Genomic DNA, 56,878 nt, shown 5'->3' with positions numbered 1-56,878 from the left:
GTGGCGGGCGCCTTCCGGACCCTGCTCGGCCCCGGCGGCCGGTTCTCGCGGTCCTTCGAGCACGTGGTGTTCGGGGTGCTGGACCGCACGCCGGGAGCCGTGGTCCGGGAAGCCTTCGTACGGGCTTTTCCGGAGCGTCAGTTCCAGCCGTAGCGTTCCCGCAGGCGGTGCACGACCAGGTTGAACCGCATCCGGTCGAGCGCGCACGCCTCGCGGCGCATGCCCTCCTCGTGCAGCCGCATCACGCGGTCCACGGCCACCCAGGAGTCACGACCGGACCGGTCCCAGGGTCCGCTGCCGATCGCCACCCAGTCCCGGTCCCCGTTGTGCTCCTTGCTGGACAGCTGCACGGCGAGGAAGGTCCCCGCGACCTCCCGGGCCACGACCAGCACCGGCCGGTCCTTGCCCCGCCCGTCGTTCTCCTCGAACGGCACCCACGTCCACACGATCTCACCGGGGTCCGGGTCGCCGTCGTGCGCGGGCGAGTACTCGGTCTTCACCCGGCCGACCTCGCGGGGTTCGGCCTCGGTGGTCGCCGTGGGGCCGTGCCGGCCGGGGACGTCTTGATCAGTAAAGTCAGTCACGTGGGCACACCTTAGAGCCTGCCCCCGCAGCGGGACGCGCGGGGGCAGGCTCCAAAGGACAAACGAGGCAGGTCACTTGCCGTCGATCGGCACCTGCTCGGGCGTCTCGCGAGGAGTCACCACCCCGTGCGCGGGAGCGGAAGTACCGCTCGTGCTCTGCCCGTTGTGGTTCATGGACGCGAGCAGCTGACGCGCGAGCCCCAGCCCCGTACCGCCCATCGTGAGCGCCTTCGCGAACAACTCGGCCACGCCGTCTGCGCCGTTGAGCACCACCATGTTGTCCACGTTGCCGAACGCGGACGCACCGGCCTCGACGATCAGCGGCCAGTTCTCGGCGAGCTGCTGGGCGACGACGGCCTCCTGGTTCTCGGCGAGGGCGGCGGCGCGGGCCTTGATGGCCTCCGCCTCCGCGAGGCCCTTCGCCTTGGACGCCTCGGCCTGCGCCAGACCCTTCGCCTGGGTGGCCGCCGCCTCGGCCTCACCGGTGGCGCGGGTGGCCGAGGCGCTGGCGGCGCCGCGGGTCTTCGTCGCCTCGGCCTCGGCGCCCGCGGCCGTCTTCACCCGGGTCGCCTCGGCCGCCGCCGCGAGCTCCGTCTCCTTGGCCTTGGCCTGCGCCGCCGAGATCCGCGCGTCACGCTCGGCCTCGGCCAGCGTGCGCTTCTCGTAGGCCCTGGCGTCGGCGGGCTTGCGGACGTCCGCCTGGAGCTGCTGCTCCCTGCGTTGCGCCTCCAGCTCGGCGACCCGCGTCTCCTGGACGACGACCTCCTGCCGGGCGGCGGCGTCGGCGAGCGGTCCGGCCTGCCGGGCCTTCGCCCCCGCCTTGTCCCGCTCGGCCTGGTAGCCGGCCTGGAGGATCTCGCTGTCCCGGGTGGCCTCGGCCATCCGGGCGTACGACTGCTGCTCGGCCTCGGTGGCGAGGCGGTTCGCCTCCGCCTGCGCGATGCGCGCGTCCCGCTGCACGGCCGCCGCGTGCGGCATCGAAAGATTCTGGATGTACCCGGTCGGGTCCTCGATCTCGTGGATCTGCAGCGAGTCGACGATCAGGCCGAGCTTCTCCATCTCCGTGCCGCAGGCCGCCCGGGTCTGCCCCGTGAGCTTCTCCCGGTCACGGATCATGTCCTCGACCGTCAACCCGCCCACGATGGACCGCAGATGACCGGCGAAGACGTTGTGCACCCGCTCCGACATCATCCTCTGCTGGTCGAGGAACCGGCGGGCCGCGTTGGCGATCGACACGAAGTCGTCGCCCACCTTGAAGATGACCACGCCCCGCACCTTGAGCGGAATGCCCTGGTGCGTCACGCAGTCCACCGACAACTCGGTTTCGTTCAGGTCGAGGGAGAGCTTGCGCACCGCCTGGACACCGGGCAGCACCAGCGTGCCGCGCCCGGTGACGATGCGGAAGCCCATGCCCTCTTCGAGGCCCTCGGTCCGGTGCTTCGAACCGGAGATGATGAGCGCCTCGTTCGGCTCGGCGACGCGCCACATGAGCTTGAACAGACCGATCAGCACGAGAACGGCGGCAACCGCCGCCCCCGCAACGACGCCGACAACCATCGGCATTCGCCCCCTCTGCATGGTGCCCTGTCGGCACCGAACGAGGGGAGTGTGCTCCTGCGGGGACCCCGGGAGAAGACGCTGACGGAACCTTGTTGCAATCTTGACGCATGCGCCTTCCACCTGGGGCGGAGCAGGCTCAACTGCCGTACGCCGGGGTGACGTAGACCGTCCTCGGCGGCAGGTACTCCACGACCGTCACCACCGTGCCCGGCTCGATCCGGACCGCCCCGTCGGCGGCGTACGCGAGGAAGTGCTCCGCGCCCCCGCGCACCCGCACGATCACCTCGCCGACGAGTCCGGGCGCGACCGTGCCGGTGACCCGCCCCATGAGCCCGATCATCGACGCATCATCCATGGTCACAGCGTACGGCGGGATGCCGCCGGAACTCCCTCACGCGACAGGGGAATTGAGGTCCAGCTGCCCGGGCGGCCACAGCTCGTACCAGCGCAGCTCCGCCTCCAGCTGAGCGGCGAGGGAGACCAGCAGCGGCTCGCTGCCGGCCGGCCCGAGCAACTGGGCGCCGACCGGCAGCCCGCCGGTGACGAACCCGGCGGGCACGTTGACACCCGGCCAGCCCAGCACGTTCCACGGCCAGGCATAGGGGCACGCGGCGATCATGGCGCGGTCGGTGGCGAGCCCGCCGAGCGGGAGCATCGAGCCGATCCGCGGCGGGGGCGCCGCCGTGGTCGGGGCGAGGACGACGTCGTACGACGCGAAGAACGCGCCGATCCGCCGGTGCAGCCCGGCCTCCGCGCGCCGGGCGGCCCGTAGCGGGGCCCCGCCGAGCAACCGGCCCAGGCGAGCGGCGTCCCGGGTGCGCCGGTCGAGCAGGGCGGGCTCGGGAGTCATGCCGGCCCACTCGGCGAGACCGACTGTGGCCCGCGGCACGAAGGTCAGCCCGATCCGCCCGTACGGCGGGTCGGTCTCCTCCACGCTGTGCCCCAACGCGGCAAGTTTCTGGGCGAGTTCGAGTACCCGCGCCCGTACCTCCGGCCGGATCCGGGCGGGCAGCGCGGTGAACGGCGGCTTCAGCGACAGCGCGATCCGCAGCCGTCCCGGGTCCCGGCCGACCGCGTCCGCGACCTTGACGGCGGGCGGCTGGTACGGATCGCGTCCGTGGTTGCCGGAAGCCGCGTCGAGGAGCAGGGCCGCGTCCGCGACCGTCCGGGCCAGGGTGCCGTTGACCGAGATGCCCTGGAAGTCGTCGGGGCGCGGCCAGGTGGAGATGCGGCCGCGCTGCGGCTTGATGCCGATCAGATGGGTCCAGGAGGCCGGGATGCGCACCGATCCGGCGCCGTCCGAGCCGAGCGCGGCCGGAACCAGCCCCGCCGCGACGGCCGTCGCCGAACCGCCCGAGGAACCGCCCGGCGTGTGTTCGGTACTCCACGGGTTGCGGGTCGCACCGAACGCGGGCCCCTCGGTGAACGGCCACTGCCCGAGCTCGCAGGTGTTCGTCTTGCCGACGATCACGGCCCCGGCCGCACGCAACCGCCGTACCGCCTCGCTGTCCTCGGCCGCCGGCGGGAAGTCGCCGCGGCAGCCGAACGCGGTCGGCTCGCCCGCTACGTCCATGTCGTCCTTCACGGCCACCGGCACTCCGAGCAGCGGACGCCGCACCCCGTCCGCCAACTCGGCGTCGGCGGCGTCCGCTTCGGCCCGCGCGGACTCGGCCCGCACGATCCGGAAGGCGTTCAGGGACGCCTGTGTGGCCTCGATCCGTGCGAGGGCCTGCTCGACGAGCGCACGGGAGGTGACCTCCCCGTCGGCCAGCGCGCGAGCGGACTCGGCGAGGCCTGCGGCACGGTCGGGCATCATGGCGGGACCACCTCCGTCGTCCGCCGGGTGGCCGGCGAGCCGGGTCGTCTGCTGACCGGGTTGTCTACTGCACGGTAACGTGCGGTTGGCCGGTGCGGTACGGCTTTCGCTCGGCGCGCGCGTTCGGCGCGGAACTGGTCTGCTGGTTCCCGGGGGTCCACAGCCGTTGCCGTTCCTGCCTCCGGAGACACGCATGAGTACCTACCGAGTCGCGCAGGTGCCCGCCGCCGGCGCGCCCTTCGAGATCGTCGAGCGCGAGGTGTCCAGTCCGGGCCGCGGCCACGTACGGATCGCGGTGGAGGCCTGCGGGATCTGCCACAGCGACGCCGCCTTCGTGAACGCCGGGGTGCCGGGGGTCCGGTTTCCCGACGTGCCCGGGCACGAGGCCGCGGGGCGCATCGAGGAACTCGGCGCGGGCACGCAGGACAAGGGCTGGGAGGTGGGCGACCGGGTGGCCGTGGGCTGGTTCGGCGGCAACTGCGGCTACTGCAGGCAGTGCCGGGACGGCGACTTCATCGTGTGCGACCACCTCCAGGTGCCCGGCTGGACGTACGACGGCGGCTTCGCGGACAAGATGATCGTGCCGGAGACCGCCCTGGCCCGAATCCCCGACGGGCTGGCGGCGACCGACGCGGGCCCCATGGCGTGTGCGGGCGTGACCACGTTCAACGGACTGCGGCGCAGCTCCGCACGGTCGGGTGACCTGGTCGCCGTTCTCGGGCTGGGCGGCCTCGGTCATCTGGGGGTGAAGTACGCGGTCGCCATGGGCTTCGAGACGGTGGCGATCGCCCGGGGCGGCGACAAGGCCGACTTCGCCAAGCAGCTCGGTGCGCACCACTACATCGACAGCACGGGCGGGGTCCCCGTCGTGGACGCCCTTCAGGCGCTCGGCGGCGCCGACGTGGTGCTGGCCACCGCCGGCAACTCCGACGCCATCTCCGCGACCGTGGACGGCCTCGCGCCCCGCGGTGAGCTGGTGGTCATCGGTGCCACGCCCGAGCCCATGGCGATCAGCCCGCTCCAGCTGATCATGCAGGGCCGGGTCATCCGCGGCCATCCGTCGGGAACCGCGCAGGACGTGCAGGACACCATGGACTTCAGCGCCCTGCACGGCATCCGCCCGATGATCGAGACGGTGCCGCTGGACCGGGTCCAGGAGGCCTACGACAAGATGCTCGCCGGCCGGGCACGCTTCCGCATGGTGCTCACGACCGGCTGACGCACGACGAGGGGCCGGAGCTGCCCGCACGTGCGGCTCCGGCCCCTCAGGGTGTGGCGGCCCGGGTCAGGCGGCCGCGCCCACGGTGCCGTGCAGGCGCGCGACGACCTCGGCGAGCTCGGCGGCGACCTCGGTGTCGTCGGCCGGGTGGGTCTCGGCGAAGCGGGTCATCGAGCCGGGGACGGACATCTTGACGTCCTCCAGCACCTTGCCGCCGGCGATGCCCACGGCCTTGCGGGTGTCGTCCTGCGCCCACACGCCGCCGAACTGGCCGAAGGCGGTGCCGACCACGGCGACGGGCTTGCCGGTGAGGGCGCCGGCACCGTACGGGCGGGACAGCCAGTCGATGGCGTTCTTCAGTACGGCCGGGATGGTGCCGTTGTACTCGGGGACGAAGAGCAGGAACGCGTCGGAGGCCTGCGCGGCCTCGCGCAGCTTGGCCGCGGCGGCCGGGACGCTGCCCTCGACGTCGATGTCCTCGTTGTAGAAGGGGATGTCACCCAGGCCCTCGAACAGCTCGACCTCCGCGCCCGCGGGGGCGAGCTTGACGGCGGCCTCGGCGAGCTGACGGTTGTGCGAACCGGCGCGAAGGCTGCCGACGAGCGCAAGGATGCGTACAGACATGAGAACAACTCCAAGACGATGAAACAGTGCGTCACGGTCCGAGACGATCCGGACCGTGGTCCGTTTAATGTTGTACCAGTCTAACCGGACCGCGGTCCAGTTCTGTTCCCCATGCTTTACGCTGTCTTCATGTCCCGCGCTCTGCCGCCCTTTCCGACGCCCCAGGAGCCCGTAGACGCACCGCAGTTGCTCGAACTCGGCTCCGGTGAGGACGAGCCCTGTCTGCGCGCCGACGCCGCGCGCAACCGCGCCCGGCTGCTGGAGGCCGCGGCCCGGCTCGTGAAGGAGCACGGCGCCGCGCACCTCACCATGGAGGCGGTGGCCGCGGCGGCCTCGGTCGGCAAGGGCACCGTCTTCCGCCGGTTCGGCGACCGCACGGGCCTGCTGATGGCGCTGCTGGACCACTCGGAGCGGAAGTTCCAGGCGGCGTTCATGAGCGGCCCGCCGCCGCTGGGGCCCGGCGCGGATCCCGTGGAGCGGCTGGGCGCGTTCGGCCTCGCGCTGGTGCGCCGTACCGCGGACGAGCTGGAGCTGCAGCTGGCGGCCGAGCCGAGCCCGGAGCAGCGCTTCTCCGTGGCCCCGCGCTGCGTCCTGTACACCCATGTGTCGCTGCTGCTGCGGGAGGCGGTGCCGGACGCGGACTGCGAGCTCCTCGCCCAGACGCTGCTCGGCTACCTCAATCCCGTCCTGATCCACCACCTGACGCGGCAGTGCGGGATGCCGCTGGAACGGCTGGAGGCGGGCTGGCTCGACCTCGTGGCCCGCGTGACGAGGACCGCGCCCGCCGTGTGAGCCGCGTTCGTGGAAGTGTGAACCACGTTGCCCCCGCCGGTCGTTGCGTCTTCGGCCTCTGCCAAGATGCGGTACGTCATGGTGCAGATACCGAACACGCCCTCGGCCGCGCCGCCGACGCCGCGCTCCGTCCCGACGAGCGCCGATGTGGCCCGCGCGGCCGGCGTCTCGCGCGCGACCGTCTCCTACGTCCTCAACAACTCCAGCGCGGTGCGGATCAGCGAACCGACGCGCCGCCGCGTCCACGCCGCCGCGAAGGAACTCGGGTACGTGCCCCACGCGGCCGCCCGCAGCCTGCGCGCCGGACACAGCCGTATGGTCCTGATGCCCGCCCCGGCCATCCCGGTGGGCCCGCTCTTCGGCCGCTTCGTCACCGAACTCCAGTGGGCCCTCGGCAGCCTCGACTACACGGTCGTGCAGTACGGCACCCTCGGCCTGCACGGTGACGAAGCCGCCCGCGCCTGGGCCGAGTTACGGCCCGTCGCCGTCCTCGTGCCCGGCGCCGGGCTCGGCCCGCAGGGCGTCGCCGTCCTCAAGCGCGCCGGGGCCCGGGCCGTCGTGACCTTCGGCCCCGAGCGCGTCGACGGCGCCCATGCCCTGCTGACGGACCAGAGCGGCGTCGGCCACTGCGCCGCGGCCCACCTGTACGCACGTGGCCGGCGCCGTATCGGCGTCGTCATCCCGGAGGAACCCGGCCTGGAGGTCTTCTCGCGGCCGCGCCTCGACGGCGTACGCCGGAGGCTGCGCGACACGGACGCCGTGGTGACCGGGCTGCCCCTCGCCTACGCGGAGGCGTCCGCCGCGGAACTGGCCTCCCGCTGGCGTGAGTTGGACCTCGACGGGGTGTTCGCGTACAACGACGAGTACGCGATGCTGCTGATGCGCGCCCTGCAGGACGAGGGGGTGCGCATTCCCGAGGACACCGCCGTGGTCGGCGCCGACGACCTGATGCTCGGCCGGCTGCTGCGGCCCCGGCTCAGCAGCATCCACATCGAGCTGCCGTCCGGCCGCGCACTCGCCGAACTCGTCGACCGTGCGGTGTGCGCCCCCGGCGCGCAGCCCGAGACGCACACGGTGCTGGGGGCGTCGCTGGTGCAGCGCGACTCCAGCTGAGCGTCGATCGGGCTGAACGCCGTCCGGGATGGACTACTTGCCCTCCCCGTTGCCCTGGGCCTGCGCCTGCTGGGCGGCGACCGCCTTGCGGACCTCGTCCATGTCCAGGTCGCGGGCCTGTCCGATGACGTCCGCGAGCGCGGCCTCGGGCAGCGCGCCGGGCTGCGCGAACACCGCGACCCGGTCGCGGACGATCATCAGCGTCGGGATCGACTGGATGCCGAAGGTCGCGGCCAGCTCAGGCTGGGCCTCGGTGTCGATCTTCCCGAAGACCAGGTCGGGGTTCTCCTGCGCCGCTTTCTCGTACACCGGCGCGAACTGCTTGCACGGCCCGCACCAGTCCGCCCAGAAGTCGATCAGGACGAATTCGTTGTCCGTGACCGTCTGATCGAAGTTTTCCTTGGTGAGCTCAACGGTGCTGCTCATACGGGTTACCTCTTCCTGATGTGGGGGCGAAGTCCTCGGGACAACCACAGTCGCCCACGTGCGTATTCCGCCCGCGTACCCGTGTGGCCACGACGCACACCACCCACCAGACTGAGTCCATGACGGAAACCGATTCGATCGCGTACGACGTCGTGGTGCTCGGGGCCGGGCCCGTGGGGGAGATCGTCGCCGAGCGCACCCGGGCCGGTGGCCTGACCACCGCCGTCGTGGAGAGCGAGCTCGTCGGCGGCGAGTGCTCGTACTGGGCCTGCATGCCCAGCAAGGCCCTGCTGAGGCCGGTCATCGCCCGCGCCGACGCACGCCGTCTGCCCGGCCTGAGCGAGACCGTGCAGGGCCCGCTGGACGCGGCCGCGGTCCTCGCCCGGCGCAACGAGTTCACCGGGGACTGGAAGGACGACGGCCAGGTCCGGTGGCTCGACGGCATCGGCGCCGACCTCTACCGCGGCCACGCCCGCCTCGCCGGACCGCGCACGGTCACCGTGACCGCCCCCGACGGCGGGGTGAAGACCCTCACCGCCCGGCACGCCGTCGTCGTCGCCACCGGCACCCGCGCCCGGCTGCCCGACCTGCCAGGACTCGCCGACGTGAAGCCCTGGACCAGCCGCGAGGCCACCAGCGCCCAGGCCGTGCCCGAACGACTCATCGTGGTGGGCGGTGGCGTGGTCGCCACCGAGATGGCCACCGCCTGGCAGGCGCTGGGCTCCCAGGTCACCGTCCTGGTCCGCGGCAAGGGCCTGCTGCCCCGCATGGAGCCCTTCGCCGGGGAGCTCGTCGCCGAGGCCCTCACCGAGGCCGGCGCCGACGTCCGTACCGGTACGTCCGTCGAGTCCGTGAGCCGCGAGAACGGCACCGTCGTGGTGATCACCGACCGCGGCGACCGCATCGAGGCCGACGAGATCCTGTTCGCCACCGGCCGCGCCCCGCGCACCGAAGACATCGGCCTCGACACGGTCCGCCTGGAGCCGGGCGCGTGGCTGCCGGTCGACGACGGCCTGCGCGTCACCGGCAGCGACTGGCTGTACGCCGTCGGGGACGTCAACCACCGCGCCCTGCTCACCCACCAGGGCAAGTACCAGGCCCGCGTCGCGGGCGACGCCATCGCCGCCCGCGCCTCCGGCGAACCCCTCCGGGACGGCCCCTGGGGCGCGCATGTCGCCACCGCCGACCACCACGCCGTACCCCAGGTCGTCTTCACCGACCCCGAGGCCGCTGCCGTCGGACTCTCCCTGGCGGAGGCCGAGCAGGCCGGGTACCGGGTCCGGCCCGTCGACGTCGAGTTCTCGTCGGTCGCGGGCGCCGGCCTGTACGGGGACGGCTACAAGGGCCGTGCCCGCATGGTCGTCGACCTGGACGACGAGATCCTGCGCGGGGTCACCTTCGTGGGCCCCGGCGTGGGGGAGCTGCTCCACTCGGCGACCGTCGCGGTCGCCGGCCAGGTCCCCATCAGCCGCCTCTGGCACGCGGTGCCGTCCTTCCCCACGATCAGCGAGGTGTGGCTGCGGCTGCTGGAGGCGTACCGGGGCTGAACCGCGACGGCAACGGCCGAGCGTCGCTCAGACGTCTCGGCCGTGTCAGTCGTCCCGGACACGCAGACGTCTCGGACGTCTCAGATGTCTTCGAAGCTCCCCGCGAGCGCCGAGGCGATCCGCAGATGGGACTCCGCCTCCTCGTGCCGGGCCTGCCGTTCGAGCGTGCGGCCCAGCATCAGCCGGGCGTAGTGCTCCACCGGGTCGCGTTCGACGATGGTGCGCAACTCGGCCTCGGCGCGGCGCAGTTGGGCCGAGTGGTAGTAGGCACGGGCCAGCAGCAGCCGGGGCCCGGTCTGCTCCGGCACCTCCTCCACCAGCGCGGCCAGCACGCGTGCCGCGCCCGCGTAGTCCTTGGCGTCGAAGAACTGCTGCGCGCGCTCCCAGCGCTCCGTCGCCGTTCCGTGGTCGTAGTACGTCGTGTTCGCGGTGTCGGCCGCGTTCGCCATGTTGGTCGTGTCCGCCGTGTTCACTCGAGACTCCACTCGTGACCTCCTTCGAGGTGCACAACGGGGGCCGGTGGTTCAATATTCCACTACCTTCCCCTCTGCTTCGCTCCGGAGTGCGAAGAGATCCCCGCACCCCCCGCCAGGCGCGCCCCACGCACACCGCCGACGACGGTCCGCCGCTCCTCAGTCCTCGACCGCCCGCCGAACGCGCCGGGACGGAGTGAAGGTGTACAGGTCGAGGATGTCGGGCGGGTCGGTGAGGCCGGGGCCTCCGGAGCGCACCCAGCTCACGACGTCGGCGGTGGCGTCCGGGTCGTTGACCAGTCCGAGCCAGACCGGTCGGCCACCGGCCTCGCGTCCTGCGGGGGACGGCTGTACGACGATGACGTTGGCCTGCTCGCAGGCGTCGAGGCAGTTCACGACCCTGACCTGGGCTGTCGGCCCCAACTCGGCCTTGAGCGTGGCGAGTTGACTCCTGTGGTCGACCCCGGGGATCTTGTCCGTGCCGCAGCAGCAGCCCCTGCACACGGTGATCGTGCAGCGGGGTGCCGTTTGGGGCGCGGCTTTGCGGCGGCTCACTCGGCGGCCCTCCGCCAGGCCGCCTCACGCAGCAGCCGAAGGCCGTTGAGGCCGACGATCACCGTGGAGCCCTCGTGGCCGGCGACGCCGAGCGGCAGGGGCAGGCTGCCCGCCAGGTCCCAGACCACGAGGCCGGTGATGAACACCGCGGCGATGACCAGGTTCTGCACGACCAGTGCCCGGGCCCGCCGGGACAGGGAGATCGCGGCGGGGACGGTGGCCAGCTCGTCACGGACGATCACCGCGTCGGCGGTCTCCAGGGCGAGGTCGGAGCCCGCCCTGCCCATCGCGACTCCGGTGTGCGCGGCGGCGAGCGCGGGTGCGTCGTTGACGCCGTCGCCGACGACCATCACCCTGCGCCCGGCCTGCTCCAGCTCCCTGACGGCAGCCACCTTGTGCTGCGGCAGCAGTCCGGCGCGCACGTCATCGATGCCGACCTCGGCGGCGAGGCGGGCGGCGGCGCGCGGGTTGTCGCCGGTCAGCAGGACGGGAGCGGTTCCGGTGAGGGACGTCAGCGAGGCGACGGTGGCGGCGGCCTCGGGGCGGACGCGGTCGGCGATGCCGAGGGCGCCGACCGGCACACCGTCGACCGTCACCAGTACCGCCGTCCGTCCGCCGTCCTCCAGTTCAGCGGCGAGAAGCGAGGCCGCCGGTGCCGAACCGGCGTCCGGTGTCCCGCCTGCCATGCCTGTCCCGCCTGTCGTGTCCGCCACGGCGGCCCCGCCTGCCCCGTCGAGCAGCCGGGCCGGGGCGCCGACCGCGATCGCGCGCCCGTCGACGGTGGCGGTCACCCCGACACCGGGCGTCGAGGCGAAGTCCTCGGCCACCGGCAGGCCGAGCCCGCGTCCGCGTGCCGCCTCCACCACGGCCCGGGCCAGCGGGTGCTCGCTCGGGTGCTCCGCGGCGGCCGCGAGCATCAGCAACTCGTCCTCGCCCACGCCCGATCCGCTCAGCGGCCGGACGTCGGTGACCTGCGGGGTGCCCTCGGTGAGGGTGCCGGTCTTGTCGAGCGCCACCGCGTCGACCTGTCCCAGCCGCTCCATCACCACGGCCGACTTGACCAGTACGCCGTGCCGTCCGGCATTGGCGATGGCGGACAGCAGGGGCGGCATGGTGGCGAGCACGACAGCGCACGGCGAGGCCACGATCATGAAGGTCATGGCGCGCAGCAGTGAGCCGTTGAGGCTCGCGCCGACGGCGAGGGGGACGAGGAACACGGCGAGCGTCGCGGCCACCATACCCAGGGAGTAGCGCTGTTCGACCTTCTCGATGAACAGCTGGGTGGGCGCCTTGGTCCCGGACGCCTCCTCCACCATCCGCACGATCCGGGCGATCACCGTGTCGGAGGCGTCCCGCTCGACGCGGACGCGCAGTGCCCCGGTGCCGTTCAGGGTGCCGGCGAAGACCTCGTCGTCCTTTTCCTTGGCGACGGGCAGCGGCTCACCGGTGATGGTCGCCTGGTCGACGTCGCTCGTGCCGTCGAGGACGCGCCCGTCGGCGCCGACGCGCTCACCGGGCCGTACGAGGACGACGTCGCCCACGGACAGGCTCTCGACGGCCACGAGGGCCTCGTCGCCGTCGGCGCCGATGCGGGTGGCGGTGGCCGGCGCCAGGTCGAGCAGCCCGCGCACCGAGTCGGCCGTACGGGCGGTGGCCAGCGCCTCCAGCGCCCCGGACGTGGCGAAGATGACGATCAGCAGTGCTCCGTCCATCACCTGGCCGATCGCCGCCGCCCCGAGCGCGGCGACGACCATCAGCAGATCGACGTCGAGGGTCTTCTCCCGCAGCGCCTGCAGACCCGCCCAGCCCGGCTCCCAGCCGCCGGCCGCGTACGCGAGCGCGTACAGCGGCCCCCACGCCCAGGCCGGTGCGCCGGTCAGCTGCAGCGGGAGGGCGAGGAGGAACAGCACGGTGGCCGCTGCCGCCCAGCGCGCTTCGGGCAGCGCGAAGACGCGGGTGCGCCGCCTGGGCGCACCGTCACCGCGGGGATCGGCGGTGCGGCCGGCCGGCGCCGGAGCCAGGGTGGAGGTCATCGGAACGGAAATCCTTCAATGCGGGAGGACGAGCTGACGGGCAGCCCGGAGCGGGGTGCCACGCCCCTCACCGTACAGGACCACATGAAGACACATTCATACGTTCATGGGTTCTTCTCCGTAGGATGAAGACCATGGGCCACGGAGCTGACGCCAGAACCACAGCAACCGCACGCGAGCGCCTCGAAACCGTGGGCGCCGCCGATGTGGCCGCCACGCTCCAGGCGCTGGCCACGCCCTCCCGGCTGCGGATCCTCGCACGCCTCCAGGAGGGCCCGTGCGCGGCGACGGAACTCGCCGACGCCGTCGGCATGGAGCAGTCCGCGTGCTCCCACCAGCTCCGGCTGCTGCGCAACCTCGGCCTGGTCACCGGCGAGCGCCGGGGCCGGTCGGTCATCTACGCCCTCTACGACAACCACGTGGCCGAGCTCCTGGAGCAGGCCCTCTACCACGTGGAGCATCTGCGCCTCGGCCTGCGCGACGTCCCGGACGAGGTCGCGGGTGAGGCCCCGGCCACGGTGGCGGCCGGGGCGAACTGAGCCCGACGGGTCCAGCACCTCATCCACGCGCCGGGACGGCACTCGCCGCCAGGCGGCCGGTGCGGTGCAGGCGTGCGTGCCCGCCCGTGGGCCGCGCCGGAAACATCAGCGGCGGAACCCGCTGCAACCCGGACGCGGTGATCCGTGGGCTCCGCTTCCGGCTGCTGTGAACCAGGTCAGAGGCCTTCAGCGCGGCCTGCCCATCGGTACGGACCGGCGGCCGTAAGGGCCCCGTCAAAGCCGTGGCCGTCGCCGTAAGAGAGCCGTCAACGGGCGGCCCGATCCGGCCGGATGCGCGCTTTCCTCTAAGCGTCCGTATCCGACGCACCCCACTCCAGGAGTTCGCGATGGCCGATGTGGCCTTCGTCGTCACCGTGCTCGCGGCGTTCGCGCTGATGGCACTCGTCGCCAGGGGGGTGACGAAGCTGTGACCGCCGAGAACGTCGTCGGCCTGGTCGTGGCCGTCGCCCTGCTGGGTTATCTCGTCCTCGCCCTGATCTTCCCGGAGAGGTTCTGAGAGCAGACATGAGTCCCGTCCTCGCAGGCGTGCTCCAACTGCTCGCCCTCATCGGCGCGCTGGCGCTCGCCTACGTCCCCGTCGGCACCTATATGGCCCGGGTCTTCTCCTCCCGCACGCACCTGAGAGCGGAGAAGCGGATCTACCGGTGCATCGGCGCCGACCCCGACGCCGAGATGACCTGGCCCGCCTATCTGCGCGGCGTCCTCGCCTTCTCGGCCGTCAGCATGCTGTTCCTCTACCTGCTGCAGCGGCTCCAGGGCGTCCTGCCCGGCTCGCTGGGCTTCTCCGCGGTCGACCCCGCGCAGTCGTTCAACACGGCTGTGTCGTTCGTGACGAACACCAACTGGCAGTCGTACTACGGCGAGCAGACCATGGGACACGTCGTGCAGACCGCCGGTCTCGCGGTGCAGAACTTCGTCTCCGCGGCCGTCGGTATCGCCGTCGCCGTGGCGCTGGTGCGCGGCTTCGCCCTCCCCCGAGGTCTCGGCTCCGCTCGAGCAGGGGGGACCCCCATGCGCACCGGCGAACTGGGCAACTTCTGGGCCGACCTGGTGCGCTGCACGATCCGCATCCTGGTGCCGGGCGCGGCGATCGCCGCGGTCGTGCTGGTCGCCTGCGGTGCGATCCAGAACTTCTCCGGCATCCACGAGGTCGGCCAGTTCATGGGGGGATCGCAGCAGTGGAACGGCGGCGCGGTCGCCTCGCAGGAGGCCATCAAGGAGCTGGGTACCAACGGCGGCGGCTACTTCAACGCCAACTCCGCCCACCCCTTCGAGAACCCGACGCCCTTCACCAACCTGTTCGAGATCTTCCTGATCCTGGTGATCCCGTTCTCGCTGACCCGCACGTTCGGTGTGATGGTCGGCAGCGTGAAGCAGGGGTACGCGATCCTCGCCACGATGGGCTCCATCTGGCTCGGCTTCGTGGCGCTGATGATGTGGACCGAGTTCGCGCACCACGGCCCTGCGCTCCAGATCGCGGGCGGTGCGATGGAAGGGAAGGAGGTCCGCTTCGGCGTCGGTGCCTCGTCGATCTTCGCGGTGTCGACCACGCTCACGTCGACCGGTGCGGTGGACTCCTTCCACTCGTCGTTCACCGGTCTCGGCGGCGGCATCACGATGCTGGGCATGATGCTGGGCGAGATCGCGCCCGGCGGTACCGGTTCCGGTCTCTACGGCATGCTGATCATGGCGGTGATCGCGGTGTTCATCGCCGGTCTGATGGTCGGCCGTACGCCCGAGTACCTGGGCAAGAAGATCGGCTCCCGCGAGATCAAGCTCGCCGCCTGCTACATCCTGATCACCCCGGCGTTGGTGCTTGTCTTCACCGCCGCCTCCATGGCCCTGCCGACGCCGCCGCACTCGATGCTCAACTCCGGCGCGCACGGCTTCTCGGAGGTGCTGTACGCCTTCACGTCCGCCGCGAACAACAACGGCTCGGCGTTCGCGGGCCTGAACGCGAACACGGACTGGTTCAACACGATGACCGGGCTCGCGATGCTGTTCGGTCGCTTCCTGCCGATGGTGTTCGTGCTGGCGCTGGCCGGTTCGCTGGCCGAGCAGAAGCCGGTGCCGGTCACCGCGGGCACCCTGCGCACCGAGAAGCCGCTGTTCACCGGCCTGTTGGTGGGCGCGATCCTGATCATCACCGGTCTGACGTACTTCCCGGCGCTCGCGCTGGGTCCGCTTGCCGAGGGGCTGGCGTGATGACGACCCGCACGGAAAACCACGAGGACTCGATGTCCACAGTCACTCCGACCCGGGCGCCGCACAGCGACGTCCCCACCGGGCGCGCACCCGCCGAAGGCCGTGTCGGTGCGGGCCTGTTCGATCCCAAGCAGCTCGTCAAGTCCCTGCCCAACGCCTGCCGCAAGCTCGACCCCCGGGTCATGGTCAAGTCGCCCGTGATGTTCGTGGTGTGGATCGGCTCCGTGCTGACCACCGTGTTCTCCTGCACGGACCCGGGCGACTGGTTCGGCTGGGCGATCAGCGCCTGGCTCTGGCTGACCGTCGTCTTCGCCAACCTGGCGGAGGCGGTCGCCGAGGGCCGCGGCAAGGCCCAGGCCGACACCCTGCGCAGGGCCAAGACGGACACCGTGGCGCGCCGGCTTGTCGGGAGCTCGGAAGAGCGGGTCCCCGGCACCGAGTTGACGATCGGCGACCTGGTGGTCTGCGAGGCCGGCGACGTCATCCCCGGTGACGGTGATGTCGTCGAGGGCGTCGCGTCCGTCGACGAGTCGGCCATCACCGGTGAGTCCGCGCCGGTCATCCGCGAGTCCGGCGGCGACCGTTCGGCCGTGACCGGCGGGACGAAGGTCCTCTCCGACCGCATCGTCATCAGGATCACGACGAAGCCGGGCGAGACCTTCATCGACCGCATGATCAGCCTGGTCGAGGGCGCGGCACGGCAGAAGACGCCGAACGAGATCGCGCTGAACATCCTGCTCGCCTCGCTCACGATCGTCTTCCTGCTGGCATGCGCCACGCTGCCGCCGTTCGCCGACTACGCGGGCACGCACCTGACGATGATCGTCCTGGTCGCCCTGCTGGTCTGCCTCATCCCGACCACCATCGGCGCGCTGCTGTCGGCGATCGGCATCGCGGGCATGGACCGGCTGGTGCAGCGCAACGTACTGGCCATGTCCGGCCGGGCGGTCGAGGCCGCCGGCGATGTGTCGACCCTGCTGCTCGACAAGACCGGCACCATCACCCTCGGCAACCGCCGGGCCGCCGAGTTCGTGCCGGTGCGCGGCACCACCGAGGCCGAACTCGCCGACGCCGCCCAGCTGTCCTCCCTCGCCGACGAGACCCCCGAGGGCCGCTCCGTCGTCGTACTGGCGAAGGAGAAGTACGGGCTGCGCGAGCGCCACCAGGGCGAGTTGGCGCACGCCGAATGGATCGCGTTCACCGCCCGGACACGGATGTCGGGCGTGGACGTCGACGGGCGCAGGATCCGTAAGGGCGCGGCCGGTTCGGTCGTCGCGTGGGTCCAGGAGCAGGGCGGTACGGTCGCCGAGGACGCCGATGCCATCGCCGGTCTCATCGCGGAGTCGGGCGGCACGCCGCTCCTCGTCGCGATCGAAGACGCCGACGGTGCACGGGTGTTGGGTGTCATCCACCTCAAGGACGTCGTCAAGCACGGCATGCGGGAGCGCTTCGAGGAGCTGCGCCGCATGGGCATCAGGACCGTCATGATCACGGGCGACAACCCGCAGACCGCCAAGGCGATCGCCGAGGAGGCGGGCGTCGACGACTTCCTCGCCGAGGCCACGCCCGAGGACAAGATGACCCTCATCAAGCGGGAGCAGGCGGGCGGCAAGCTCGTCGCGATGACCGGTGACGGGACGAACGACGCGCCCGCGCTGGCACAGGCGGACGTCGGCGTGGCGATGAACACGGGCACGTCGGCCGCCAAGGAGGCCGGCAACATGGTCGACCTCGACTCCAATCCGACCAAACTGATCGAGATCGTCGAGATCGGCAAGCAACTCCTCATCACCCGGGGCGCGTTGACGACGTTCTCCATCGCCAACGACGTCGCGAAGTACTTCGCGATCATCCCGGCGCTGTTCGCGGCCGTCTATCCGGGCCTGGACAAGCTGAACATCATGCAGCTGTCCTCTCCCGACTCCGCGATCCTCTCCGCCGTCATCTTCAACGCGCTGATCATCATCGCGCTGGTGCCGCTCTCCCTGAAGGGCGTGCGGTACAAGCCGGTCAGCGCCGACAGGATGCTCCGCCGCAACCTCGCGATCTACGGCATCGGCGGCCTGATCGCCCCCTTCATCGGCATCAAGCTCATCGACCTGCTCATCTCCCTCGTCCCCGGGCTGTGACTTCCTGAAAGCGTGCTGATCACCATGAACAACTCCGTGACGAACACCGCCCGGTTGCTCGGGGCCGGTCTGCGAGCCCTCCTGGTGCTGACCCTGGTGACGGGCGTCATCTATCCGCTGGTCGTGACCGGCATCGCCCAAGGGCTGTTCCACGACAAGGCGAACGGCTCGGCGATCACGGCGGGCGGCAGGGTGGTGGGCTCGTCCCTGATCGGGCAGTCGTACGACCTTCCGCCGAAGAAGGGCCGGCAGAACCCGGACGCCGACCTGAAGTGGTTCCAGGGCCGCCCGGCGAACGGCCTCGGCACCAACAGCGTCAACACGCGGTACAAGCTGCTGCTGTCCGGTGCCACCAACCTCGCCGCCGACAACAAGCAGTTGATCCAGCAGGTCGAGGACGCCAAGGCCGCCGTCGTCAAGGACAACTCGGTGCCCGGCCACACCGTCAGGGCGTCCGAGGTTCCCGCCGACGCGGTGACCTCCTCCGGCTCCGGCCTGGACCCGGACATCTCACCGGCCTACGCCGCGCTCCAGGTCCACCGCGTGGCCGCCGAGAACGGCCTGCCCGCCACCCAGGTGGAGAAGCTGGTCGAGGACCACACGGCGGGCCGGACTCTGGGCTTCATCGGCGAGCCCCGCGTGAACGTCCTCGAACTCAACATCGCACTCGAGGACCTCGCGGCGAAGAGGTGACGGCCTTGTCCGACCCACTGGGGAGCAAGGGCCTGCGAGGCTGGAGCCGCGTGCCGATTCTGGTTCTGTCCGCCCGGCAGGCGTCCGACGAGAAGGCGGGACGTGCGGCCGACTCGGGCGTAGCGGCCCTGCGTCCGGCAGCGCCGTGCGCGGCGTGGTCCTGCGGGCAGCCCAGGCGATCCCACGGGCCCACTCTTAAAGTGAAAGGGTGGACAGCCCGGCGAACGGAACGACAGAGGCGGCCACCAAGGAGGTCGACTACTCCGCGCTGTTCGCTGCCACGCCCAGCCCCTATCTGGTGCTCTCCCCGGACCTGATGATCGTCGGCGCCAATGAGGCGTACTGCCGGGCGACCGGGCGCGCTCGTTCCGATCTGGTGGGGCAGTACGTCTTCGACGCCTTTCCCGACAACCCCGACGACCCGGACTCGGATGGGATGCAGAATCTGTCGGCCTCGTTCGAGCGGGTCCTGACCACGCGAGAGCCGGATGTCATGGCCGTCCAGAAGTACGACATCCCCGTCCCAGGCAGGCCGGGAGTGTTCGAGGAGCGCTGGTGGTCCCCGGTCAACGCGCCCGTGCTCGGGCCGGACAACAACGTCTCCTGGCTCATCCACCGGGTCGAGGACGTGACCGCCTTCATCCGGGCCCGCCGCGCCCGCGGTCATCACTTCTCCGAACCTCTGAGCGAGCGCGAAGAGGTCATGGAGGCCGAGCTGTACGAACGAGCCACAGAGCTGCAGCGGCTGAACGAGGAGTTGCGTCGCGCCCACACTCGCGAGCGGCAGGTCGCCATCACCCTGCAGGAGGCCATGCTCCACTCCCCGGATCTGGCCCGGCATCCGGACGTGGCGGTGCGTTACCTGCCCGCGATCGGCTCGCTGAACGTGTGCGGAGACTGGTATGACGCCGTCGATCTGCCGGACGGCCGCTTCACCGTCGCGGTCGGTGATGTGGTCGGCCACGGTCTGGAGGCCGCCACCGTCATGGGCATGCTCCGCAGCGCACTGTCCGCCGCCAGTCGTGCGGTGCCCGGCCCCGCCCAGGCACTGGAGGTCCTCGGCCTCTACGCCCGCTCCGTGGACGGTGCGCTGGCCACCACTGCGGTGACCGCGTTGGTAGACCACCGTTCCCGGCTGATCATCTATTCCAGCGCCGGTCATCCTCCGCCGGTCCTGCTGCACTCCGACGGCACCTTCGACCTGCTGGACCAGGCCACCGACCCGCCGCTCGGCGCCCGGCCCGAGCACGTCCCGCGCCCCCAGGCCGGCATCAGCTATCACGCCGGCGACACGCTCGTCCTGTATACCGACGGCCTCATCGAGCGCCCTGACGAGGACATCTACACCGGCCTGGCCCGCCTGACCGGCACGCTCGTCCAGTGCAGGGGGCTGAACCCGGACGCTCTCGCCTCCACCCTGCTGGACCGCCTGGGAGTCAGCCACGGTGCCCGTGACGACATCGCCCTCGTCGTCGTCCGCCTCTGACGAAGCGTCCGGAGGAGCTCCCGATGACCTCGCACCAGCGGCCCGCACCCTCGCCCATACCGACACCGCACCCCCTGTCCGAAGCGGCCTTCCGTGATCTGTACCGCCGGCTGCGGGACCAGGCCCTGGAGGGCGGGGACCGGCGGCGCGGCGCGCTGGACCGGCTGACGCCCGAGCGCGTGGTGGCGGCCGCCGCCGAGGTCCGGTGCGGACGCACCGTGTCGCTGGCCGCGCCCGTCGAGACCCGGTCCGGCCCGGACGATCCGGAGCCCGCGTCCCACCGCATGACGGCGCCGACGCGCCGGGAGACCGTCGAGCACGGGCTTCACTTCGCGCGCGACCGCTTCGCCATGAACGTGCACGGCGACGTCGACAGCCACCTCGACGCGCTGTGCCACGTGATTTTCGACGGCGAGCTGTACGGCGGCGTCCCGGCGAGCACCGTGACGCCGGACGGCGCCGAGGCGCTCACCCTCGATCTGGTGCGCGACGGCATCGTCGGCCGTGGAGTCCTCCTGGACATCCCGCGCCTGCGCGGTGTGCCGTGGCTCGATCCCGGCGATCAGGTCGGTGCCGAGGACCTCGTCGCGGCCGAGGCCGCCCAGGGGACCACCGCCGGACCGGGTGATCTGCTGTTCGTGCGCGTGGGGCACCGCCTGCGGCGGCGGACCGTCGGCGCCTGGGACGTGACGCGGGCGCGGGCGGGCCTGCATCCGACGGCGATGCGCTTCGTGGCCGAGCGGCGCGTGTCGGTCCTGGGATCGGACGGCAACAGCGACGCCGCGTCCAGCGCGGTGGCCGAGGTCGCGTTCCCGGTGCATGTGCTGGCCGTCAACGCCATGGGGCTGTATCTGCTGGACTACCTGGACTTCGAGGAACTGGTGCCCGTGTGCGAACAACAGGGACGCTGGCACTTCCTGTGTGTGGTCGCCCCGTTGCGGCTGCCGGCGGCGACCGGCTCTCCGGTGAACCCGATCGCCGTTCTTTGACCGTCCGGGTGCGCAGCCGTTCCAGGTGCCGCACCGTCGTACGGCGCGTACGTTCGAAGAAGAGGAGACCCGCAACGGCCCCAGACCACGCGAGCAAGGACGGTGGTTGGCGTGGACGCCCTGCCGCGGTACGACGTCATCGTCATCGGCAGCGGTGCCGGCGGCGGCACACTGGCCCACCGCCTCGCCCCGTCCGGTAAGCGGGTCCTCATCCTCGAACGCGGCGACTACCTACCGCGCGAACGCGACAACTGGGACTCGACGGCCGTGTTCGTGAAGGGCAAGTACCGGGCTCCCGAGTTCTGGCTGGACAGACACGGCAACGAGTTCCCGCCCGAGGTGAATTACTACGTCGGCGGGAACACCAAGTTCTACGGTGCGGCGCTGTTCCGGCTGCGCCCCGAGGACTTCGGCGAACTGCGCCACCACGACGGCATCTCTCCCGCCTGGCCCGTCGATTACGACGATCTGGAGCCGTACTACACGCAGGCGGAGCACCTCTACCTGGTGCACGGCCGGCACGGCGAGGACCCCTGGGAAGGGCCGAGCAGTGCACAGTACGCCTATCCGCCGGTCGAACACGAGCCGCGCATCGAGGAGTTGAGCCGCGACCTGGAGAAGCAGGGACTGCACCCCTTCCATCTGCCGATCGGGGTCAACCTGACCCAGGACGAGGACGGCCGGGCCACCCACTCCAGCGTCTGCATCCGCTGCAACCGGGTGGACGGTTTCCCCTGTCTGGTCCGCGCCAAGTCGGACGCTCAGGTGATCTGCGTGGAGCCGGCACTGCGTTACCCGAACGTGGAGATGATCACCAACGCCCGGGTGACACGGCTGGAGACCGACGCCGCCGGGCGCAGCGTCACCACCGTCGTCGTCCAACTGCCAGGGGAGGAAGCCCGGTTCTCCGCCGACATCGTGGTCGTGTCGTGCGGGGCCGTGAACTCCGCGCTCCTGCTGCTCGCTTCCGCCAGTGACCGGCATCCGCAAGGGCTGGCGAACAGCTCGGACGTCGTCGGCCGCCACTACATGCGCCACAACAACCTCGCGTTGATGGCCGTTTCGAAGGAGCCCAACGACACCCAGTTCCAGAAGACGCTCGCCCTGCACGACTGGTACCTGGGCGCGGACGACTGGGACTACCCCCTCGGCGGGATCCAGATGCTCGGCAAATCGGACGCCGAGCAGATCCACGGCGAGGCTCCGCGCTGGGCCGGAGCGGTGGCGCCGGACATGCCGTTCGAGGTCCTGGCCCATCACGCCGTCGACTTCTGGCTGTGCGGAGAGGACCTGCCGCGGCCGGAGAATCGGGTGACCCTGGAGGACGACGGCCGTGTCCGACTCACGCTCGACGAGGGCAACAACATCGCCGCTCTGAAGCGCCTGCGGCACAAACTGCAGCAGATGCTCGGCCATCTGGGCATGCACGAGCACCGTTTGCTGTCCCGGAGCATCTACCTGCACAAGGGCATGCCGATCGGTGCCACCGCACACCAGGCCGGCACGGTGCGCTTCGGCACCGACCGTGCGTCCTCGGCCCTGGACGTCAACTGCAAGGCCCACGACCTGGACAACCTCTACGTGGTCGACACCAGCTTCTTCCCGAGCATCGGCGCGGTCAATCCGTCCCTGACGGCCATGGCGAACGCCCTCCGCGTGGGCGATCACCTGCTGGAGCGGCTGGACTGACCGTCCGCCGGCGCCAGGAGGCCCGGCCGGGCGAAGACCCTCAGCCGGGCGGCGCAGCGAGGCCCGCTCCGGTAGGCAGCCGCCCCTCTCCGATGCTTGTCTGATGGCTGGACCTCCGGGCGACGTGCCCGGCAGAGGCGGGCACGCAGTGGAGGAGCAGGACATCGTGAGTTCCACCGAGGGCGCACCCAAGGGCGTGATCCCCGCCCATCTGCTGAGGGGTCAGAAGGCACTCGTGACCGGCGCGAACTCCGGAATCGGCAAGGCGACGGCCGTCGCGCTCGGCCGGGCCGGGGCCGATGTGATGGTGAACTACGTGGCCGGCCGCGAGGAGGCCGAGAAGGTGGTCGAGGAGATCACCGGTTTCGGGGTCCGGGCGTCCGCCTACGAGGCGGACGTGTCCGACGAGGACCAGGTCGTCGCCATGATGGACCGGATGGTCCAGGAGTTCGGCACGATCGACATCCTGGTCGCCAACGCGGGACTGCAGCGGGACGCCTCGTGCACGGAGATGACCACCGCCCAGTGGCAGAAGGTCCTGGACGTCAACCTCACCGGGCAGTTCCTCTGTGCCCGTGAGGCGACCAAGGAGTTCTTGCGTCGCGGCGTCGTCCCCGAGGTGTCGCGCGCGGCCGGGAAGATCATCTGCATGAGCTCGGTGCACCAGCTCATCCCGTGGGCCGGTCACGTCAACTACGCCGCGTCCAAGGGCGGCGTACAGATGATGATGGCGACCCTGGCCCAGGAACTCGCCCCGAAACGGATCCGGGTGAACGCGGTCGCCCCCGGAGCCATCAAGACCCCCATCAACCGCAGCGCCTGGGAGACGCCGGACGCGCAGGAGGACCTCATGCGGCTGATCCCCTACAGGCGGATCGGCGACCCCGAGGACATCGCCTACGCCGTCGTCGGTCTCGCGTCCGACCTCATGGACTACGTCGTGGGCACGACCCTCTATGTCGACGGCGGGATGACGCTCTTCCCGGGTTTTGCCACCGGCGGCTGACCACCCCGCCCGCGCCGGCCCCGGAGAGGCATCCCATGCACACGGTCCTGCTGCTGACGGACGCACCGCCGCAAACGCTGCCGGCCAGATCGATGATGGCCTTCACCCTGGCCTCCCACATCATCCTGGTGCCCCTGGGCGTGGCACTGCCGCTGATCACGCTCATCACGCACGGCTACGGTCTGCGTCGTGGCGACGCGACCGCCCTGCTGCTGGCCCGGCGGTGGTCCGCCGTCATGGCGGTCCAGTTCGCGATCGGCGTCGTCACCGGCACGGTGCTGTCCTTCGAGTTCGGGCTGCTGTGGCCGCGCATGATGGGCCGCTGGGGCGATGTCTTCGGCATCGGGTTCGGTGTCGAGGCGTGGGCGTTCTTCCTGGAAGCCGTCCTCATCGCCATCTACCTCTACGGCTGGCGAAGGCTGTCCTCCCGGACCCACTTCCTGCTCGGACTGCCCCTGCCGCTCGCGGCGCTGCTCGGCGCCTTCGGCATCCTGGCCGCCAACTCGTGGATGAACACACCGCGGGGCTTCACCCTCGACTCCGCCGGCAACCCGGTCGACGTGAAGATCTGGAAGGCGATCTTCACCCCCATGTTCGGCCCGGAGTACTGGCACTTCGTCGTGGCGATGCTCGTGACGGCGGGCTACGTCGTGGCCGGCGTCTACGCCGTCGGGTGGCTGCGCGGCCGCCGGGACCGTTACCACCGGCTGGGCTTCACGATCCCCTTCACGCTCGCCGCTGTGTTCACCCCCGTGCAGTTCGTGCTCGGCGACTCCATCGCCCGGCAGGTCTTCCACAAGCAGCCGGTGAAGTTCGCCGCCATGGAGATCGTCTGGAAGACCGACACCCACCAGCCGGAGTACCTGTACGGCCGGCTGCATCCGGACGGTGCCATCTCCGGCGGCATCAGGATTCCGCAGCTCGACTCCATCCTCGCCGGGTTCCACGCGGACACCGAGGTGACCGGGCTGACCTCGGTGCCCGCGAGTGACCGGCCGACCCCCACCCAGGCCACCATCGCCCACTGGACCTTCGACACCATGGTCGGGATCGGCTCCCTGCTGGTGCTGCTCGCGCTCTGGTACGCGGCGATGTGGCTGCTGCGCCGCAGGATGCCCGCCAGCCCCTGGTTCTTCCGGTGCGCGGCCGTGTCCGGCGTCGCCTCCGTCGTCGCCGTCGAGTGCGGCTGGATCACCACCGAAGTGGGCCGCCAGCCGTGGATCGTGTACCAGAACATGCGGGTCGCGGAGGCCGTGACGGCCACGCGGGCCGGCGGTCTGTGGGCCATGTTCGGCGTGATCGTCGTCGTGTACGTCTTCGTCTTCGGGTCGCTCCTCACGGTGCTGCTGAAGATGCGCACCCGCTGGCGGCTCGCCGACCAGGCGGGCGGACAGCGGCCACCGAAGGAGACACCGGAGACGGACACGCCGTACGGGCCGCGCTCCGCCGGGAGCCGACCGTGATCGCCGGGGTCATCGCCGTCGTCCTGCTGGTCGCGATCGCCGCCTATGCCTGCGGCGGAGGCACCGACTACGGCGCCGGCTTCTGGGATCTGGCCGCGGGCGGAGCGCAGCGTGGCGAGCGCCCGCGCCGGCTGATCGACCATGCGATGGAGCCCGTCTGGGAGGTCAACAACGTCTGGCTGATCTTCGTGCTGGTCATCACGGGGACGGGTTTCCCCGTCTTCTTCCAGCAGGTGTTCACCACCATGTGGCTGCCCCTGGCGCTGGCCGCCGTCGGCATCGTGCTGCGCGGCGCCGGCTTCGCCCTGCGCAAGCCCGTCCGGCGGCTGGCCGGACGGCGCCTGTACGGAGCGGTCTTCGCCGTCTCCTCGCTGCTGACCCCGTTCTTCCTCGGTGCCGCGATCGGGGGAGTGGCCTCGGGGCGGGTGACGTCCACGACGACGGCGTCGACCGACGCCTGGGCCAATCCGACGTCGCTGCTGTTCGGTCTGCTCGCCATCGCGGCCACGGCGACGCTCGGGGGCGTCTTCCTCGCCGCGGACGCCCGGCGGTTCTCCGCTCCGGACCTCGACCGGTACTTCCGGCGGCGGGCCCTGGGCGCCCTCGCCGTCGTCGTCGTGCTCGCTGTGATCACCCTGTTCGTCACCCACGGGGACGCGCCGCATGTGTGGCACGGACTCACCCACGGTGTGGGTCTCGTCTTCCTCGTCATCGCGGCGCTGGCCACGCTCGCCACCGCATGGCTGCTGACACGCCCCTCCGGAGTCTGGTCCCGGATCTCGGCGGTCGGCGTGGTCGCGTCGGCCGTCATCGCCTGGGGCATGGCGCAGCGCCCCTACCTCGTCCCGACGTCGCTGACCGTCGCCGAGGGCGCGGGCGCGCACACCACACTGCGCTGGCTGGCGTTCGTCACCCTCGTCGCCTTCGTGCTCGTCGTTCCCGCGGTCGCCATGCTGTACTGGCTCGACACCCATGGCGAGCTGGAGGGCCTCACCGACGCCGACCTGCGGCGCGGTGGCGGGTGACCGGGGCCGCCTTGGGCGCAGGAAATCGATCAGCAGCGGGGCGCCGGGCGGCCCCAGTGGCGGTGGGCCGCTACGGCGGCCGCGAGTGCCCTCACGAACTCCGCGCTCGCGGGGTCGGGGGCGGCGTCCGTGATCACGCCCTGGTCGGTCACCTGGTGGTGCGGCTCCAGGGACAGGCGCAGGCCCTCCGGTTCCAGGGCCGCGAGTACGTCGACGCCGTTGCCCAGCGCCGCCACGGGCTTGCCGTGCCGGTAGGCGTCGCGGACGAAGCGCATGGCGTCCGGATCGACACTGAGCGGCGAGGTGTGTGCGGCGTTGCCGGGGAGGACGACCGCGTCGTACAGGACGGACGCGACGGTCGGGAGCGCGCGGTCGACCTCCAGCGGTTCGCCGTCGGCCGTCGGCACGGTGCCGTCCGTCGCGGCCAGTACCTCCACGATCGCGCCCTCCGGTTCCAGTGCCTCGCGGATCGACGCGACCTGGCCGCCGTTCACCCCGTCGGCGACCGGCACCGCGATCTTCCGGGTGCGGATCGACCCGTCTCCGGTCAGCGACTCCAGGCTGAGGGCGGGCGAGGACTGCTTGGACGCGGTCTGCGTGCCGTCGGCCGGCTCGGGGACCCCGATGCCGTGCGCCACCTGACGCGCCAGTTCGCCGTCCACGCAGGCGAGTTGTTCGACCGTGCGGGCCCGCACCTCCGGCGTCCCGACCTTGCCGAGCTCGAACCGGAAGGCCTCCACGATGTGCTGTTTCTCCCAGTCGGACATGCTGTTCCAGAACAGCGCGGGCTGGGTGTAGTGGTCCTGGAAACTCGGGCTGCGGCGGCGGATCTTGGCGCCGTCGACGCGCTCCGCGTAGTGCGTGAACGCCTCGGAGTCGGCGCCCGCGGGCGCGGGGCAGCCGCCGCCGAGGGAGTTGGGGTTGTAGTTCGTGCCCCGGTGGATGGTGCTCTGGTGGTAGCCGTCGCGCTGGTTGTTGCGTACGTCCGCCACCGGGCGGTTCACCGGGATCTCACTGAAGTTGGGGCCGCCGAGCCGGATCAACTGGGTGTCCAGATACGAGAAGTTGCGGGCTTGGAGCAGCGGGTCGTTGGTGAAGTCGATGCCGGGCACGACGTTGGCGGTGTGGAAGGCGACCTGCTCGGTCTCGGCGAAGAAGTTCTCCGGGTTGCGGTCGAGGACCATCCGGCCGATCGGCCGGACCGGCACCTGCTCCTCCGGGATGATCTTCGTGGCGTCCAGCAGATCGAAGTCGAACGCGAACTCGTCCTCCTCCGGCACGAGTTGGACACCCAGCTCCCACTCCGGGAAGTCGCCCGCCTCGATCGCGTCCCACAGATCGCGCCGGTTGAAGTCCGGGTCGCGGCCCTGGCACTCCTGCGCCTCGTCCCACACCATCGAGTGCACGCCGAGCCGCGGCTTCCAGTGGAACTTCACGAACGTGCCGCGCCCGTCGGCGTTCACGAACCGGAAGGTGTGCACCCCGAAGCCCTGCATCATGCGGAAGCTGCGCGGGATCGCCCGGTCCGACATCAGCCACATGACGGCGTGCAGGGTCTCCGGCTGGAGGGAGACGAAGTCCCAGAAGGTGTCGTGCGCGGAGGCACCCGTCGGGATCTCGTTCTGCGGCTCCGGCTTCACCGCGTGCACGAAGTCCGGGAACTTGATGCCGTCCTGGATGAAGAAGACGGGGAAGTTGTTGCCGACGAGGTCGTAATTGCCGTCCTCGGTATAGAACTTGGTGGCGAAGCCGCGTACGTCCCGCACCGTGTCGGCCGAGCCGCGCGGCCCCTGCACGGTCGAGAACCGCACGAAGACCGGCGTCCGCACGCCGGGATCCTGGAGGAAGGCCGCGCGGGTGAACTCGGCGCAGGACTCGTAGGGTTCGAAGTAGCCGTATGCGCCCGAGCCACGCGCGTGCACGACCCGCTCCGGGATGCGCTCGTGGTCGAAGTGGGTGAGCTTCTCCCGGGCGTGGAAGTCCTCCATCAGCGTCGGCCCGCGCTCACCGGCGGCCAGCGAGTCGTCGGTGTGGTCGACCTCCACCGCCTGGTCGGTGGTGAGCGGTCCCGAGGCGGGGTCCGCGGCGCGGTACGTCTCGAGCTGTTCGTCCTTGGGATCGGGGCTGGTGGTCATCGCTCTGCCGCCTCCTCCTGGAACACGTCCATATATGTTTCGCAGAACGCCTTCAGGTCGCCCGGCTTGCGGCTGGTGACCAGCTTGCCCGGCCCGTGGTCGCAGACCTTGACCTGCTCGTCGACCCAGGTGCCGCCCGCGTTGCGGATGTCGGTCCGAAGGCTCGGCCACGAGGTCAGCTCACGGCCCCGCACCGCGTCCGCCTCGACGAGCACCCACGGCGCGTGGCAGATCGCGGCCACCGGCCGGCCCCGCTCGAAGAACTCCTTCACGAAGGCGACGGCCTTGTCGTCCGTCCTCAGGAAGTCCGGGTTGGCGACGCCGCCCGGCAGCACCAGGCCGTCGAAGGAGTCGGCGGACGCCTCTCCGACGACCTCGTCCACCCGGAACGTGTCCGCCTTGTCGAGGTGGTTGAAGGCCTGGATCTCGCCGGACTCGGTCGACACCAGGACAGGTTCGTGCCCGGCGTCCACGGCCGCCTGCCAGGGCTGGGTGAGTTCCACCTGTTCGACGCCCTCGGGCGCGGTCAGGAAAGCGATACGCATGATCGGTCGGCTCTCCTCTCCTGTCTCGGTGTCGTACGTACGGTCCTGCGGTCAGGCGCTGGGTCCAGGGCTTCCGTACAGGTCCGGCGTCGGCGACGTGATGCTTCCGATCTGCCCCTGGACGGCCGGATCGTCGAGGCAGAGCAGGCCCACGAGCTCACCGTCCTCGACCACCGCGACCCGCCGGGCCTCGTGCTCGCGCATCGCGCCGGCGGCATGCGTGACGTCGTCGTCCGCGTCGACGGTGAGCAGGTCTCCCCGCACCACCTGGGCGACGGTCATCTGGCGCGGGTCGGCCCCGTCGGCGACGGCACCGACCACCAGGTCCCGGTCGCTGACCAGCCCCATCGCTTCGTCCTCGTCCATCACCAGGACGACGTCGATGCTCTGGTCGCGCATGATCCCGGCCACCGAGGCCACCGACGCGCTCGCCTCCACGGCTGTCGGAGCACTGGTCATGATGTCGCGCACGTTCCTGGTCATGTCGACTCCCTTCCACGCACGGGCAGGGCGCTGTCATCGCGCTTCCCTGCCGGGTACCCAAGGCCACGCGCCCCACCGGTCCGCGTCCGGCTCAAGCGCTCCCTCCCCGGCTGTCATCGCGCCAGCGACCGGTGGACGCCCGCGAGCAGGCGGGTGACGGGGCGGTGGGCGCACAGTGCCGCGTGCGCGGCGTTGGCGCCGGGCGCGCCGTGCACGCCGCCGCCGGGATGGGCGGAGGCGGAGGCGAGGTACAGGCCGTGGATCGGTGTCTCGGGACGGCCCGTACCGGGGACGGGACGGAAGACCGCCTGCTGGTGGAGACTGGTCGTGCCGCCGTTGATGGCACCGGCGTCCAGGTTGGCGTCCTCGGCCTGGAAGGTGGTCGGCGCGAGGATGCGCCGGCTCACGATGCGGTCGCGGAACCCCGGGGCGTACTGCTCGACCCGCCGCTCGATCCGGTCCGCCATGGTCTCCCGCTCGGACTGGTCCCAGGTTCCGGTGAGGCCGTCGTCGGCGGCGTCGCCCCGTATGTCGCGGGGCAGGTGGGTGTAGGCCCAGGCGGACTCGGTGCCGTCCGGGGAGCGCGTGGGATCGGCGGTGGTCATCTGTCCCAGCAGCAGGAACGGCCGGTCCGGGACGAGTCCCATGGCGATCTGCGCGGCGAACCGGGTGAGGTCGTCCACGTCGTCGGCGATATGGACGGTGCCCGCGCCCGCCGTCTTGCCGGCGGTCCAGGGCACCGGCCCGTCGAGGGCCCAGTCGACCTTGAACGTGGCGAAGTCCCACTGGAAGCGCCGCAGGTCCTGACGCACGCGCTCCGGCAGATGGTCCGGGGCGACGAGCCGGCCGTACAGATCGGGTGCGGACACATCCGCGAGGACGGCCCGCCGGACCGGGATCGACTCGCCGTCGGCCGTGCGCACGCCGACGGCCCGGCCACCGGCGACGACGACCTCGGTCACCCGCTCACCGCAGCGGACGCTGCCGCCCCGGCGCTCCAGGCGGCGTACGAGCGCGTCGGTGAGGGCACTCGCGCCGCCGACGGGGACGGGGAAGCCGTACGTCTGACCGAGCATCGCCAGCAGCCAGCCGAAGCCTCCGCTCCCGGCGGCCTCCGGGCCGAGGTCGGCGTGCAGGGCGTTGCCCGCGAGCAGCAGCCGTCCGCCCTCACCGTCGAACTCCTCCTCGCCGAGCCGCCGTACGGGAAGCAGCATCCTGCGCGCCAGCCGCAGCGCGCCTCCGGCGCGCAGCCGCAGCCCCAGCGACACCGGGCCCTTCAGGGGCGGCATGGGGGCGAAGAGCGCGGCGAGCAGGCCCGCTCCGGCCCGCTCCCAGGTCCGGCACTGCTCGCGCCACGACTGCCCGTCCCCTTCGGCGAAGCCGTCCAGGCTGTCCGCGGTGACCTCCCGGTCCCGGTCGAGGACGGCGCAGCGCCCGTCGGGCAGCGGGTGGGCCAGCACGTGCGGCGCGTGGGACCAGCGCAGTCCCTCGTGCCCGAGGTCCAGGCGGTCGATGACCGGGGAGGCCGCGGCCAGTGGGTAGAAGGAGCTGCAGTGGTCGTTGACGTAGTCGGGATGGAGCCCGCGGTCGCTGCGGACGGCTCCGCCCGGGGTGTCCTGGGCTTCGAGCACCTCCACGGACCATCCGTGGTCGGCGAGGATGTTGGCCGCCACCAGGCCGTTCGGCCCGGCGCCGATCACCAGGGCGTCACTCACGGCCCGCCTCCCCGGTGACGGAGGACGGCCGGGCATCCGCGGACCCCGGCTCCGTCGGCGGGTTCAGCCGCTCGACCAGCCGGGCGAGACGCCGGAGCATGTCGCGATGGCGGAACTGGATCGCGGTCTCCAGAACCGTGTTGTGCAGGGTGCCGCCGAGCCCGCGCAGCGGATGCTCGTCCACGATGAGGAGCGTCTCCTCGCCCCAGGGGCGGATGTCGAACGCGATGCGCGCCGTGCCGAGGCTGGTGTGCGCTTCCAGTTCGAGGTACCGCGGATGCTCGAGACGGCGTACGACCGTGTATCCCTCGACGCTCTTGGGGCCGAGCTTCACCGTGTAGGCGAGCGATGAGCCGACTTCGGGCCAGCGGCCCGTGCGGGGAGCCGACTCGGACGTGCCCACGACCCAGTCCGCGTACCGGGACGGGTCTCTCAGGACGTTCCACACCGCGGCCGGTTCGCGTTCGACGAGTTGGTGCCGGATGGCCATGGCCGCCTCCTTCCGGACGAATGACCCAGCCAGGTGTGCCCCGAGTGCCCAGCCGGGCGCCGCGCCTCACGCGCCCTGCGCGGTCACACCACGCCGGCCGGCACCTGGCCGCGTGGCTTCCAGGCCCCGGATCGGGGCCCCGAGCGTCTCGGTCAGCGACGTCATTCCGTCGCGGGTCTCGCCAGGCCTCGCGCGGGCCCGTCTGGAGACGGACCAGATGCGCGCAACGACCCCCCTGCCGCCGTACAGCTTCGTGCAGCGGTCGGTCACTCCGTGCGGCCGTGCGAACCGTCCGGACCCGGTGGGCCGGCGTCGGCCGCCCTCACATGTTCTTGCGGGCCCTGCCCTTCATCTCCTCGGCCTTGCCCTTGGCCTCTTCCGCCGTCCCACGCACCTTCTGGCCCGCCTCACCGGCTGCCTGAAGGGTCTTGCCCGCCATGCGGTCGCCCGCGCCCTTGGCGCGCATCTTCTCGTCGCCGATGGCACGACCGACGAATTCCTCGGTCCTGCCCTTGATCTCCTGGGCCATGCCCTTGATCTTCTTTCCCTGATCAGTCACGTGGATCAGCCCCTCGGCAGAGGATTCCCGGCTCTTCTCACGCCCTCCGGCTACCTCGACCGGGCCTTCTGAAACCGCCGGATCGAGGGTCGTGAAAGGCCGCGGGCTCGATGAACCGAGGCCGAGGACCTGCGTCCCGTACCCGAGAAGGGCCCCGCATTCCCGGCCTCGAATATGAAGGGCGCCTTCATGAAGGGCGCTTTTACGAAGAGACCGTACGGTTCCCCGCACCATGACAGCCATTACGGGGTACAGGAGGGTTTCGCGTGTCGGGGCAGCAAGTTGGGGACCGTGTACCGGCGATGAGCCGACGTCGGCTGCTGGCCGGGCTGGCGGCGGGGCCGGTGGTGCTCGCGGGGTGCGGACTCGTGGGCGACTCCGACCCCCTCCACCTGGCGGGTTCGAAGCTCGACACCACCATCATGGTGATCCGCCATGGTGAGAAGCCCGACGGAAGCCGGCTCGGCTACGACGAGCACGGTCGGCGGGATCCCCACTCCCTCACCCGGCGCGGCTGGGCCCGGGCCCGGGCGTTGCCGAAGCTGTTCGATCCGCCGAGGGGCCGGTCCCTCGTCCCCGGCCTGATGCGCCCCAGGACCATCTATGCCGCCACGGACAAGGGCCCGCTGGCCGGCGGCCACCGGATGCGGCAGACCGCGACACCGCTGGCCCACCAGATGGGCATCACCCTCAATACGACCTTCGCCGAGTCCCAGGAGGCCGCCCTGGCCAAGGCTGCCGTCGCTGCCCCCGAACCGGTGCTGATCTGCTGGCAGCACAGCCGTATCTCCGACATCGTCGAGGGCCTCGGCGCGGCCGACACCGGCGTACCCGACGCGTGGCCGGACCGTTTCGACCTGGTCTGGGTCTTCACGCACGCCCGCGGCAAGTGGTCCTTCCGCCAGGTCCACCAGCACCTGCTCCCCGGCGATGCCTGAGCATGTCGTCGACGCCGCGCAGCCGGGGGTGTCCCAAGAGGCCGGAGTCCCCGACACTGCGGGCAGCCTCGGCTGTCGCGTGCGCGGCCTTCGCCTGACCTCATGGCTGTCTGCCAGGGGAGCCTTCGATCATGGATCGGTTGCTGTCCGTGGAGCAGAGGTGCGGGGGCGGGATCTCGGGGAGGGCAGCCGAGCCGTTCCGGGTGGCCGAGGCCCGGGCGGGACGGAGGCGGACGACGGCGTCGAGGCCGCTGCGCGGTGCGGCGTCGAGGGCGATCTCGCCGCCGCTGGCACGGGTGAGTTGCTGGACCATGGTCAGGCCCAGGCCGGTCCCGTCGTGGTGGGCGTCCGCCGCGCGCCAGAACCGGTCGAAGGCGCGCTGCCGTTCCGCTTCGGTCATGCCGGGGCCCTCGTCGGTGACATGCAGCTCGACCACGGGCGGTGTGCGGCCGCCGTCGCCGGGAGTGGTGCGAGCGGCCAGGGTGATGGCGGTTCCGGGTGGGGACACGCGCAGCGCGTTGGAGAGCAGGTTGTCGATGATCTGCTCGAGCGCGCCGGGTACCGCCCACACGGGGCCGGCCTTCGCCCCGGCCACGGCGATGTCGACGTGCTGTTCCCCGGCGAACGCCGCCCAGATCGCCGCGCGGTCGGCGACGACGGCGTCGAGGTCGACGGCCTCCGGTGTGATCGCCGCGTTCTCCGACCGGGCCAGGGCCAGCAGCCCCTGGACCATGCGGCTGAGCCGCTCCACTTCGCAGATCGCCTCGTCGAGGCTGTCCTGTGCGCAGGGGGCGAGGTGAGGCTCGAAGTTCTCCAGACGCAGGCGCAAGGCGGTGAGCGGGGTCTTCAGCTGGTGCGATGCCTCGGAGGCGAACGCCTGCTGGGCGCGGAGCAGGTGCTGGAGCCGGGTTGCGGCGCGGGTGAAGGAGGCGGCGAGACGGCGTAGTTCGGGCGGCCCGCGATCGGTGGCCGGCGGGTCGGTGAGGCGGCCGTCCGACAGTTGCGCGGTGGCGCGCTCCAGGGCCCTGACGGGGCGGGTGATGGAACGGGCGAGCGTGAACCCGATCAGAGTGACCGCGGCCAGTACTCCCAGCCCCACGACGGCGAGCGCCGTCCACATGGCGCGCTCCTTCCGGGCGACGGCGGCAAGGGGGTAGAGGGTCCGTACGGCGCAGAGGATCGCGTTGCCGGAGCCGCCGGGCGCGGTGGCGAACAGCGTCCCACCGTACGAGGCCGGGTCGGTGCGGGTCCCGGTCGTGGGCCCGCCGTGCAGTGCGGTGGCGATGTCCGGCTCGGCGGACAGGTCGGTGCCGGCGGTGGTGGCCCTGGTGGTGTCGGTCATGACGACACCTCTTCGGTCGGTGACGATCACGCGGCTGCCGGTGCGCCGGGCGTAGTTGCGGGCGAATTCCGGCAGATCGGTGGCCAGCCCCCGTTCGACCTTGTCCTCACAGACCTCGGCGAGCGTCATCGCGCCCTGTTCCGCCGTGCTGGCGAAGCGAGATTGCTCGCTGCGGGCGTAGACGAGGCCGAACGGCACTTCGAGGGCGAGCAGGACGAGCAGTATGAGGCTGAGGTGGCTGAGCAGCAGGCGACGGTTCACCGAGCGCCTCCCACGCAGGGTCCGGGTGGTGGTGTGGAGGCGGCATGGGGTGCGCTCGGCGGGACCAGACGAAAGCCGATGCCGCGGATGTTCTCGATCCAGGAGGAGTCGCCGAGTTTGCGGCGCAGCGCGGCGATGTGGACGTCGAGGGTCTTGGTGGGGCCGAAGTAGTGGGGTTCCCACGCGGTGTCCAGGATCTGCCGGCGGGAGCAGACGGCTCCCGGGTCTTCGGCGAGGCAGGTGAGCAGGTCGAACTCCTTGGGTGCCAGTGCGATCGGCGACCCGTGCAGATGGACCTGGCGGGTACGGCGGTCGATGGCCAGGGCGCCGATTCGCTGGGCGCCGGGTGTCCCACCCGCGCCGCCGGCTCCCGTCTCCGGGCCCGCGCCGAGGGCCCCGGGCCGGGCGCGGCGGGTGACGGCGCGGATCCGGGCCACCAGTTCCCGTACGCCGAACGGCTTGGACACATAGTCGTCCGCGCCCAGCTCCAGGCCGAGCACCCGGTCGACCTCGTCGTCCCTGGCGGTGATCATGATGATCGGCACGGGGGAGCGGGCCCGCAGGGCCCGGCAGACGTCGATGCCGTCCATGTCGGGCAGCCCCAGGTCCAGCAGCACCATCGCCGGTTCCGGCGCGGACAGCCCGGCGGCCCCGGTCCGGGCGTGCTCCACGGCGAACCCGAAGCGGCGCAGGCCCTCCATCAACGGTCCGGCCACCCGGTCGTCGTCCTCGATCAGCAAGACGCGCATGCCGACAGGCTCACAAACCTCCGGTCCGTCGTGCAGCGCAATCGCCGTGGGCTCCCCCGAGTCAGTGATCCTTTCGGGCTGGCCCGGTGACGATGCGCGGGGCCTGCGGATCGACGGTCGAAGGACGGGGCTCGCCCCGGACGGTGGAGCAGCGGGGCGGGGTGTCACGGAGAAAGCAAGGACATGGCCAGCGTGCGGTGAAGAGAGGGTTAAGAAGCCCGCGGCCCGGTGCGCGGCGTGACGGGTCGAAGCAGGCCCGCGGAGGACGGGCAACGCCCCTCACCACCAAGGAGCTTGACGTCTGCCGGCATGCACGGCCCCTTGCGGATCCGACGCGATCTGCCCCCGGGAATCCGACGGTCGTCACCGGCCGGCCCGCGCGTACGGAGAGCAGCTTCACTCCAGGAAGAGCGGACGAACCCTTGATCATCTGTCGGGGCCCGCTGTATCTGCGCTGGCAATGCGCTTGATCGCCGCCTCCTAGTGTCGAGGTGCGGCCGGATCCCACAGGAGCACGCCGCGCCCTCCGTGTCTGCAGGCACCGCATCCTGCCGAACCTCCGCACTTTTCGTGAATCCGCTCTTCTTCGCCATGCCAGGACGGTGATGATGTCCCAGACCAGCACGATCGACGAACTGCGCCGCGTCCGCGCGGATCTGGTGGAGCCGTTCACTGCCGCGCTCCCGGGGGCGCGCGCCGCCGTGCTCGGCCGACTCTGGGGGGCCTTCGCGCGAGAGCCCCTGCCCGGTGTGACCGGCCGACGGAAGAAGGCGGACACCCTGGTGGTCACCCTGCGGCAGGGCGGCCGGCTCGTCGCGGCCGAGTCCTGTGCCCGGCGGTTCGCCCAGGTGCCCGACCACTTCACCGTGACCGGGCCGACCGGGCGGATCGGCGGCCCGGCCGAGCTGCTGGCGGAGCTGGGGCTGCGAAGCCCGGCCGCGCGGCGGCTGGCGGCCGAGCTCGACAACAGCGTGGTCAACCTGGCGCTGGCCCGCGCCGCGAACGCCGAAGGCACCGGACGGATCCAGGATTCGGCCGACGCCGAGCAGGCGGTGATCGACGGCCACCCGCAGCACCCGTGCTGCCGGACCCGTACCGGCATGTCGGTGACCGACATCCTGGCGTACGCGCCCGAGCACCACCCCCTGCTGGAGCTGGCGCTCCTCGCGGTCCCGGCCGACCGATGGCAGGGCGCCGGCACCTGGCCGAAGGCGCTGCGGGACGGCGACACGGTCCTGATGCCGGTGCATCCCTGGCAGCGGGACCACGTCCTCGTACACCACCCGGATCTCGTCGCGGCGCGGAGGACGATCGCGGCCCGGCCGCTGCTGTCGCTCCGCACTCTCGCGCCCCTGGACGAACTGCCGGGCTGCCACGTCAAGACGGCGCTCGACGTGCAGGTCACCAACTACCGGCGCACCATCTCCCCGGCCGAGGTCGCCGACGGTCCGCCCCTGTCGGATCTGGTCTCGGCCGTCATCGACAAGGCCGGGTACGGCAGCAGCCTGCGGGTCCTGCGCGAGCTGGGCGGCGGTTCGGTACGAGTGGGCGGTGAGGCGTCCGCAAGCCTCGCGGCGATGATCCGGGAGTCTCCAGAGTGCCACCTCGATGCCGGGGAGATCGCCGTGCCGCTCACCGCGGTCCACGCGACCGGAGCCGCGATGGTGACCGGCGATCCGGTGCGCTGGATGGCGGACTTCGCCGGGCAGGTGCTGCCGCCCGCGCTCACGCTGCTGTCCATGGGCGTGGCACTGGAGGCCCATGGCCAGAACACGCTCGTCGTGCTGCGGGACGGGCGGCCGGTGCGCGTGCTGTACCGGGACCTGGACGGGGTGCGGGTCAGCCCGCGCAGGCTGGCCCGATGGGGTTTCACACTGCCGCCCCTGGCCGGCACGCGCGCCGGGGACGACGTGGAGGCACTGCGCACCAAGCTGTTCGGCGGCCTGCTCAGCGGCGTCTTCAGCGAACTCGTCGATGTCCTTTCCCGTACCCGGTCCATCGAACCGGAGGCGCTGTGGGCGGCGGTGGCCGAGGCCGGCCGCCGCGTGTACGCCGAACTGCCGGACGACGGGGACGCGGCGGCGTTCTTCGGCGACGCGCTGCCGCTGAAGGCGACCGTCGCGATGCGCCTGGCCGACGACCCGGGCAAGGCGCAGTGGACTCCCGTCCCCAACCCGCTCGCGCGGCGGAGCTGACCGGCGCACAGCACCGGATGCGGCCACCGCCCCCCCCACGCACTGGAGACCCGGCATGACCACCACCCCCACTGTCATCACCACCCCGCCGACGGAGCGGCCTGCGCGGACCGCCGACGCCGTCACCACCCACACGCTGCTCAACTGCCTGATCCGCGAGGCGTCCGCCCCCGAGCACCAGGTGACGGTCGATGAGGACCACCTGCTGCTGCGCCTGCCCCGTCGTGACCTTCTTCTGCGCGTCCGGCTGCGCCGGGTGTCGCTGATCGGCGCCCACCGCTTCCAGGGACCGGTCCAGCGGCTGGACGGCGACGCCTGGGCGACGGTCGACTGGCGGGAGCTGGCCCGGTACGTCCAGGACGAACTGGAGCTGCGCACCGGCATCACCAACGACGAGTTCCTCGACCAGGTCGCCGACAGCCGCGAGACCATCCGCACGGCTCTGGAGCAGCGGGCGCACTCCGCCCCGCAGGCCGATGCGTATGTGGCTTCGGAACAGTCGCTGGTCTTCGGCCATCGCTTCCATCCCACCCCCAAGGCCCGCACGGGTGATCCGAAGGACTGGCTGGCGTACGGGCCGGAAACCGGCGCCCGCTTCTCGCTGCGCCATCTCGCCGTACGCCGCCCTCTGGTCCGTCAGGAAGGCGACCTGCGCGAGCTGGACGCCCTGTGTCCGGTGGCCGACCCCGGGTTCGTGACCCTGCCGGTGCACCCCTGGCAGTACCGGCTGCTGAGCGACCACCCCCCGCTGCGTGCCGCCATGGCGGCCGGCGACATCGTCGACATGGGCGTGAGCGGGCCGCAGTCGGTGCCGACGGCGTCCGTGCGCACGCTGTACCAGCCGGACGCCGACACCTTCCTGAAGTTCAGCCTGAACGTCCGGCTCACCAACTGCCTCCGCAAACACGCGCGGTATGAACTCTCCGGTGCCGTCGCCCTCAACCGCATCGTCCAGCCCGTCATCGCCGGATTCGCCGACCGCTTCTCCGGATGCGCCCTGCTGGCCGAGCCCGGCTACCGCACGCTCGACATCGACGACGACACCGATCTGCTGGAGGGGCTCGCCGTCATCGTCCGCTCCGGGCTTCACCCCCACCTGCGGCCCGGCGTGACCCCTCTGCTCGCCGCCGCGATCGCGGACGAGTACCCCACCGGCACCGCCCACGTCTCACACCTCCTCGCCCGTGGTGAAGGAGACGTACTCGCCTGGTGGGACGCCTACTTGGGGCTGCTGCTGCCGCCGGTGCTGGCCGCGTACTTCGAATACGGCGTCGTCCTGGAACCCCATCTGCAGAACGTCGTCGTCGGTGTGCGCGCCGACGGAACGCCGGCCCAGATGCTCTTCCGCGACCTGGAGGGCACCAAGCTCCTGCCCACCCACCACTGGCGCTCCCTGGCTGCTCTGCCCGAGGACGTTCGCACGGCGCTCACCTACGACGCCGAACGCGGCTGGAACCGCGTCGCCTACTGCCTGCTCGTCAACCACACCGCCGAACTTCTCGGCGCGCTCGCGGACTTGCGGCCGGAACTGGAGCCGGCCCTGTGGGGCCTGGTCCGCGACCACCTCGACGCCTACGCCCACACCGCCGGCGAACCGCCACGGCTGCGCGCCCTGCTGTCGGGCGTACCGCTGCCCGCCAAGGCCAACCTCCTTCTGCGCTGGGCCCGTCAGGCCGACCGGCACGCCACCTACGTGCCGCTGCCCAGCCCGCTCGGCGCCGACTTCCTCCGCGAGGTGACCCAGTGAGGGCCCAACTGCGCGCTCACATCAACGGGTTGACCGCCGACGAACTGCCCGCCTACGTCTACGATCTGCCGGCCTTGCGCGCGCACGTCCACGCGATCCGGGCCGCGCTCCCGGATCGCGTGGAGCTGCTGTACGCGGCGAAGGCCAACTCCGACCCGTGGCTGCTGCAGGCCCTGGCCGCGTACGTGGACGGGTTCGAGGTGGCCTCGGGCGGCGAACTGGGCCATGTCCGCGCCCACTTCCCCGAAATTCCGGTCGCCTTCGGCGGTCCCGGCAAGACCCCGGCCGAGCTCGACCAGGCGCTGAAGGAGGGCGTACAACGCCTGCACGTCGAAAGTGAACACGAGTTGCGCCTGCTCACGAGCGTGCTGGGGGAGCGCACCGCCGATGTCCTGCTGCGCGTCAACCTGCCGGTCGCCCTCGCATCCGTCGCCCTCGCCATGGGCGGCCGGCCCAGCCCGTTCGGGATGGACCCCGCACAGTTGGACCGGTGCCTGGCGGTCATCGCCGCCGACCGGCGCATCCGGCTGCGCGGGCTTCATGTCCATCTGGCCAGCGGGCTTCAGGCCACCGACCAACTGGCCCTGATCCAACAGATCTTGGCCTGGGCAGGCGACTGGGCCCACACACGGAGGCTCGACCTGACGGAGGTCAATGTCGGCGGCGGCATGGGCGTCGACTACGCCCGCCCGCACCACCGGTTCGACTGGGCCGCCTTCGGCGCCGGACTGCGCCGGACCCTGCTCCGGGACCCCCGGTTGACGGTGAGGATCGAGCCCGGCCGCTCCGTCACCGCGTACTGCGGCTGGTACGTCACCCAGGTCCTGGATGTGAAGTCCAGCCGTGGTGAGGCGTTCGCCGTGCTGCGCGGCGGCACCCACCATCTGCGCACCCCCGCCGCCAAACAGCACGACCACCCCTTCGAGGTCATCCCCGACGACTCCTGGCGGCAGCCCTGGGAGCGCCCAGAAGTGCGGGACCAACCGGTCACGCTGGTCGGGCAGTTGTGCACACCCAAGGACGTCCTGGCCCGCCATGTACGGGTGGAGCGGCTGCGGGTCGGCGACTGGATCGCGTTCGCCATGGCGGGCGCCTACGCCTGGAACATCTCCCACCATGAGTTCCTCATGCACCCGCACCCGACCTTCCATCACGTCGACGATCCGCGGATCGACGATGCGGAGGCGGTCGAGCGTGCGGAGATGTCCGTGGCGGGCATGCGTGCTCTCCAGGCGCCATGAGCGTGCGATATGGCCTCCGTATCCGCGCGTCCCGTGGCGAGCGGGCCCCGCGTGCGGTGCTCATCACCCTCGGCGTCCGCGACTTCCGCCGCTACCTGCTCGGTCAGCTGACCTCCAACGTGGGCACATGGATGCTGCGTGCCGCCCAGGACCTGCTGGTCCTGCACCTCACCGGCAACAGCGGCAGCGCCGTCGGTATCGTGACCGCACTGCAGTTCCTGCCCCAGACCCTGTTCGGCCTGACCGGCGGCGTCATCGCCGACCGCTTCCCCAGGCGCCGACTGCTGCTGATCACCCAGACGGCCATGGCAGTACAGTCCCTGCTGCTCGGCGTCCTGACCGTCACCGGGGCGGTGACGCTCGGGTCCGTTTACGCGCTGGCCTTCGCGCTCGGCACCGCCACCGCCGTGGACAGCCCAGCCCGCAACGCCTTCATCTCCGAGCTGGTCGCCAAGGAGCAACTGGGCGCCGCCGTCAGTCTGAACGCCGCCCAGTTCAACGTCGCCCGCATCCTCGGCCCCGCCCTCGCGGGCCTGACCGTAGCCGTCGCCGGAACCGGCCCGGTGTTCCTCATCAACGCCGCCTCGTACCTGGCGATCCTGTACGGCCTGCTCACCATCCGTACCGACGAGTCCGCCGTGACGGTCCGCCGTCGGCACGACGGCACGCGGCTGTCGGACGCCTTCCGCCACATCACCGCGAGCCCGGACCTGCTGCTGCCGATCACGCTCATCGCCTGCGTCGGCACCTTCGGACTCAACTTCCAGGTCACCATCTCCCTCGTGGCGATGACGGTCTTCCACTCCGGCGTCGCCGCCTTCGGCTACCTCTCGTCCGCCTACGCCGTGGGCAGCCTGGTCGGCGCAATCCGCGTGGCCGACCGCGGGCAACCTCCCACGGCGCGGCGCCTGGTCACCGCGACGGTCGTCTTCGGGGCGCTGGAGGCCACGCTGGGCCTGATGCCCGGATACGCCGCGTTCCTCGCGCTGCTCGTCCCGACCGGCTACGCCGCGGTGACCGTGACCACCCTCGCCAACGCCCTGACACAGCTTCGCGCCGACCCGCACCTGCGCGGGCGCGTGCTGTCCGTCTACTTCCTCGTCCTGCTCGGCGGCACTCCCGTCGGCGCCCCCCTGGTCGGCATGGTCGCCGACGCCTTCGGCGCCCGCTCCACCCTGGTCTTCGGCGGCGTGATCTCCGCGTCCTCCGCTCTGGTCCTCTCCGCATGGGTCACCGGACGGACCCGACGCCTGGATCGCCTCGAGCAACTGCCGTGCGGCACGGATCTTCACGGGTCACTGTCGGAGAGCACCGGCCGGCCCACCCAGCCCTGGGTACTGCGGTATCGACGCCGCCAAGGCCGGCTCAGTCGTGTGGAGCCTGACCGCTGACGCGGTGGTCCGCGTGGCTGAGCGCTTCCATCACCAGGCGCCGCAGGTGCCCGTCGCGCAGGCTGTAGTGGATGTGCCGTCCCTCGCGCCGGGTGTTCACCAGCCCCGCGAGGCGCAGCTTGGCCAGGTGCTGGCTGACGGCCGTGCGGGACGCGCCGCACTGTTCGGTCAACGAGCCGACGTCGGACTCTCCTTGGGCGAGCAGCCACAACAGGTGCAGCCGGGTCGTGTCGGACAGCATCGCGAACACCTCGGTCGCCTCCGCCAGCCGGGCTCCGTCCGGGACCCGCAGATGCGTATGAGATGCAGATGAGACCGTGTCGCGTGCAGCCATGAGGACAGGGTAAAGCCCCGACCGGCCGCGATCACCTTTGAAAGACGGCAGGTGCGCACCCAAACATGTGCACACATGCGCACCTGAATGTAGAGTGAGACGCCCTCATCGCCACCCACCATCGAGGACCGTCTCGCATGCTTTCTGTCCTGCGTGATCGCACGTACCGTCACCTGTTCGCGGCCCAGGTGGTCTCTCTGGTGGGTACCGGGCTGGCCACGGTCGCCCTCGGTCTGCTGGCGTACGACATCGCGGGCGCCGACGCGGGCTCGGTCCTCGGCACCGCGTTGGCGATCAAGATGGTGGCATACGTCGCGATCGCCCCGGCCGTGGGCGCGCTCGCGGACCGTCTGCCGCGGCGGGTGCTGATGGTCGGCTCGGACCTGACCCGGGCCACGGTCGCCCTAGCCCTGCCGTTCGTGGACCAGGTCTGGCAGGTGTACGTCCTGATCTTCCTGCTCCAGGCCGCCTCGGCCGCGTTCACGCCGACGTTCCAGGCGGTCATCCCCGACGTGCTGCCCGCCGAGCGCGACTACACGCAGGCGCTGTCGCTGTCCCGGCTGGCCTACGACCTGGAGAGCCTGTTCAGCCCGGCCCTCGCCGCCGCGCTGCTGTCTCTGGTCACGTACAACTGGCTGTTCCTCGGCACCGTGGCCGGGTTCCTGGGCTCGGCGGCGCTGGTCGTCTCCGCGGTCCTGCCGAAACCCCACGCTTCCGACGTGCCGCGCACCGGCCGCGCCTACGCGAAGGCGACAGCGGGCACACGCCTGTTCTTCGCGACGCCTCGACTGCGGGCCCTGCTCGCCCTCAACCTCGCGGTGGCGGCGGCGAGCGCGATGGTCACTGTCAACAGCGTCGTCTACGTCCGTCACACACTGGGTCTCGGCTCGGCCGAGGTGTCACTGGCGCTCGGTGCGTACGGCGCTGGTTCCATGGCCGTCGCGCTGCTGCTGCCACGGGTGCTCGAGCGGGTCTGCGACCGTACGGTGATGCTGCGCGGCGCCCTTCTTCTCGCCGTGGTCTTCGCCGGGCTCGGCGGGCTCACGACTGCGGGCAGCGGTGGCTGGCGCTGGCCCGCGCTGCTGGTCATCTGGGCCGCCTTCGGTGCGGCGTGCTCGATGGTGCTCACGCCGACCGGGCGGCTGATCCGCCGCTCGGCGCCGCCCGAGGAGCGTACGGCCGCGTTCGCCGCGCAGTTCTCGCTCTCGCACGGCTGCTGGCTGCTGACGTACCCGCTGGCCGGCTGGCTCGGTGCCACGGCGGGTCTGGAGCCGGCGGTCGTCGTACTGGGCGCGATCGCCCTGGCGTCCGGCCTGTTGGCGGGGCGGGTGTGGCCGTCACGGGAAACGGTGGGCGTCGAGCACGAACACACCAGTCTCCACGAAGGCCATCCGCACCTGATCGACGCCGTACGCGTGGGCAACGCCTGGCGGCACAGTCACACACCCCTGCCGGACGCGCTCCACGCCCACCGCTGACAAAACTTCGCCGAGCCTGAGTACTCGATCGCCCGCCGCGGCGACCGGGGCAGGCCGGGCCCGACGGGCTCAACGCCTCATCCGGGCACCGGGATCGCGCTCGGCGCCAAATAGCCGGCCCGGTGCAGTCGCGCCACGAGCCCCGCGCAGCACAGGCCGGTGGCGGCCAGCGCCGCCCAAGGCAGCCACCGCACGCCGGTGTCGAAAAGGGCTCCCACGGCCAGGTTGCCGAGCGAGATCGCGATGCCGGAGGCGGTGTTGTAGGCGCCGTAGTACGTCGCGACCAGCCGGTCGCCTGACAGACGTACGACCGTGTCCATCTCGAACGGGTAGAGCAGCGCCCCTCCCCAGGCCAGCAGCGCCGCGCACGCTGTCAGTGTCGCCACCCCCGCGACTGCTCGGCGCGACCCGTGCAGCAGGGGCAGGAAGGCCGCTGCCATCGCCATCAGCCCGTACACGATCGCCTGCGGCCCGGACAGGTTTCGCTTGGCCCATGCGGTCAGTTTCAGCTGTCCGGACAGCGCCGCCAGCGCCGATACGGCGAAGACGGCGCCGGTGACCACACCGGTTTGGGCACCGAAGAGTTCGCGCGCACGCAGTGGCAGGGCGAGGTAGACCTGGAAGGCCAGGACGTACGAGCCGCTCATTGCCGCTGCGAAGAGCAGGAACGGCCGGTTGGCGGCGATGGAGCGCCAGTCGGTGGCAACCGCCCGCCAGACGGGCTCGGTGCCGGCGCGGGCAGGCGGCCGCGGAGGCAGTGCTCGGGACTGCAGCACGGCCAGTGCGCCGAAGATGAAGGCCGCGACGGCACACACCATGCTGAAGTTCCAGGTCAGCAGGGCGAGTCCGGCGAGTGGGCCGGCGAGGACGCCCGCCTGGTAGAAGACGTTGAAGGCGGCGAACGCCTCCACTCTGCGCTCCTCGCCCGCGTCGGCCGCGAGATACGCGCGTACGGCAGGGTTGAACAGCGCTCCCGCCAGGCCGGTCAGGGCCGAGGCCAGGACCAGCGCGGGCAGTTCGTCGGCCACGGCGAGGAGTCCGAAGGCGCCTGTCCGCAGCACACAGCCGATCAGGATCATCGGCTTGCAGCCGAAGCGGTCGGCGAGGGTGCCGCCGACGAGGAACATGCCCTGTTGGGAGAGGTTGCGCACGCCCAGCACGAGTCCGACGGCCCATGCCGCGAGACCGAGGCCGTGAGCGAGATGGTCTGCCAGGTAGGGCATGAGCATGTAGAAACCGAGGTTGATGGCGAACTGGTTCACCATCAACAGCCGGGCGGGACGGTCGAAGGAGGCCAGTTGGGCCCGCAGGCCCCTCATCGGACGGCCGCCTTCGTCGTGTCGCGCGCCAGTGGGTCACGCACCTGGCTGCACCGTGTCCAGCCGGTCACGACGCACTCGTCGGGTTCGGCGATCTCGTCCGGTTCGGTGGGCGGTTCCTGGTCCAGGAGTTGGTGCTTACGGCACCAGGTGTCGTCGTAGACGGTGTCGAGATACCGGTGCGGTCCGTCGGGGAAGATGGCGGCGACGCGGGTCCCGGCGGGATGCGTCCGTGCCACCCACCCGGCCACCAGGGCGACGGCGCCGACGCTCCAGCCGCCGGAGGCATGGTGGTGCAGCGCCAGTTGCCGGCACGCCCAGACGGCCTCGGCCGGTGCCACCCAGTGGACCTCGCCGAAGGCGGGGTAGTCGACGTTGGAGGGGTGGATGCTGGAGCCCAGGCCGCGCATGAGGCGTGGTCCGGCCGGCTGGCCGAAGATCGTGGAGCTCACCGAGTCGACTCCGATCAGCCTCACTTCGGGGAATGCCTCTCTGAGCCCTGCGGCGACGCCGGCGGAGTGGCCGCCCGTGCCCACCGCGGCGACCAGGACGTCGATACGGCCGAGCTGAGCGATCAGTTCACCGGCCAGTGGACGGTAGGCGGCTGCGTTGTCGGGGTTGTGGTACTGGTCCGGGCAGTAGGCGTCCGGGGTGCGGAGCAGAAGTTCGTTGACGCGGTCCCGGCGGGCCTGCTGCCAGCCCCCCTCGGGGTGAGGCCGGGCCACCTGGTCGACGTGGGCGCCGAGCGCGGTCAGCAGTCGGACCATGGCCGGCTCCATGCCCTGATCGGTGACGACCGTGACGGGATGTCCGAAGGTCAGTCCGGCCAGGGCCAGGCCGAGGCCGAGTGTGCCGCTGGAGGACTCGACGACGGGCGCACCAGGGGTGAGGTCGCCGCGCCGGCGTGCCTCGTGAATCATGTGCAGGCCAGGGCGGTCCTTGATGCCGCCTGGATTGACGCCTTCCAGCTTGGCGTGGAAACCGCGGCCTGATGGAGCGAAAGGCTCGTCGATCCACAGGACGGGGGTGTTGCCCACCAGTTGGGCGGGGCGGCGGGCGATGAGCGGAAGCGGGGCGTGGGGCCCGAGGGGTTCGAAGGGTTCGATCAGGGAGGGGCGCATGGGCGTACGGCTCCTTAGCACCTCGCTCTGGCGGCGGGTGCGGTCGACTGGAAACAGGGGCGCGCAGGCATGTCCCAGCCGTGCTGTTCAGGCGAGGACGAGGGCATGCGAGAGCGGCGCCTACTGGCGCCAGACGCAATGGAGCGTGAGGGTGTCGTCCTCGTCCGACGCGGCAGTGGCCTCGGGCGGACGTGAGCGGATCGCGGGGGTGAGCGCCGACAGTCTCGCCAGGACCGGAGCGAGAGGCAGGAGATGAAGGGCAGCGCCCGACGCCGTGTTGCCGCCTGAGACCCTGGGCCGGTCCACCGCATGCGAGAGGTGACCGTGTGCGTCGTGCCGGTGCTCGGGTGCCGGCTCGGCGCCATGACCGGTGACCGTGCCGGAATGAGGGCAGCGGCCCAGCTCGACGGCTACGTGCGGTGCGTCGAACGACGGACTGTCGAACGACGCACTGTGCACATTGGCCGTCAGGTGGGCCAAGACGAGCAGGACGAGCCCTGGCACGAAACCGGCTCGGCGCATGAATCCGGAGAGAACGCTCCCTCGCCGCACACCGATCACAAGCTCAGAGTAGTCGAATGATCACCCGACGCTATGGAGGTGTGAGCCATCGAGGAGACTCTCTGGGTTCGTTCATCTCTGGGAACAGTGATCGGTGCCGCGCATCATCCCCCGTGGTGGCGCAGCGCTGCGTGAGGGTCACCGCCGACCGGTGGATGGTCGGTGTGGACGGTGGCTGCGGTCAGGCGTGGCACGGCGTGCATCAGCGTGTGCTCGGCGTCGACGGCGCGCTCATGGGCCTGCACCACGGTGAGGTGGGGATCGACGACGATGTCCGCCTCGGCGCGCAGTGCATGGCCGATCCAGCGCATGCGCACCGAACCGACGTCGAGTACGCCGTCGACGTCACGCAGCGCAGCCTCGGCGGCATCGACGAGATGCGGGTCGACGGAGTCCATCAAGCGGCGGTAGACCTCACGTGCCGCGTCTTTGAGGACCAGCAGGATGGCGACCGTGATCAGCAGACCGACGATCGGGTCCGCGAACCGCCAGCCGATGGCGGCGCCGCCGACACCCAGCAGCACCGCCAGCGAGGTGAACCCGTCCGTGCGGGCGTGCAGACCGTCCGCGACGAGCGCCGCGGAGCCGATTCTTCGGCCGGTGAGGATGCGATATCGAGCGACCCATTCGTTGCCGATGAACCCGACGACGGCCGCGCACGCGACGGCCCGCAGATGGGAGATATCCCGCGGGTTGAGCAAGCGATCGACCGCCTCGTACGCGGCCAGCGCGGAGGAGGCGGCGATGGTCAGCACGATGGCGATACCGGCGAGGTCCTCGGCGCGGCCGAATCCGTAGGTGTAGCGGCGCGTGGGTGCCCGGCGCCCGATGACGAAGGCGATGCCCAGCGGAACGGCGGTCAGCGCGTCGGCTCCGTTGTGAATGGTGTCGCCCAGCAGTGCCACCGAGCCGGAGAAGGCCACGATGACGGCCTGGATCACCGTCGTCACTCCCAGGGTGCCGAGCGAGATCCACAGTGTGCGCATCCCTTCCCGGGAGGTCTCCATCGCGGAGTCCACCTTGTCCATGGCCTCGTGGCTGTGGGGTGTGACGAAGTGCCCCACCTGGTGCCGTAGGCGTGCCCATCGCCCGGTGCCGTGGCCAGGGGTGTCGTGCTCGTGGTCGTGGTCGGAGTCATGGCCATGACCATGACCACCGGCGGGGTGCGAGTGATGTCTGCTGCGCTCGTCGTGCGTGGGACGCAATGCGCTCATGGGTGCGCCTCCGACTCGGACAGAGGAATGCGGCACTCCTGTACACCCACTGTATTTGTGCGCATCTGGGCACGCCTCTTCGTCGATCGGACCAGGTGGTCGACCCGCGGTCCTGCGGGAGCGCGTGCGGGCGCCGGCGGTCCGAGGTCCGGCGAAATCTTCCCGGCCTCCGGACCCCGGGCCCGGCCCCGGATCAGCTCCAGATGTTCACCGAAGGGCCCCAGCACCCGCTTCACCAGGCGCAGTTGGGTCCGCGCGGGGACGGCTGACCGGTTCATGGTGATAATTACGGTTATGTCCCGCAAGTTCCCGGTCGACCTGACCCCTCCTGACTGGCTGGTGCGGAACCTGCGCCCCCACCCCGCGCCGCCCGTCAACTGGGCAGCGGTCGCACGGGCCGTCGTTGCCCTGGCCCTGCCCCTTGCGGTCGGACTCGGCACCGGGCACTTGGTCTATGGCGCCCTCGCCTGCCTGGGCGCCCTGAACGGCGTCATCGCCGACACCGCCGACGCCTACCGCATGCGGATCATCCACATCGTCATCCCCCAGCTCGTCGGCGCCGTCGGTATCGTCCTGGGCACCCTGGCATACGGCCGGGGATGGTACGCCGTCGGCATCGTCATCGTTGTCGCCCTGCTGTCCGGGATGATCTCCACGATCGGCGCGGTCGCCTCGGTCTCGGGCCTGCTGCTCCTGATCTACTGCATCATCGGTGCGGGCTTGCCGCTGCCCGAACCCTGGTGGTTGCCGCCCGTCCTGATGACCGGCGGCGGTCTGCTGGTCCTGCTCCTGACGCTGCTGGGGTGGCCGCTGCGGGCCGGAGTGCCCGAGCGAGTGTCGGTCGCGGGCGCCTACCGCGCGGTGGCGAACCTGCTCGCCGCCTGCGGCGACCCGGACCGGTACATCAGTCTTCGCTTCGACGTCACGCGGGCCCTGTACCAGGCGTACGACCTGCTCGTGTCCCACCGCGTCCGCCACCACGGCCACACCCGCGAATTGACCCGGCTACTGGCCCAGTTGAACGCGCTCACCCCGATCGTCGACGCGGCATCCGCCGTCCACGTCACCGGCCGCCCGCTGGCGCCCGAGGTCCCCGAGGCGGTCCGCCGTATGGCCGACGCCGTGGGAACCGGCCGAACGGGCACCCTCGAACTCCCCTCCCTCCCGCCGCCCGCCACCGGGGCGGCCCGCGCGGTCGACCACGCACTGCGGCACGCCGCCGAGGTCGTCACCTCCCCCGACGTCGACCCCCGCGGCATCGACGACCGCCTCGGCACGCAGGCCGCGCTCGGCATCCGTACCGCCCGCGCCGTCCGCAACGTCGCCCTGTGCGCCTGTTCCTGGCGCTACGGCCTGCGCCTGGCCATCTGCATCGCCATCGCCCAGATCCTGGTCTCCGTCGTCCAGGTACCCCGCTCCTACTGGGTCGCCCTCACCGTCGCCTTCGTCCTCAAGCCCGACTTCGGCTCCGTCTTCTCCCGGGCCCTGCTGCGCGGACTCGGCACGGTCGTGGGACTGGTGCTGGCGGCAGCGGTGCTGGAGGCTGTGCCGATCGGCTGGTGGGACGTACTGGTGATCGCCCTCCTGGCCCCGCTCGTCCCGGTCCTCGCCCCGCGCGGCTACGGCTACCAGACCGCGGCGATCACCCCGGTGATGCTCCTCGTCATCGACATCCTCACCCACCAGGGCACGGCACTGCTGCTCCCGCGTCTCTTGGACTCCCTCATGGGCTGCGCGATCGCCCTGGTCGCGGGCTACCTCCTCTGGCCGGAGAGCTGGTACACCCGCATCGGTCACCGCCTGGCCGACGCGGTGGCGCACACGGCGACGTACGTCGAGACGGCGTTCGGTCCCGACCCCGACCCCGTCGCCCGCGACCGCATGCGCCACCAGCTCTACCGCGACCTGTCCACCATCCGCACCGAGTTCCAGCGAGCCCTGACCGAACCCCCGCCCACCGGTCGCCGTGCCGCTGCATGGTGGCCAGTGGCCGTGGCCGTCGAACGCATCATCGACGCCACGACCGCGGCCCGTGTCCGCGTCCGCAACGGCGCACCGCCCCCGCCGCAGGCCGAGGTCCGCCATCTGGCCGGGCAACTGAGCGAACTCGCCAAAGAAATGCGCGAGGCCGACACCCTCACGGTCGGCCCCACCCAGTCGACAGGGCCGTCGCGCAGCGTCCTGGAACCGCTCCGCCAAGAGGTGGCGGCGGCCAGAGCCATCATGGCACCCCACTGACCAAAGAACTCCTCATCAAATGATCCTCGACGTGACGGGGCCACTCCCAGGCCGAAGCCCCGGGAGTGCTCAGCTGCGCTTGCCCTTCTGCCAGTCGCTCCAGCGGATCCGTGGCTTGTCCAGCACCTCGCCGACCGTCCCCCACTCGTTGCGACCCAGCCGCGTCAGCGGCCGCAGCAGCCCGATGTCCGGCAGCCCGTCCTCCGCGAGTGCCTCCTCGCTCACCACCGCGTGCACCACCCGCCCGAACACCACCGTGGAGTCGCCCAGCGTCAGCATGCTGTGCAGCACGCACTCCAGCGCCGCCGGCGAGGACGCGACCCGCGGCGGTTCGACCCGCAGCGAGGCCTCCTGCTCCAGCCCCACCGCCTCGAACTCGCTCACCTCGGTCGGGAAGTCGGTCGCGGTGTCGTTGACCTCCCGGAACAGCCCTTCCGGCGCGAGGTTGACCACGAACTCCCCGGTCTCCTCCACGTTTCGCAGCGAGTCCTTCCGCGTCACCGAGGTGAACTGCACGATCGGCGGCTCGACGCACGAGACCGTGAAGAAGGAGTGCGGTGCGAGGTTCGGCCGACCCGGGTGTTCCTTGGAGACCGTGGAGACCCACGCGATCGGCCGCGGTACCACTACCGCGGTGAGGAGCCGGTAGAAGGCGTTGTGGCTCATGGCCGAGGGATCGAAGTCGATACGCATGATCCCCAGTATCCGGGGCCGAGCGGCGCGGAACTCAGCGGTCCGGCGCCGAGCCTGAGTTTGATTCCTTCAGGGTTCCGGGTCCCTCCCGTGGGACGCGTCAGCTGACGCCTTGCCAGGAACGCAGGCGCCTTCCGCGCACGGGCCAAGGCCTCCTGAGCCCCGAGTTCCTGCTTGTACGCAAAGGGCCTCATGGTGTCCTTCTGGCGCTAATATGCCGTTCGTTCCGCCGAGTCGGCCTCCGGGAGGGACGGGGACAGGGCCGGTGATGCGCTGGGCTGGGCCTCGGGGAAGCCGCGGGGGCGGTTCGGATGTCAGCGATCGGGGAGGGCGCGCCGCGCTCTTGCCCGGCGTCGTCGTATGGCTGGGGGAGGCGTATGAGACCGCTGCTGGCGGTGCATGGGATTGGCAATTTCGAGGACGTCGGAACACCGGGGGAGGCGTCCGCGCTCATCGCGGGGCGATTGAGGCCCCGCCTCGTGTCCGGGTTCGCCAGGGCCGGGCTCGGCCACCTTCAGGTTCCCGAGCTGCGGGTCGCGTACTACGCGGACCTGCTCACCCGGCAGGGTCGGCAGGACGCCGAGGAGACGGACATCGACCGTCTCGATGACGACGAGACGGCGCTGGCCGTGGCCTTGCTGACCGCGGCGGCCGAAGCGTTCCCGGAGTGGAGGCGGCAGGGCTCCTTCACCTCGATGCCACGCCAGGTGCTGGACTGGGTGGCGCGTCGCAGGTCGGTCCCGGCCGAGGTGCTGGCGCGGGTGGCCGTGGCCTTCGCCCGGGAGGTGAACGCCTATCTGTCGTGGCCCGCGCGACGGCGGGCCGCTCGCCAGGCGGTGGCCGACGCGATCGGCGCGGTCCGGCCGCAGGTGCTGCTCGCACACTCCCTCGGCTCGGTCGTCGCGTACGAGACGCTGCACGCCTACCCCGCGCTGTCCGTGGACCTCCTGGTGACTCTCGGATCGCCCCTGGGTATACCGGGGGCCGTCTTCGACGCCCTGGAACCTGAGCCGCTTCAGGAGCGGGGAGCCAAGCCGCCCGGTGTGGGGAGATGGGTGAATCTCGCCGACCCGGGGGACCTGGTGGCGGTGCCACGGCGCCTGGGAGACCGCTTCCCGGTCGACCATGACGACGAGACCGCCATCGGAATGGTGCAGTTCCACATGCTCGGAGCGTATCTGGCCAGTGGCATGACGGCCGCGGCCATCGCCCCCTACCTCGACGGGTGATCGCCGCCTACCCGGCGCCCAGGCCCGGCCAATCGAAGACGGCTACCTCGTCTCCGTACCCGACGGCGATCCTGCCCTGCGCCGCGCGCACCGAGCGGACCGGGTACGGCAGACGGTAGGGACTGCACCACTCACGCTCGGTGGCGGCCGACCAGAAGCGCAGCCGCCCGTCGCTCCCTCCCGTGACGACGGCCGGCCCGTGCGCGGTGGACTGTACGGCGAAGCAGGTCCCGGAACCGTGATCAGCCGGAAGGCATCCCTTCAGGGCGCCGCTGCGGGGGTCCCAGAGCCGGACAGTGGCGTCCTCACCGGCGGTGACGAGCAGGGCTTCGTACGGCTGGCCGAGCATGCTCGCGATCTCCATCTGCCGGAGGCCGGGGTGGTGGCCGCAGACCCGCCAATTCGGGCTGCCGCCGACGTTCCAGGAGTGGATCACCCCGCTCGCGGCGGAGCCTGTCAGAAGCCAGCCCTTGAATCCCGCGATCACGTCCACGGTCTCGGCAGGACTGGTCAGTTGACGGTTCTCGCGGATGCGCTGATCACCGATGATGATCGACCGGTCCTGATGGGCGGAGATCCGACGCTCACCGGCGAGCGCGGTGACGGGGGTACTGCCCTTGGTGATCTGCCGGGGCGACGCGTCGACGAGCAGGTTCCATTCGTAGACGGTGCTTCCCGCGCCCAGGTGGAGGACCTCGCCGTGTCCGGCCAGCAGGTTCCAGCCCGCGGGCTCGTCCTTCGGAGGCGGCAGGACTCTTATGAGGCGCCCGTCGTCCTCCCACAGCCGGACATGACCGTCGGCGGCAAGACTGACGACGATCCTGCGCCCGCCCGAACGGCAGAGGGCAACGCTTCGCACCCGACCGCCATGGCCGCCGAAGGTGCGCAGCACGGAGCCGCTGGTCTCCGACCAGATTTGCGTGACGTGTCTGCTCCGCGAAGCGATGACACGGTGGTCGCCGAGGAACCCCGTGGTGTGCAACGGCTCGGCAGTGTCGGTGTATTCGGCCGCCACGGAGGTCCCGTCGTTCAGGTCGACCACCTGTGTCGTACCGCTCTTGGACACTTCGAGCACATGTCCGTCGACCGACAGCAGGATGGACGGGTCGCCCCTGTCCTCCCGGTTGCTCCGCGGCGACCTGCCGGACAGCCGCCAACTGACGGTCTTCTCGGCCTGTTTGGTCCCGGGACTCTCTGCTCGCGCGAACAGTACGGCCTCTCCGTCGTCCTGGCCGATCGCCATGGACAGCATCCGGCCGGCGCTGGGGTTGGAAAGCAGCCACAACTCGCTGCCGTCGAGCAGGCTCCACACATGTACGACCCGCTGCCCGGTCACGGCCGCCAGCACCGGAGTTCGGCCGACATGGCCGGTGGCCAGGTGGTTCACCGAGTCACCGCTGCCCTCCCACCGATACCGCTGCGTGCCGTGGTACAGGTCCCAGGCGCACACCGTTCCGTCCTCGCCGCCGGCCAGGGCCAGCCACGTCGCCCCGGCGCGGGCGAGGGCGACACTTGCCACGGGGCTCGAGTGCCCGAGGAACTCGTGGACGAGCTCCGCCCGGGCCAGATCCCAGACGTGGACGGAGCGGTCGTAGCTGCCGGTGATCAGGACGGGGCGTCCTCCCTGGACCAGGCCCACGGCCCGTGCCGGAGCAGGTTTGCGGTGTCCGTGCAGCCTGTCGCGCAGATGACCGGTGTCCAGGTTCCAGACGTGGAACGCCCCGTGCGTAGTGGGAGTGATGCCCACCGGTGAGCCGTCGACCTGACTGAGCAGGATCTCGCCCTCCCCGCCGCGCGAGATGTGCGGAAAGAGGCTGGTGCCTGTCGACCAGCGGGGAGTGGGCACGCCGGCGTCGCGGGGATCGTCACTGTTCAGCAGGCGTCGGGCTATCTCTGGGCTCTTCCAGCGGTGCGCGTCGAGGGCCAGTATCTGGCGTCGCTCCGCCGGGGTCGCGGGGCCGTGGACGTCGATGGAGGTGCGGTAGATCTGGGCATACAGCACCGCCTCGGGAGCGACCGCCTCCGTCAGGTACGGCAGCAGCGTCACGGGGTCGGCGTGGACGAGGAATTCCAGGTCGCGCAGCAGCTCGTCAACGCGCTGCGCGGCGTCGGCGTGCTCGATGCCGTGCCGGCGCAGGTAGGGCAATGCCAGATCCCAGGCGCAGTGGGCCTCTGCGGCATGGGGTTTCGGGCGCGGTGCCGCGGCAAGCAGGGCTTCCAGGCCCGTGGTCGCTCGGGTCTTGGCGCGGCTGTCCCGGGCGCCGGGCGCCGGCCCGGTCGGTGCGGCTCCGGTCAAGCCCGATGTCAGATAGTCGTTCAGGCTCTGGTGGAAGAAGCGGTAGAGCCGCCGTCCGTCGTTCTCGGTGGACTCGCGGAGATAGAACCGGATGGCCGCCAAGGCCTCCGCGGTGTCCGCCAAGGAGTGCGGCCGGCTCGGCACGGCGCTGCCGGTGCCGCCGGGACGCAGGCTGATGGCGTGCACCAGTTCCTGCGGAAGGCCGTCGCCGCGTGCCTGGGCCACGGCCGTCAGTACGGACCGAAGCCATGGGCGCTTGCGCTGGAGCGTACGGAGATGGAGTTCGAGGATGCCCGGCAGAGTCGTGGGCAGCAGGCGGTGTGCCTCCTCTCCGTTCACCGGGGCCTCGCGCTCGGTGAGGTAGTGGCAGAAGAGCGAGGTCAGCAGGAACGCCCCGATCTCCGGGGTGGACGCCAGCTTGGCGCCGACCGCGTCCGCGACAGCTCTGCGTAGCTCCGCCCGCCCGGCGCCGGAGTAGAGGGTGCTCTCCTCCAGTAGATCGCCGGCGTACCGGGCGAGGTCCGTGCGGAGTGCCGCAGTCGTGACCATGTCCAGGTCGATCTCCTGTCCTTGGCGGCGGCATTCGGCCCGCAGCGCGCCGAACCAGTCCCACCAGGGCCGGGTGCCCACGATCAGCTTGCACACGGGGATCTTCTGCTGGTGCCCGTTGACGATCCTTCCTGTCCATGTGCGGGCGCGGGCCAGTGGCAGCAGCACGGTGTCGACGAGCTCCTGCGGACGTACCGCCTCGTCGAGTGCGTCGATGACGACGACTGTCTCGCCGGGGGTGGCCTCCAGCTGGCCGATGAGCGATCCCACGTCCCAGGTGAAGTGCTGAGGAGCTGACAGACCCAGTTGGGCCGCGATGGAGTTCAGCACTTCCTGGGAGTTGCGCTGGCGTACATGCACGGCGACGAGGCGGGGGTGGACGTCGATCCTCAGGTCCTGCCGGACGGTGGAGGCGAACGTACCCCGGATGGGCTGAAGTTGAGGATGGGCGAGACACACCAGCATGCCCAGCAGCGCGGATTTGCCCGATCCGGGGCTGCCGGTGACCAGGGTGAGGGGCTGTGCGGTGACGCGTTCCGCCAACCATCGCTTGATCCGGCGGAGTTGGGTTTCTCTTCCCGAGAAGAAGCATCGGCCCAGCGGGTTCTCACCGAACTGGTCCCCGGATGCCCGACCGATGAAATACAGCGGGTCGAGACCCGCGTCGAGTTCGTTGACGAACGCCCTGAGGCCGAGGTCCAGATGGCTGAGCAGCCGCCCGGCCGGGGTGGGGCGGTACCCCGGGTTGGGGAAGAACTCGGGGTGCTCGACACCCGCTTCGGGCGTCGCGGTGCACAGCACCGTCTGCTGCGGCAGTCCGTGCCGCTCGCTGTGGCGTGCCAGCTCGCGCGCGATCTCGTCGGCCATGGTGGCCACCGACACATGGGCGAGAGTGGGAGCGAGGTCGAGCAGGCCCTGGCGCAGGCGGCCGAGCACGGTCGACGTCGCCCGGGTGAAGGCCGCCGCGAACGCGCTCTCGTTCTCCCCGCAGGCGGCGATCACCCAGGCCTTGCGCCGGTCGCCGCGGATCAACTGGGCCACCTGCTGGGAGACGGCCCGCCCGCCTCGGCACACGTCGAGCAGGAACAGCACCTGCCGGTCGTCCTCGGTGTCCTCCACCTGGCTCAGCCACTCGCCGATCTGAACGGCGGTGGCGGGGAGGGCGAGGCTGTCGGTGTCGCGAGCGGCGAGATACAGGGTCGTCTTCGATTCCTTGGTCAGACCGTGTCCCGCGAAATGCAGCAGCAGCGGCTCATCCGGTGACGCCGTGTTCCTCAGCCGATGCCATGCTCGCTCCAGCCCGGCGCGGTCGGGATTGCACAGGACCGTCCCGTCCAGGAGCGTGGTGTTCTTGATGCCCACGATGGTCTCGGCGAGCCTGCGTGCCGTTGGTACCACGGGGGGCAGTGGTTCCAGCCGGCTTCCCGTCCAAGGCCGGTCCGGGCCGGTCTGCCGCGGATGCACCGCGCGCTGCTCGTGCGTGAACAGTCCGACCCCGACCACCAATGCCCGCATGGTGCCACCCCCGTGACCTTGCTCAAGACATAGCTCGCCTTCCGGCATTATCGCGTCTTCACCCGGTTGCGTACACGCATTGCCACCCAGCGCCGCCTGGGGCCCTGGCCGACGGCACCTCCGCTACGGAGACCTCCTCGCAGCGCCCACGGACACGCCCCGTCCAGGACCTGTCCGGGCAATTACGCGGCCCGTCAGGGCTGTAACACGATCACGAGCCGGCCACTTTGGTCGTCTCCAGCCGATCGGACTGCCTGTCAAGAAGAGGGAGGCGTCGTGGAGTTCGACAGAGACGGCCAAGGCCTCTTCGCCTGTACATCCACGACGGGCCCGGCACCGCCGGTACCGGGCCCGTCTGCCATCCCTCCTCCTACTTGACGTGCCGCGCAGGTTGTGTGGCCACGTGGAGGAGGTGCTCCAGGGGGCCGCGCCGGTAGCGGCGCCCCCACACCATCGCCAGGAGCGCGGCCGCCGCGATGAAGCCCAGCAGCACGGGCAGGGCGGACAGGGTCCCGCTGTCGACGGCCGGCACGTACCAGACGTCGGCGAAGAA

At 71.1% G+C, this 56,878-nt stretch carries 50 protein-coding genes and 1 pseudogene (1 of these 51 cut by a window edge); 26 read left to right on the top strand and 25 right to left on the bottom strand.

Annotated features, from left to right (window positions below):
• Window positions 1-153, top strand: the 3' end of a protein-coding gene (locus ABZ910_RS30055; RefSeq protein WP_361370993.1) for a TIGR02452 family protein. 681 nt of this gene lie to the left of the window's left edge; 153 of the gene's 834 nt are visible here — the last part of the coding sequence; its start codon lies off the left edge, out of view; its stop codon occupies window positions 151-153.
• Here the strand turns inward: ABZ910_RS30055 and ABZ910_RS30050 are convergent.
• From ABZ910_RS30050 to ABZ910_RS30035, 4 genes are all read right to left on the bottom strand, one after another.
• Window positions 138-584 (bottom strand): type II toxin-antitoxin system PemK/MazF family toxin, encoded by a 447-nt coding sequence (locus ABZ910_RS30050; protein ID WP_361370991.1) that lies wholly within the window; start codon window positions 582-584, stop codon window positions 138-140. The two genes, ABZ910_RS30055 and ABZ910_RS30050, sit on opposite strands and share 16 nt — an antisense overlap.
• 72 nt (window positions 585-656) lie before the next feature.
• Window positions 657-2,147, bottom strand: coding sequence for an SPFH domain-containing protein (locus ABZ910_RS30045; RefSeq protein ID WP_361370988.1), 1,491 nt, complete (start codon window positions 2,145-2,147; stop codon window positions 657-659).
• A 133-nt stretch (window positions 2,148-2,280) separates the two neighbouring features.
• A complete protein-coding gene (locus ABZ910_RS30040; protein ID WP_361370985.1) occupies window positions 2,281-2,499 on the bottom strand; it encodes a hypothetical protein in 219 nt (72 codons plus the stop codon).
• A gap of 36 nt (window positions 2,500-2,535) precedes the next feature.
• A complete protein-coding gene (locus ABZ910_RS30035) occupies window positions 2,536-3,960 on the bottom strand; it encodes an amidase (protein WP_361370982.1) in 1,425 nt (474 codons plus the stop codon).
• A gap of 193 nt (window positions 3,961-4,153) precedes the next feature.
• Between ABZ910_RS30035 and ABZ910_RS30030 the strand changes: the two genes are divergently transcribed.
• On the top strand, window positions 4,154-5,179 hold the full coding sequence (locus tag ABZ910_RS30030; RefSeq protein ID WP_361370979.1) for an alcohol dehydrogenase: 1,026 nt from the start codon (window positions 4,154-4,156) through the stop codon (window positions 5,177-5,179).
• A 66-nt stretch (window positions 5,180-5,245) separates the two neighbouring features.
• Here the strand turns inward: ABZ910_RS30030 and ABZ910_RS30025 are convergent, their stop codons facing one another.
• Entirely contained in the window at window positions 5,246-5,803 is a 558-nt protein-coding gene (locus ABZ910_RS30025) for an NAD(P)H-dependent oxidoreductase (RefSeq protein WP_361370976.1), read from the bottom strand.
• A gap of 111 nt (window positions 5,804-5,914) precedes the next feature.
• Here ABZ910_RS30025 and ABZ910_RS30020 point away from each other — a divergent pair, with 111 nt between their 5' ends.
• Together ABZ910_RS30020 and ABZ910_RS30015 are read left to right on the top strand one after the other, a co-directional pair.
• The gene (locus tag ABZ910_RS30020) at window positions 5,915-6,595 is read left to right on the top strand and encodes a TetR/AcrR family transcriptional regulator (protein ID WP_361370973.1); all 681 of its coding nucleotides are present in this window, start codon (window positions 5,915-5,917) and stop codon (window positions 6,593-6,595) included.
• Between the two features lie 78 nt (window positions 6,596-6,673).
• Window positions 6,674-7,708, top strand: a complete 1,035-nt coding sequence (locus ABZ910_RS30015; protein WP_361370970.1) for a LacI family DNA-binding transcriptional regulator — start codon at window positions 6,674-6,676, stop codon at window positions 7,706-7,708.
• A 33-nt stretch (window positions 7,709-7,741) separates the two neighbouring features.
• Here ABZ910_RS30015 and trxA read toward each other — a convergent pair whose 3' ends face one another.
• Window positions 7,742-8,134 (bottom strand): thioredoxin, encoded by a 393-nt coding sequence (gene trxA, locus ABZ910_RS30010; protein ID WP_361370967.1) that lies wholly within the window; start codon window positions 8,132-8,134, stop codon window positions 7,742-7,744.
• A gap of 119 nt (window positions 8,135-8,253) precedes the next feature.
• Between trxA and ABZ910_RS30005 the strand changes: the two genes are divergently transcribed.
• Window positions 8,254-9,681 (top strand): NAD(P)/FAD-dependent oxidoreductase, encoded by a 1,428-nt coding sequence (locus ABZ910_RS30005; RefSeq protein ID WP_361370965.1) that lies wholly within the window; start codon window positions 8,254-8,256, stop codon window positions 9,679-9,681.
• Window positions 9,682-9,761: 80 nt separating this feature from the next.
• On the opposite strand, the gene ABZ910_RS30000 is transcribed toward ABZ910_RS30005, so the two are convergent.
• The 3 genes from ABZ910_RS30000 to ABZ910_RS29990 form a co-directional block, all read right to left on the bottom strand.
• Window positions 9,762-10,130: a tetratricopeptide repeat protein gene (locus ABZ910_RS30000; RefSeq protein WP_361371086.1), complete on the bottom strand. Its 369-nt coding sequence runs from the start codon at window positions 10,128-10,130 to the stop codon at window positions 9,762-9,764.
• Window positions 10,131-10,313: 183 nt separating this feature from the next.
• Entirely contained in the window at window positions 10,314-10,709 is a 396-nt protein-coding gene (locus ABZ910_RS29995; protein ID WP_361370961.1) for a (2Fe-2S) ferredoxin domain-containing protein, read from the bottom strand.
• Window positions 10,706-12,742 carry a heavy metal translocating P-type ATPase gene (locus ABZ910_RS29990; RefSeq protein ID WP_361370958.1) on the bottom strand — a complete coding sequence of 679 codons (2,037 nt, stop codon included), beginning with the start codon at window positions 12,740-12,742 and terminating at the stop codon, window positions 10,706-10,708. Before ABZ910_RS29990 ends, ABZ910_RS29995 begins: the two co-directional genes overlap by 4 nt.
• A 134-nt stretch (window positions 12,743-12,876) precedes the next feature.
• On the opposite strand from ABZ910_RS29990, the gene ABZ910_RS29985 reads away from it, so the two are divergent.
• The 13 genes and pseudogenes from ABZ910_RS29985 to ABZ910_RS29925 all read left to right on the top strand — a co-directional run bounded on the left by ABZ910_RS29985 (window position 12,877) and on the right by ABZ910_RS29925 (window position 25,987).
• Complete coding sequence (locus ABZ910_RS29985; RefSeq protein WP_361370956.1) at window positions 12,877-13,281, top strand: metalloregulator ArsR/SmtB family transcription factor; 405 nt, start codon at window positions 12,877-12,879, stop codon at window positions 13,279-13,281.
• Window positions 13,282-13,523: 242 nt separating this feature from the next.
• Window positions 13,524-13,712, top strand: coding sequence for a hypothetical protein (locus ABZ910_RS29980; RefSeq protein ID WP_361370953.1), 189 nt, complete (start codon window positions 13,524-13,526; stop codon window positions 13,710-13,712).
• Window positions 13,709-13,798: a K(+)-transporting ATPase subunit F gene (kdpF, locus tag ABZ910_RS29975; protein ID WP_009326374.1), complete on the top strand. Its 90-nt coding sequence runs from the start codon at window positions 13,709-13,711 to the stop codon at window positions 13,796-13,798. Before ABZ910_RS29980 ends, kdpF begins: the two co-directional genes overlap by 4 nt.
• Window positions 13,799-13,806: 8 nt before the next feature.
• Entirely contained in the window at window positions 13,807-15,507 is a 1,701-nt protein-coding gene (gene kdpA / locus ABZ910_RS29970; RefSeq protein ID WP_361370950.1) for a potassium-transporting ATPase subunit KdpA, read from the top strand.
• Entirely contained in the window at window positions 15,507-17,636 is a 2,130-nt protein-coding gene (gene kdpB, locus ABZ910_RS29965; RefSeq protein WP_361370947.1) for a potassium-transporting ATPase subunit KdpB, read from the top strand. The genes kdpA and kdpB overlap by 1 nt, the downstream gene beginning before the upstream one ends.
• A gap of 24 nt (window positions 17,637-17,660) precedes the next feature.
• On the top strand, window positions 17,661-18,329 hold the full coding sequence (locus tag ABZ910_RS29960; RefSeq protein WP_361371083.1) for a potassium-transporting ATPase subunit C: 669 nt from the start codon (window positions 17,661-17,663) through the stop codon (window positions 18,327-18,329).
• 26 nt (window positions 18,330-18,355) lie between these two features.
• Window positions 18,356-18,448, top strand: a pseudogene (locus tag ABZ910_RS29955) (DNA-binding response regulator); the annotation flags it as partial.
• A gap of 89 nt (window positions 18,449-18,537) precedes the next feature.
• Entirely contained in the window at window positions 18,538-19,815 is a 1,278-nt protein-coding gene (locus ABZ910_RS29950; RefSeq protein WP_361370944.1) for a SpoIIE family protein phosphatase, read from the top strand.
• Window positions 19,816-19,838: 23 nt separating this feature from the next.
• Complete coding sequence (locus tag ABZ910_RS29945) at window positions 19,839-20,804, top strand: cyclase family protein (RefSeq protein WP_361370941.1); 966 nt, start codon at window positions 19,839-19,841, stop codon at window positions 20,802-20,804.
• Window positions 20,805-20,915: 111 nt separating this feature from the next.
• The gene (locus tag ABZ910_RS29940) at window positions 20,916-22,493 is read left to right on the top strand and encodes a GMC family oxidoreductase (RefSeq protein WP_361370939.1); all 1,578 of its coding nucleotides are present in this window, start codon (window positions 20,916-20,918) and stop codon (window positions 22,491-22,493) included.
• A gap of 166 nt (window positions 22,494-22,659) precedes the next feature.
• Window positions 22,660-23,499 carry an SDR family oxidoreductase gene (locus tag ABZ910_RS29935; protein WP_361370936.1) on the top strand — a complete coding sequence of 280 codons (840 nt, stop codon included), beginning with the start codon at window positions 22,660-22,662 and terminating at the stop codon, window positions 23,497-23,499.
• Between the two features lie 35 nt (window positions 23,500-23,534).
• Window positions 23,535-24,962, top strand: a complete 1,428-nt coding sequence (locus ABZ910_RS29930) for a cytochrome ubiquinol oxidase subunit I (protein ID WP_361370933.1) — start codon at window positions 23,535-23,537, stop codon at window positions 24,960-24,962.
• Complete coding sequence (locus ABZ910_RS29925; RefSeq protein ID WP_361370930.1) at window positions 24,959-25,987, top strand: cytochrome d ubiquinol oxidase subunit II; 1,029 nt, start codon at window positions 24,959-24,961, stop codon at window positions 25,985-25,987. Before ABZ910_RS29930 ends, ABZ910_RS29925 begins: the two co-directional genes overlap by 4 nt.
• A 29-nt stretch (window positions 25,988-26,016) precedes the next feature.
• On the opposite strand, the gene ABZ910_RS29920 is transcribed toward ABZ910_RS29925, so the two are convergent.
• From ABZ910_RS29920 to ABZ910_RS29895, 6 genes are all read right to left on the bottom strand, one after another.
• On the bottom strand, window positions 26,017-28,122 hold the full coding sequence (locus ABZ910_RS29920; protein WP_361370928.1) for a catalase: 2,106 nt from the start codon (window positions 28,120-28,122) through the stop codon (window positions 26,017-26,019).
• On the bottom strand, window positions 28,119-28,667 hold the full coding sequence (locus tag ABZ910_RS29915; protein WP_361370925.1) for a type 1 glutamine amidotransferase domain-containing protein: 549 nt from the start codon (window positions 28,665-28,667) through the stop codon (window positions 28,119-28,121). The genes ABZ910_RS29920 and ABZ910_RS29915 overlap by 4 nt, the downstream gene beginning before the upstream one ends.
• 51 nt (window positions 28,668-28,718) lie before the next feature.
• The gene (locus ABZ910_RS29910) at window positions 28,719-29,150 is read right to left on the bottom strand and encodes a CBS domain-containing protein (protein ID WP_361370922.1); all 432 of its coding nucleotides are present in this window, start codon (window positions 29,148-29,150) and stop codon (window positions 28,719-28,721) included.
• Between the two features lie 113 nt (window positions 29,151-29,263).
• Window positions 29,264-30,865: an NAD(P)/FAD-dependent oxidoreductase gene (locus ABZ910_RS29905; RefSeq protein ID WP_361370919.1), complete on the bottom strand. Its 1,602-nt coding sequence runs from the start codon at window positions 30,863-30,865 to the stop codon at window positions 29,264-29,266.
• Window positions 30,858-31,355, bottom strand: coding sequence for an SRPBCC family protein (locus tag ABZ910_RS29900; protein WP_361370917.1), 498 nt, complete (start codon window positions 31,353-31,355; stop codon window positions 30,858-30,860). Before ABZ910_RS29900 ends, ABZ910_RS29905 begins: the two co-directional genes overlap by 8 nt.
• Before the next feature lie 322 nt (window positions 31,356-31,677).
• On the bottom strand, window positions 31,678-31,914 hold the full coding sequence (locus ABZ910_RS29895) for a CsbD family protein (protein ID WP_361370914.1): 237 nt from the start codon (window positions 31,912-31,914) through the stop codon (window positions 31,678-31,680).
• A 302-nt stretch (window positions 31,915-32,216) separates the two neighbouring features.
• Between ABZ910_RS29895 and ABZ910_RS29890 the strand changes: the two genes are divergently transcribed.
• Window positions 32,217-32,852 carry a hypothetical protein gene (locus ABZ910_RS29890; RefSeq protein ID WP_361370911.1) on the top strand — a complete coding sequence of 212 codons (636 nt, stop codon included), beginning with the start codon at window positions 32,217-32,219 and terminating at the stop codon, window positions 32,850-32,852.
• Between the two features lie 100 nt (window positions 32,853-32,952).
• Here the strand turns inward: ABZ910_RS29890 and ABZ910_RS29885 are convergent, their stop codons facing one another.
• Both ABZ910_RS29885 and ABZ910_RS29880 read right to left on the bottom strand, forming a co-directional pair.
• Entirely contained in the window at window positions 32,953-34,455 is a 1,503-nt protein-coding gene (locus ABZ910_RS29885) for a HAMP domain-containing sensor histidine kinase (protein WP_361370908.1), read from the bottom strand.
• Entirely contained in the window at window positions 34,452-35,204 is a 753-nt protein-coding gene (locus ABZ910_RS29880) for a response regulator transcription factor (protein WP_361370905.1), read from the bottom strand. The genes ABZ910_RS29885 and ABZ910_RS29880 overlap by 4 nt, the downstream gene beginning before the upstream one ends.
• 608 nt (window positions 35,205-35,812) lie before the next feature.
• Here ABZ910_RS29880 and ABZ910_RS29875 point away from each other — a divergent pair.
• The 4 genes from ABZ910_RS29875 to ABZ910_RS29860 are packed head-to-tail and all read left to right on the top strand — an operon-like array spanning window position 35,813 to window position 41,778.
• Entirely contained in the window at window positions 35,813-37,399 is a 1,587-nt protein-coding gene (locus ABZ910_RS29875) for an IucA/IucC family protein (RefSeq protein ID WP_361370903.1), read from the top strand.
• Window positions 37,400-37,454: 55 nt separating this feature from the next.
• The gene (locus tag ABZ910_RS29870; protein ID WP_361370900.1) at window positions 37,455-39,146 is read left to right on the top strand and encodes an IucA/IucC family protein; all 1,692 of its coding nucleotides are present in this window, start codon (window positions 37,455-37,457) and stop codon (window positions 39,144-39,146) included.
• Entirely contained in the window at window positions 39,143-40,387 is a 1,245-nt protein-coding gene (locus ABZ910_RS29865) for a type III PLP-dependent enzyme (protein WP_361370897.1), read from the top strand. Before ABZ910_RS29870 ends, ABZ910_RS29865 begins: the two co-directional genes overlap by 4 nt.
• Window positions 40,384-41,778 carry an MFS transporter gene (locus tag ABZ910_RS29860; RefSeq protein WP_361370895.1) on the top strand — a complete coding sequence of 465 codons (1,395 nt, stop codon included), beginning with the start codon at window positions 40,384-40,386 and terminating at the stop codon, window positions 41,776-41,778. Before ABZ910_RS29865 ends, ABZ910_RS29860 begins: the two co-directional genes overlap by 4 nt.
• Here ABZ910_RS29860 and ABZ910_RS29855 read toward each other — a convergent pair.
• Window positions 41,753-42,112, bottom strand: a complete 360-nt coding sequence (locus ABZ910_RS29855) for a metalloregulator ArsR/SmtB family transcription factor (protein ID WP_361370892.1) — start codon at window positions 42,110-42,112, stop codon at window positions 41,753-41,755. The genes ABZ910_RS29860 and ABZ910_RS29855 overlap by 26 nt on opposite strands.
• A gap of 137 nt (window positions 42,113-42,249) precedes the next feature.
• On the opposite strand from ABZ910_RS29855, the gene ABZ910_RS29850 reads away from it, so the two are divergent.
• Entirely contained in the window at window positions 42,250-43,590 is a 1,341-nt protein-coding gene (locus ABZ910_RS29850) for an MFS transporter (RefSeq protein ID WP_361370889.1), read from the top strand.
• Between the two features lie 77 nt (window positions 43,591-43,667).
• On the opposite strand, the gene ABZ910_RS29845 is transcribed toward ABZ910_RS29850, so the two are convergent.
• From ABZ910_RS29845 to ABZ910_RS29830, 4 genes are all read right to left on the bottom strand, one after another.
• Complete coding sequence (locus tag ABZ910_RS29845; RefSeq protein WP_361370886.1) at window positions 43,668-44,909, bottom strand: MFS transporter; 1,242 nt, start codon at window positions 44,907-44,909, stop codon at window positions 43,668-43,670.
• Window positions 44,906-46,030: a pyridoxal-phosphate dependent enzyme gene (locus ABZ910_RS29840; RefSeq protein ID WP_361370883.1), complete on the bottom strand. Its 1,125-nt coding sequence runs from the start codon at window positions 46,028-46,030 to the stop codon at window positions 44,906-44,908. The genes ABZ910_RS29845 and ABZ910_RS29840 overlap by 4 nt, the downstream gene beginning before the upstream one ends.
• A 120-nt stretch (window positions 46,031-46,150) precedes the next feature.
• Entirely contained in the window at window positions 46,151-46,552 is a 402-nt protein-coding gene (locus ABZ910_RS29835; RefSeq protein ID WP_361370880.1) for a hypothetical protein, read from the bottom strand.
• 143 nt (window positions 46,553-46,695) lie between these two features.
• The gene (locus tag ABZ910_RS29830; RefSeq protein ID WP_361370877.1) at window positions 46,696-47,805 is read right to left on the bottom strand and encodes a cation diffusion facilitator family transporter; all 1,110 of its coding nucleotides are present in this window, start codon (window positions 47,803-47,805) and stop codon (window positions 46,696-46,698) included.
• A 294-nt stretch (window positions 47,806-48,099) separates the two neighbouring features.
• Here ABZ910_RS29830 and ABZ910_RS29825 point away from each other — a divergent pair, with 294 nt between their 5' ends.
• Window positions 48,100-50,043, top strand: a complete 1,944-nt coding sequence (locus ABZ910_RS29825; RefSeq protein WP_361370874.1) for an FUSC family protein — start codon at window positions 48,100-48,102, stop codon at window positions 50,041-50,043.
• Between the two features lie 69 nt (window positions 50,044-50,112).
• On the opposite strand, the gene ABZ910_RS29820 is transcribed toward ABZ910_RS29825, so the two are convergent.
• Entirely contained in the window at window positions 50,113-50,736 is a 624-nt protein-coding gene (locus ABZ910_RS29820; protein WP_361370871.1) for a flavin reductase family protein, read from the bottom strand.
• 479 nt (window positions 50,737-51,215) lie between these two features.
• Here ABZ910_RS29820 and ABZ910_RS29815 point away from each other — a divergent pair, with 479 nt between their 5' ends.
• Window positions 51,216-51,965 carry a serine peptidase gene (locus ABZ910_RS29815; RefSeq protein ID WP_361370868.1) on the top strand — a complete coding sequence of 250 codons (750 nt, stop codon included), beginning with the start codon at window positions 51,216-51,218 and terminating at the stop codon, window positions 51,963-51,965.
• Between the two features lie 7 nt (window positions 51,966-51,972).
• On the opposite strand, the gene ABZ910_RS29810 is transcribed toward ABZ910_RS29815, so the two are convergent.
• Together ABZ910_RS29810 and ABZ910_RS29805 are read right to left on the bottom strand one after the other, a co-directional pair.
• On the bottom strand, window positions 51,973-56,325 hold the full coding sequence (locus ABZ910_RS29810) for an AAA family ATPase (protein ID WP_361370865.1): 4,353 nt from the start codon (window positions 56,323-56,325) through the stop codon (window positions 51,973-51,975).
• Between the two features lie 370 nt (window positions 56,326-56,695).
• Window positions 56,696-56,878: DUF418 domain-containing protein (locus tag ABZ910_RS29805; protein ID WP_361370862.1), on the bottom strand; the 183-nt coding region annotated here is incomplete at its 5' end.

Origin of the sequence: Streptomyces sp. NPDC046805 (assembly GCF_040645355.1) — a bacterium.
Lineage (GTDB): Bacteria > Actinomycetota > Actinomycetes > Streptomycetales > Streptomycetaceae > Streptomyces.
This window is presented reverse-complemented; position numbering and strand designations above follow the sequence as displayed.

What these genes read in the sequence shown, in the direction of transcription:
- ABZ910_RS30045 (WP_361370988.1), bottom strand. Translation starts at nt 2,147, where the DNA reads ATGCCGATGGTTGTCGGCGTCGTTGCGGGGGCGGCGGTTGCCGCCGTT.
- ABZ910_RS30040 (WP_361370985.1), bottom strand. Translation starts at nt 2,499, where the DNA reads ATGGATGATGCGTCGATGATCGGGCTCATGGGGCGGGTCACCGGCACG.
- ABZ910_RS30035 (WP_361370982.1), bottom strand. Translation starts at nt 3,960, where the DNA reads ATGATGCCCGACCGTGCCGCAGGCCTCGCCGAGTCCGCTCGCGCGCTG.
- ABZ910_RS30030 (WP_361370979.1), top strand. Translation starts at nt 4,154, where the DNA reads ATGAGTACCTACCGAGTCGCGCAGGTGCCCGCCGCCGGCGCGCCCTTC.
- ABZ910_RS30025 (WP_361370976.1), bottom strand. Translation starts at nt 5,803, where the DNA reads ATGTCTGTACGCATCCTTGCGCTCGTCGGCAGCCTTCGCGCCGGTTCG.
- ABZ910_RS30020 (WP_361370973.1), top strand. Translation starts at nt 5,915, where the DNA reads ATGCTTTACGCTGTCTTCATGTCCCGCGCTCTGCCGCCCTTTCCGACG.
- ABZ910_RS30015 (WP_361370970.1), top strand. Translation starts at nt 6,674, where the DNA reads ATGGTGCAGATACCGAACACGCCCTCGGCCGCGCCGCCGACGCCGCGC.
- trxA (WP_361370967.1), bottom strand. Translation starts at nt 8,134, where the DNA reads ATGAGCAGCACCGTTGAGCTCACCAAGGAAAACTTCGATCAGACGGTC.
- ABZ910_RS30005 (WP_361370965.1), top strand. Translation starts at nt 8,254, where the DNA reads ATGACGGAAACCGATTCGATCGCGTACGACGTCGTGGTGCTCGGGGCC.
- ABZ910_RS30000 (WP_361371086.1), bottom strand. Translation starts at nt 10,130, where the DNA reads ATGGCGAACGCGGCCGACACCGCGAACACGACGTACTACGACCACGGA.
- ABZ910_RS29990 (WP_361370958.1), bottom strand. Translation starts at nt 12,742, where the DNA reads ATGACCTCCACCCTGGCTCCGGCGCCGGCCGGCCGCACCGCCGATCCC.
- ABZ910_RS29985 (WP_361370956.1), top strand. Translation starts at nt 12,877, where the DNA reads ATGGGCCACGGAGCTGACGCCAGAACCACAGCAACCGCACGCGAGCGC.
- kdpA (WP_361370950.1), top strand. Translation starts at nt 13,807, where the DNA reads ATGAGTCCCGTCCTCGCAGGCGTGCTCCAACTGCTCGCCCTCATCGGC.
- kdpB (WP_361370947.1), top strand. Translation starts at nt 15,507, where the DNA reads ATGACGACCCGCACGGAAAACCACGAGGACTCGATGTCCACAGTCACT.
- ABZ910_RS29960 (WP_361371083.1), top strand. Translation starts at nt 17,661, where the DNA reads ATGAACAACTCCGTGACGAACACCGCCCGGTTGCTCGGGGCCGGTCTG.
- ABZ910_RS29945 (WP_361370941.1), top strand. Translation starts at nt 19,839, where the DNA reads ATGACCTCGCACCAGCGGCCCGCACCCTCGCCCATACCGACACCGCAC.
- ABZ910_RS29930 (WP_361370933.1), top strand. Translation starts at nt 23,535, where the DNA reads ATGCACACGGTCCTGCTGCTGACGGACGCACCGCCGCAAACGCTGCCG.
- ABZ910_RS29920 (WP_361370928.1), bottom strand. Translation starts at nt 28,122, where the DNA reads ATGACCACCAGCCCCGATCCCAAGGACGAACAGCTCGAGACGTACCGC.
- ABZ910_RS29915 (WP_361370925.1), bottom strand. Translation starts at nt 28,667, where the DNA reads ATGCGTATCGCTTTCCTGACCGCGCCCGAGGGCGTCGAACAGGTGGAA.
- ABZ910_RS29910 (WP_361370922.1), bottom strand. Translation starts at nt 29,150, where the DNA reads ATGACCAGGAACGTGCGCGACATCATGACCAGTGCTCCGACAGCCGTG.
- ABZ910_RS29900 (WP_361370917.1), bottom strand. Translation starts at nt 31,355, where the DNA reads ATGGCCATCCGGCACCAACTCGTCGAACGCGAACCGGCCGCGGTGTGG.
- ABZ910_RS29890 (WP_361370911.1), top strand. Translation starts at nt 32,217, where the DNA reads ATGAGCCGACGTCGGCTGCTGGCCGGGCTGGCGGCGGGGCCGGTGGTG.
- ABZ910_RS29880 (WP_361370905.1), bottom strand. Translation starts at nt 35,204, where the DNA reads ATGCGCGTCTTGCTGATCGAGGACGACGACCGGGTGGCCGGACCGTTG.
- ABZ910_RS29875 (WP_361370903.1), top strand. Translation starts at nt 35,813, where the DNA reads ATGTCCCAGACCAGCACGATCGACGAACTGCGCCGCGTCCGCGCGGAT.
- ABZ910_RS29870 (WP_361370900.1), top strand. Translation starts at nt 37,455, where the DNA reads ATGACCACCACCCCCACTGTCATCACCACCCCGCCGACGGAGCGGCCT.
- ABZ910_RS29860 (WP_361370895.1), top strand. Translation starts at nt 40,384, where the DNA reads ATGAGCGTGCGATATGGCCTCCGTATCCGCGCGTCCCGTGGCGAGCGG.
- ABZ910_RS29855 (WP_361370892.1), bottom strand. Translation starts at nt 42,112, where the DNA reads ATGGCTGCACGCGACACGGTCTCATCTGCATCTCATACGCATCTGCGG.
- ABZ910_RS29850 (WP_361370889.1), top strand. Translation starts at nt 42,250, where the DNA reads ATGCTTTCTGTCCTGCGTGATCGCACGTACCGTCACCTGTTCGCGGCC.
- ABZ910_RS29845 (WP_361370886.1), bottom strand. Translation starts at nt 44,909, where the DNA reads ATGAGGGGCCTGCGGGCCCAACTGGCCTCCTTCGACCGTCCCGCCCGG.
- ABZ910_RS29840 (WP_361370883.1), bottom strand. Translation starts at nt 46,030, where the DNA reads ATGCGCCCCTCCCTGATCGAACCCTTCGAACCCCTCGGGCCCCACGCC.
- ABZ910_RS29835 (WP_361370880.1), bottom strand. Translation starts at nt 46,552, where the DNA reads ATGCGCCGAGCCGGTTTCGTGCCAGGGCTCGTCCTGCTCGTCTTGGCC.
- ABZ910_RS29830 (WP_361370877.1), bottom strand. Translation starts at nt 47,805, where the DNA reads ATGAGCGCATTGCGTCCCACGCACGACGAGCGCAGCAGACATCACTCG.
- ABZ910_RS29825 (WP_361370874.1), top strand. Translation starts at nt 48,100, where the DNA reads ATGTCCCGCAAGTTCCCGGTCGACCTGACCCCTCCTGACTGGCTGGTG.
- ABZ910_RS29820 (WP_361370871.1), bottom strand. Translation starts at nt 50,736, where the DNA reads ATGCGTATCGACTTCGATCCCTCGGCCATGAGCCACAACGCCTTCTAC.
- ABZ910_RS29810 (WP_361370865.1), bottom strand. Translation starts at nt 56,325, where the DNA reads ATGCGGGCATTGGTGGTCGGGGTCGGACTGTTCACGCACGAGCAGCGC.